Consider the following 56,535-nt stretch of genomic DNA (forward strand, 5'->3'; position numbering starts at 1 on the left):
CAGCCTGGCCATCCGGCAGCCGCTGCGGGTGGTGGTGGACAGCTCGGGGCGTACCCCGGCTGACGCCCGGGTCCGCGACGGCGCCGCGCGGACGTGGATCGCGACCGCCGACGAAGTGGGCGCCGACCCGGACGGCCGGGTCGACCTGACGGCGCTGCTCGCGGCGCTGCACCAGCGCGGGGTCCGCGCGGTGCTGCTGGAGGGCGGCCCCCGGCTGGCCGGCGCGTTCCTGCGGGCCGGCCTGGTCGACAAGATCGTCGGGTACGTCGCGCCCCGGTTGCTCGGCGCCGGCCCGACCGCCCTGGTCGACGCCGGAGTGAGCACCATCGCTGAGGCCATCGATCTGGAGTTCGTCGACGTTACGCAGATCGGTCCGGATCTCCGGATCACCGCTTTGCCCCGCAAAAGGGAGGGCTGAGATGTTCACCGGCATTATCGAGGAGTTGGGCGAGATCGTCCGGGTCACGCCGACGGCGGGCGATTCGGCGCTGATCGGCGTACGCGGTCCGCTGGTCATCTCCGACGCCCGGCACGGCGACTCCATCGCGGTCAACGGCGTGTGCCTGACCGTGGTGGACGTGGCCGACGGGGTCTTCACCGCCGACGTCATGGGGGAGACGCTGCGCCGCTCCGCGCTGGGCGCGCTGAACGTCGGCGACCCGGTCAACCTGGAACGGGCCGCCGCACTCGGCAGCCGACTCGGCGGGCACCTGGTGCAGGGCCACGTGGACGGCGTCGGCGCGGTGCTCTCCCGGGAGCCGGCCGAGCAGTGGGAGACGGTCCGGTTCCGGCTGCCCGCCGCCCTGTCCCGGTACGTGGTGGAGAAGGGCTCGATCACCATCGACGGTGTCTCGCTGACCGTGGCCGAGGTGGGCGCGGACGAGTTCGCCGTCGGGTTGATCCCGACCACGCTCAAGCTGACCACGCTCGGCGCGAAGAGCGTCGGCGACCCGGTCAACCTGGAGGTCGACGTGCTGGCCAAGTACGTCGAGCGGCTGCTCGGCGACCGGCTCACCGGCACCGACGGCACCGGGGTGGCCCCGATCACCGGCGGGGTGGCCTGATGGGCCCGCTGAGCTGGCTGCTGGACGCACAGGTGCAGGTGGGCGGCTCGCCGGTGCTGGCCCGCGAGATCGTCGGCAACGCGTTCGGGCTGGTCTCCGCGCTGCTCGGGCTGCGCCGGCTGGTCTGGGCGTGGCCGGTCGGCATGGTCGGCAACGCGCTGCTGCTCACCGTCTTCCTCGGCGGGGTGTTCGCCACCCCGCAGGAGCACGACCTGTACGGGCAGGCCGGCCGACAGGTGTTCTTCTTCGCGGTCAGCGTCTACGGCTGGTGGCGCTGGCAGTCGAACCGCCGCGCCGACGCCGGTCAGGCAGCGGTCGTCCCGCGCTGGGCCACCGGGCGGGAGCGGCTGATGCTGCTGCTGGCCGCCGTGGTCGGCACCGCCGCCGCGTACCCGGTGCTCAAGGCGCTGGGCTCGTGGGGTCCGCTGCCCGACGCCTGGATCCTCACCGGCAGCCTGCTGGCCACCTACGGCATGGCACGCGGCTGGGTGGAGTTCTGGCTGCTCTGGATCGCGGTGGACGCGGTCGGCGTGCCGCTGCTGCTGCGCGGCGGGTTCTACCCGTCGGCGGTCATGTACCTGATCTACGGCGCCCTCTGCGCCTGGGGCTTCGCCGCCTGGTGGCGCACCTCGCGCGCCGCGGCCCTCGCCCGTACGCCCATCTACCGGGAGGCCGTGGCGTGACCAGCTTCGGGGATATCGAGCAGGCGGTCGCCGAGATCGCGGCCGGTCGACCGGTGGTCGTCGTCGACGACGCCGACCGCGAGAACGAGGGCGACCTGATCTTCGCGGCCGAACTGGCCACACCGGAGCTGATGGCGTTCATGGTGCGCTACACCTCCGGGTACGTCTGCGTGGCGTTGACCGAGAGCGAGGCCGACCGCCTCGACCTGCCGCCGATGCACCACACCAACCAGGACCGGCGCGGCACCGCGTACACGGTGACAGTGGACGCCCGGGAGGGCGTCAGCACCGGCATCTCGGCGGCCGACCGCGCGCACACCAGCCGGCTGCTCGCGGCAGCGGCGACCGACCCGACCGACCTGGCGCGGCCCGGGCACGTCGTGCCGTTGCGCGCCCGCGAGGGCGGGGTGCTGCGCCGCCCCGGGCACACCGAGGCGGGGATCGACCTGACCCGGCTGGCCGGGTTGCGCCCGGCCGGCGTGCTCTGCGAGCTGGTCAACGACGACGGCACCATGATGCGGCTGCCGGACCTGGAGAAGTTCTCCGCCGAGCACGGCCTCACGCTGATCACGATCGCCGACCTGATCGCCTACCGGCGGCGGACCGAGAAGCAGGTCGAGCTTGTCGCCGACGCCCGGATGCCCACCCGGCACGGGGTGTTCCGGGCGCTCGGCTACCGCGCGGAGCACGACCCGGCCGAACACATCGCGATGGTGCTGGGCGACCTCGGCGACGGCCAGGACGTGCTGGTGCGGGTGCACTCCGAGTGCCTCACCGGGGACGTGTTCGGCTCACTGCGCTGCGACTGCGGGCCGCAGCTGGACGCCGCGCTGGCCCGGGTCGGGCGGGAGGGCCGGGGCGTGGTGCTCTACGTCCGCGGGCACGAGGGGCGCGGCATCGGGCTGCTGCACAAGCTGCAGGCGTACCAGTTGCAGGACTCCGGCCGCGACACCGTCGACGCCAACCTCGACCTGGGCCTGCCGGCCGATGCCCGCGACTACGGCACCGGCGCGCAGATCCTCTACGACCTGGGCGTGCGCTCGATGCGACTGCTGACCAACAACCCGGCCAAGCGGGCCGGGTTGGAGGGCTACGGGTTGACCATCACCGGCCGGGAGGGGTTGCCGGCCGGCGCGCACCCGGAGAACCTGCGCTACCTGCGCACCAAGCGGGACCGGATGGGTCACCTGCTGGACGAGTTGGACGAGCTGTCCGAGGCGCCGCTGGGGCGCCCGGTCGCCAACGACGAGATCGGAGCATGACGATGGCGGGTTTCGGTGAGCCGGGAGTCGACGCGGTGGATGCCGCGGGGCTGACCGTCGGGGTCGTTGCCGCCCGCTGGCACGGCGACCTCACCGACCACATGCTGGAGCGGGCGTTGGCGGCCGCCGAGGCGTGCGGGGCCCGGTCCGTGGTCGCCCGGGTCGCCGGCTCGGTCGAGCTTCCGGTGGTCGCCCAGGCCCTCGCGCGCCGCTGCGACGTGGTGGTCGCGCTCGGCGTGGTGGTCCGCGGTTCCACCGCGCACTTCGACTACGTCTGCCGCTCGGTCACCGACGGGCTGACCCGGGTGGCGCTGGACGAGGGCAAGCCGGTGGCGCACGGGGTGCTGACCGTGGAGACCATCGAGCAGGCCCGGGACCGCGCCGGTCTGCCCGGCTCGGCGGAGGACAAGGGCTGGGCCGCGACCGTCGCCGCGCTCGACGCCGCGCTGGCCGTCCGGACCGTCGCCGCCGGCAGCGCCCAGCGGGTCGGCTTCGGCGGCTGAGGCATCCTCGCCGGCGGCTGCCCCGCGCTTGCCGGCGGCTGCCCCGCCCTGGCCGGCTTGAGGGGCGGCCCGCTTCAGAGCCGGCCGGCCTCGATGATCCGGTGCAGGAACTGCCGGGTGCGCGGCTGGGTCGGCTCGCCCAGCACCTGCTCGGGCGGGCCGCTCTCGACGACCCGACCCTCGTCGAGGAAGCACACCTCGTCGGCGACCTCCCGGGCGAAGCTCATCTCGTGGGTGGCCAGCACCATGGTCATCCCGTCGGCCTTCAGGTCCCGGATCATCGCCAGCACCTCACCGACGAGTTCCGGGTCCAGCGCGGAGGTCACCTCGTCGAGCAGCATCAGCCGAGGTGAGTTCGCCAGTGCCCGGACGATCGCCACCCGCTGCTGCTGCCCGCCGGAGAGCCGGTCCGGGTAGGCGTCCGCCCTGGCGCCGAGCCCCACCCGGTCGAGCAGCTCCCGGGCCTGGGCCTCCGCCTCCGCCCGGGCCCGCCGGTGTACGCGGCGCGGGGCGAGGGTGACGTTCTCCAACACGCTCAGGTGCGGAAAGAGGTTGTACGCCTGGAACACCATGCCGATGCGCCGACGGACCCGGTCCGGGTCAACCCGGGGATCGGAGATGTCCTCCCCGTCCAGCTCGATGGTGCCGTCGTCCAGCTCCTCCAGCAGGTTCACGCAGCGCAGCAGCGTCGACTTGCCCGACCCGGAGGCGCCGATCAGCGCCACCACCTGATGCTCGGAGACGGTCAGGTCGAGCTGGTCGAGCACCACCTGGCCGGCGAACTCCTTGCGCAGACCCCGGCAGCGGAGCAAAGCCATCCTCAGCCTCCCGACTGTCGGCGCGCCGCCCGCAGCGTCACCCAGTCGGTGACCGCGATCAGTGGGATCGCGAGCAGGACGAAGAGCACCCCCGCCACGACGTACGGCGTGTAGTTGAACGACTGGGCGGTGGCGATCTGAGCCGCGCGGACCGCGTCGATGGGCCCGGCGAGCGAGACCAGCCCGACGTCCTTCTGCAACGCCACCACGTCGTTGAGCAGGGGCGGCGCCACCCGGCGGACGGCCTGCGGCAGCACCACGTGGCGCATCGTCTGCCGGTAGGTCAGGCCCAGCGAGCGCGCCGCGGCGAGCTGGCTGGGGTGCACCGACTCGATGCCGGCCCGGAACACCTCGGCGAGATAACCGCTGTAGGTGAGGACCAACGCGGCCCCACCGAGGACCAGCACCGGCGGCATCCCCTGCAGTCGCAGGCCGGGCACGCCGAGGGTGAGTAGGTACAGCACGATGATCAGCGGCAGGCCGCGGAAGGTGTAGGTGTAGCCGGCGGCCAGCGCCCGGACCGGGAAGAAGACTGGGCCGCGCAACGTCCGCAGCACAGCGATCACCAGCCCGAGCAGCAGCGCGCCGACCGCACAGCAGACCAGCAACCGGACGTTGAGCCAGAGCCCGCTCAGCACCGCCGGCAACGCGTCCCGGGCGATCTCCGGGTCCAGGAACGACTGCCGCACCCGGTCCCAGCCGGGCGCACCGGTCACCGCGACGACCAGCAGCGTGCCGAGCGCCGCCGTGGAACAGGCCGCGACCACCACGCTGTAGACGGTCTGCCGATGCCGGTACGCCGACCGCCGCCGCTGCGCCTCGGAGGGCACGTGATCCAGGAGCGTCACCGCAGCTCGGCCGCCCCCGCCGCCTGCGCGAGCCACGTCTGCTCCAACTGCTTCAGCGCGCCGGCCGCGGTGAGCTGACCGACCGCGCCGGTCACGCAGGAGGTCAGCGCGGAGTTCTTGTCCAGCAGCAACCCGAACGCCTCGGGCGTACCGACCTGCGGCACCTGCCCCACGATCGTCGCGTCGGTGATCTCCGCCCCGGTGATGTAGAAGGCGGTCGGCAGGTCCACCACGAGACCGTCCAGCTGCCCGTTCTGCAGGGCCTTCTTGGCGTCGTCGTTGCTGTTGTAGACCTGCGGCTTGGCCGACGGCTTGATCACGTCGGTGATCGCCTGGTAGCTGGTGGTGCCCACCTGGGCGCCGAGCCGCGCGTCGCGAAGATCGGCCAGCGACGTCCTGCCAGCGATCTTCGAGGACTTCAACGCGACGACGGTCTGCCGCACCAGGTAGTACGGCGCGGAGAAGTCCACCGCCTGCTTGCGCTCCTCGGTGATGGAGAACTGGTTGATGTCGAAGTCGAAGTCCTTCGGCCCGGGCGCGATCGCGGTGTCGAACTTCACCCGCGTCCAGGTGACGTCTGCGCGGGCGTAGCCGAGCTTCTCCGCCACCGCGTACGCGACGGCCGCCTCGAAGCCCTCGCCGCTCTCCGGCTTGTCCTTAGAGAACCACGGCTCGTACGCGGGCTGGTCGGTGGCGATGGTGAGCTTGCCCGGCGTACGGGTGGGCAGGCTGTCCTTGGCGCAGGACGGACCCGTGGTGACAGTGGGGGTTGGTAGTTCCTTCTGTGGCGCGCATCCGGCGGTGGCTACGACGGCGGCACCGGCGAGGGTGAGCGCGAGGAGACGTGAGCTGCTGGCCATGGCCGACAGCGTAGAGCTCCATGAGCATCGATCGAAGGTTGTCCCACCATGCCGATAGGGAATTGCCGCCTCGAAGTCCCGCTGACCGGGTGTTGGCGGACCCGGACGTACGGTGCGAGTCGACCGGCTGGAAGAATCCTCTCCCGTGAAGACGTTCGAGGAGTTGTTCGCCGAGCTGCAGGCCAAGGCCGCCGCCGGCACCCCGGGCTCGGGCACCGTCGCCGCCCTGGAAAAGGGGGTGCACTTCATCGGCAAGAAGGTCGTCGAGGAGGCGGCCGAGTCGTGGATGGCCGCCGAGCACGAGGGGCCGGAGCGCACCGCCGAGGAGATCTCCCAACTGCTCTACCAGGTCCAGGTGCTCATGCTCGCCAGTGGTCTCGACCTCAAGGACGTCTACCGACATCTGTGAGTGCCCCCACCCGTTGATCGCCATCCGGATCGAAGGAGCACTCCGTCATGTTGCGTGTCGCCATCCCCAACAAGGGCACCCTGGCCGAGCCGGCCGCCCAGATGCTGCGCGAGGCGGGCTACCGCCAGCGCACCGACCCCAAGGACCTCGTCTGCCGGGACGAGGCCAACGAGGTCGAATTCTTCTACCTGCGCCCCAAGGACATCGCCACCTACGTCGGCTCCGGTGACCTCGACCTCGGGATCACCGGCCGGGACCTGCTGATCGACTCGGCCGCGCCGGCCGAAGAGGTCGTCGACCTCGCCTTCGGGCGGGCCACCTTCCGCTTCGCCGCCCGCCCCGACGACATCGCCTCCGTCCAGGACCTGGGGGGCCACCGGATCGCCACCGCGTACCCCGGGCTGGTCGAGCGGCACCTCGGCGAGGTGGGAGTCAAGGCCGACGTGATCCGCCTCGACGGTGCGGTGGAGAACGCCGTACGCCTCGGTGTCGCCGACGTGATCGCGGACGTCGTGGAGACCGGCGCCACCCTGCGCCAGGCGGGCCTCGTCGTGTTCGGGGAGCCGCTGCTGCGCTCCTCGGCGGTGCTGGTCCGGCGTGCCGGCGCGCCCGCGAACGCGCAGGCCGAGCAGTTGCTGCGCCGTCTGCACGGTGTGCTGGTGGCCCGCCGCTACGTGATGCTCGCCTACGACGTGCCGGCCGGCCTGCTGGACCGCGCCAGCGGGCTCACCCCGGGCATCGAGTCACCCACCGTCTCGCCGCTGCACCGCGAGGGCTGGGTGGCGGTGCAGGCGATGGTGCTCCGCGACGACGTCCACCGGATCATGGACGAGCTGTACGAGTTGGGCGCTCGCGCCATCCTCGTCACCAACATCCACGCCTGTCGCCTCTGACCGGTTTCGTCCGGCGGGCGGCCCGGCGCTTGATCAACTCGGGTTCGTTGAAACGGGGGTGTCCGCGCGCCGGGGACACCCCCGTTTCACGAAACCCGAGTGGATCTGTCGCGCCGACGCGGGTGTCCGGCGCGGGTGTGCGGCGCGGGTGTGCGGCGCGGGTGTGCGGCGAGGAACCTCCCGGCGGCCGTGCCCCGACCGGGAAGATCGCGCTTGATCATTGAAGTAGTGGTGTCGATCTCGACGGAGGCCACTGGATCCTGGATCGAGCACGATCTTCGCGGTGCGGTGCGGTGCGGTGCTGTGCCGCTGTGCCGTGCTGTGCCGTGCTGTGCCGTGCGGTGCCGTGCGGTGCGGTGCGGTGCCGTGTTGCCCGGTCGCACGATGTGGTCGTGACCGTGTGGGTGCCCGCATGGCTGGGCTGAGTGTTCGCTCGGCGGGTGGTGCGGCCCGCGGGTGGGTGCGGATGGCAGACTGGTGGGGTGAGTGAAACCGAACTGGTCCGCCTGAAGCCCCGCCGCATCCGCGTGGTCTGCTGGTCGGCGGCGGTTGCGCTGGTGGTGGTGTTCGGTCTGGTCGCCACCTCGCTGAGCGGGCCGACCGGCGACGGTTACGGCAGCTTCCAGCGCGGCGACCAGATCGCTATGGTCGGCTTGGGCATCTTCGGGGCGCTGGGCTTCCTGCTGTTCACCCGTCCGCGGGTGGAGGCGGACGCGCGTGGCGTCCGGGTGCGCAACATCATCAGCTCCTACGAGCTGCCCTGGGAGGTTGTCCGGGGAGTCCGGTTCGACCGGGGCGCGCCGTGGGCCAGCCTGGACCTGCATGACGACGACCTCCTGCCGATGATCGCCCTCCAGGCCGCCGACAAGGAGCTTGCCGTCGACGGGGTCCGTGCGTTGCGGCGACTGCACGAGGCGCACCAGGCCCACCTCGCCGAACGCGCCGCCGGTCGCTGACCCGCATCCCATCGGCAAGATCTGGACAACTTCCCTGAAACTGCTGTCTCAGCGTCGCCGGAGGCAGCACTTTCAGGGAAACTGCGCGGATCTTGGCCCGCGCTCGCGCCCGCGCGACTCGCCCGACCCGTCCGGCACGCCTGGGGCGGGGCGGCCAGCACGGCCGGCGCGGGCAGGGCCTTGACCCTCAGGTGGTGCCCGGTTTGGGGGCGGACGGGGCGCCGGTGTAGTGTTGTCGAGTCGACCAGGCTGTCTCCGCGTGCGAGCAGACAGCCTTGAAAGCGGAGCGCCTGCTCCCACCCGAGTCGCCGCTACGGTGGCCGGGTCCGGTCACCGGTTCCGGGCATGTCCCGGCGCCGGATGCGCGATCCTGTGATCGTGCTGACCGGTCGAGCGGGCCCTGGCATGCGCCGGGGCCTTCTGCTTTTCGGGTTGGTTCCCATCCGGGGGCCGCGGGGGTCGGCACTGAGCAGAAGCGACTCGAGGAGGCCCCATCAGCGTCGAACCACGCGTGAACGAGCAGATCCGGGCACGTGAGGTCCGACTGGTCGGCCCAGAGGGTGAGCAGGTGGGCATCGTCCCGCTGGAGCGCGCTCTTCAGCTGGCCGCGGACGTCGATCTGGACCTGGTCGAGGTTGCGCCGATGGCGCGCCCGCCGGTGTGCAAGCTCATGGACTTCGGCAAGTTCAAGTATGAGAGCGCACTCAAGGCGCGCGAAGCGCGGCGTAACCAGCAGCAGACCGTCATCAAGGAAATGAAGCTTCGACCGAAGATCGACCCGCACGACTACGAGACCAAGAAGGGTCACGTGGTGCGGTTCCTCAAGGCGGGCGACAAGGTCAAGGTGACGATCATGTTCCGCGGTCGCGAGCAGAGTCGTCCGGAGCTGGGTTACCGGCTTCTGCGTCGACTCGAATCCGAGATCACGGAACTGGGATACGTCGAGGCCGCTCCGAAGCAGGACGGCCGAAACATGATCATGGTTCTCGCTCCGCATCGGGCCGTCAAGGCCTCCGCGGTCGCCGCCACGGCGTCCCGCGGTGGACCTCGGGACCGGGCAGGGGACGAGTCCGCCGCTCCGGAAGCCGATGAGACCGCAGCGGTCGGCGAGACCGCAGCAGCCGGTGACACCGGCCTCGCCGCCGATACCAGCGGCGAGTAACAGGGGAGAGACGTTCCACATGCCGAAGATGAAGAGCCACACGGGTATGGGTAAGCGGGTCAAGGTGACCGGCAAGGGCAAGATCGTTGCCCAGCAGGCCGGCCTCCGTCACAACCTGGAGAAGAAGCCCTCCACCCAGACCCGCCGGCTGACCGGCACGGTCGTGCTGGCCAAGGCCGACGTCAAGCGCATCAAGAAGCTGCTCGGCCGCTGACGCGCGCCACCTTTACGTAATAAGGAGTTGAGATGGCACGCGTCAAGCGGGCTGTAAACGCCCAGAAGAAGCGTCGTACCCTGCTGGAGTCCGCGAGTGGTTACCGCGGTCAGCGCTCCCGGCTGTACCGCAAGGCCAAGGAGCAGGTGCTGCACTCGATGCAGTACGCCTACCGGGACCGTCGCGACCGCAAGGGCGACTTCCGGCAGCTGTGGATCCAGCGGATCAACGCGGGCGCCCGGGCCAACGGGATGACCTACAACCGCCTGATCCAGGGCATGCGTCTGGCCGGCATCGAGGTCGACCGCAAGATCCTGGCCGACATGGCTGTCAACGACGCCGCCTCTTTCGCGGCGATCGTCGAGCTGGCCCGGGCCGCGGTCACGGCCGAGGGCACCGGCGGCGCGGCGGCTCAGGCCGCCTGATCCCCACGCACCAGAACGAGGCGTCTCCCGTGTCGGCACCGCCGTCCGGGGCGCGCCTCAATCGTGCCGGAGGAGCGCACACCATGGCTTTCACCCCGCGTACCCCCAGGGTTGTCGCCGCCCGACGGTTGCAACGCCGCCGGGACCGCGACACCACCGGCCAGTTCCTGGCCGAGGGCCCACAGGCGGTCCGCGAGGCACTCGCGCGGCCGGAGGTGGTCACCGAACTGTTCGGTACGACCGCCGCCCTCGACCGGCACCCGGATCTGGCCGCCACGGCGGCCCGCGCCGACGTGCCCGTCTCCGAGGTCACCGACGAGGCCCTCGCCGCGCTGACCGAGACCGTCGCCCCGCAGGGACTGGTCGCCGTCTGCCGGCACCTCGACGTGTCGCTGGAGCAGGCCCTCGCGGGTGCGCCCCGGCTCGTGGCGGTGCTCGCCGAGATCCGCGACCCGGGCAACGCCGGCACGGTGCTGCGCACCGCCGACGCGGCCGGGGCGGGCGCGGTCGTCTTCGCCGGCGAGGCCGTCGACCCGTACAACGGCAAGTGTGTACGCGCCTCCGCCGGCAGCCTCTTCCACCTCGACGTGGTGCGCGCCGCAGACCCCGCCCAGGTGGTCGACGCGCTGCGCGCCGCCGGGCTGTCGATCTTCGCCACCACGGGGTACGGCGACAGCGACCTGGACGACATGACCGACTACGGTCGGCTCGTCGGGCCCACGGCCTGGCTGTTCGGCTCGGAGGCGCACGGCCTGCCCGAGGAGTTGGCTTCCGCCGCCGACGCCCGGGTGCGGGTGCCGTTGTACGGGCGCGCGGAGAGCCTCAACCTGGCTGCCGCAGCGGCGGTGTGCCTGTACGCTTCAGCGAGAGCACAGCGCTGAGGGTGATCGTGCCCGGCGCGACTGACAGCAGGGGAGAGCGTCCGCCCATGAACGCGACACGGCGTTCGTTTAGCCAGCCCGCCGGTGTCGGCGGGCGGCGGGCCTGACCTGCTCCCTGCACAACTCCTACCGGCGGGCTGCGGCACAGCCGCGCGTCCGTAGACTCGCTTAGCCGCCCCCGGTGAGGGCTGGCGCCGCCGTGAGGGAGTGCCCGTACGCCATGAGCTACCGCAACGATCCGTACGACCCGAAGCAGGTCGCCCTGCTCGACCCCGCCGCCCTGGACGAGGCTGTCGCGGACGCCACGAAGGCGTTCACGGCCGCCGCCGACCCGGACGCGTTGACCGCGCTGCGCTCGGTGCATCTCGGTGACCGGTCACCGGTCTCGCTCGCCCGCCGAGAGATCGGCGCGTTGCCGCCGGCCGCGAAGTCCGACGCTGGCAAGCGGGTCAACGAGGCCCGCCGGGCGATCGAGACCGCGTACGCCGACCGCGCCGAGGTGCTGGAGCGTGAGCAGGCCCAGCGGGTGCTGGTCGAGGAGCGGGTGGACGTCACCCTGCCTTTCAACCGGCGTCCCCGGGGCGCCCGACACCCGCTGAGCGTCCTGATGGAGTCGATCAGCGACCTGTTCGTCGGGATGGGCTACGAGGTGGCCGAGGGGCCCGAGGTCGACCTGGAGTGGGTCAACTTCGACGCGTTGAACATCCCCGCCGACCATCCGGCGCGCGGGTTGATGGACACGTTCCACATCGCACCGGAGGGCTCCGGCCTTGTGCTGCGTACGCACACCTCGACGGTGCAGACCCGCACCATGCTCAGCCGCAAGCCGCCGATCTACGTGATCGTGCCCGGCCGCGTCTACCGCACCGACGAGATCGACGCCACGCACAGCCCGGTGTTCCACCAGGCCGAGGGTCTGGTGGTCGACAAGGGCATCACGATGGCGCACCTGCGGGGCACGCTCGACCACTTCGCCCGGGCGATGTTCGGGCCGGAGGCGAAGACCCGGTGGCGGCCGCACTACTTCCCGTTCACGGAGCCGTCGGCGGAGTTCGACGTGTGGTTCCCGGAGCACCGCGACGGCCCGCAGTGGGTCGAGTGGGGCGGCTGCGGCATGGTCAACCCGCGGGTGCTGCGCGCCTGCGGCGTGGACCCGGAGGTCTACTCCGGATTCGCCTTCGGCATGGGCATCGACCGGACCCTGATGGTCCGGCACGGGGTCAGCGACATCCGCCACCTCTTCGAGGGCGACGTGCGGTTCAGCCGCGCGCTCGGGACCGGGGCGTAGGCGATGCGGGTACGAGACACGGGAACGGTGGTCTGAGGTCATGCGAGTTTCTGTCAGTTGGCTGCGGGAGTACGTCGACCTCCCCGCCGACCTGCCCACCGGTGATCTGGAGCAGGCCCTGGTCGACCTCGGCATCGAGGTCGAGTCCGTCGTGGACCTGGCCGCCTCCGTCACCGGTCAGCTCGTCGTCGGTGAGGTCCGCGAGATCGAGGAGCTCACCGGCTTCAAGAAGCCGATCCGGTTCTGCCGGGTCGACGTGGGTGACGCCAACGGCACCGGGGAGCCGCAGGAGATCGTCTGCGGGGCGCGCAACTTCGCCGTCGGTGACCGCGTGGTCGTGATCCTGCCCGGCGGTGTGCTGCCCGGCGGGTTCGCGATCGGCGCCCGCAAGACGTACGGGCACAACTCCGCGGGCATGATCTGCTCGGCGAAGGAGCTGGGCCTCGGCGACGACCACTCCGGCATCATCGTGCTGGGGCCGGACGTGACGGCCAAGCCGGGCGACGACGCGCGCCCGGTGGTCGGCCTCGACGACGTCGTGCTCGATCTGGAGATCACCCCCGACCGGGGGTACGCGCTGAGCCTGCGCGGCCTGGCCCGGGAGCTGTCGCACGCGTTCGACGTGCCGCTGCACGACCCGGCCCTGGCGCCCGCGCCGGGCGGCACCGAGACACCCGCGTACCCGGTGGAGGTCCGCGACACTGTCGGCTGCGACCGGTTCACCGCCCGCCTGGTCCGGGACGTCGACCCGAGCGCGCCCACCCCGTCGTGGATGCAGCAGCGGCTGGTCACCGCCGGCATCCGCAGCATCTCGTTGCCGGTGGACATCACCAACTACGTGATGTTGGAGCTGGGCCAGCCGATGCACGCCTTCGACGCCGACCGGGTCGTCGGGCCGCTGGTGGTCCGCCGCGCCGAGGCAGGGGAGAAGCTGACCACCCTGGACGGTGTCAACCGGGTGCTCACCGCCGACGACATGGTCATCTGCGACGACACGGGGCCGATCTCCCTCGCGGCCGTGATGGGCGGCGAGACCAGCGAGGTCGTCGCCGACACCACCACAGTGCTCTTCGAGGCGGCGCACTGGGACCCGGCGATGGTCGGCCGTACGGCCCGCCGGCACAAGCTGTTCAGCGAGGCCGCAAAGCGCTGGGAGCGGGGCGTCGACCCGGCCGTGGCGCTGGTCGCGTTGGAACGTGCCGTGCGGCTGCTCACCGAGCACGGCGGGGGCACCCCGGGCGCGGAGGTCCTGGACATCGACCACGTCCGTCCGCGTACCCCGATCACCCTGCCGGCGGACCTGCCCACCCGGCGGGTCGGCGTGGAGTACCCGCCGGCGCGGGTGGTCGCCCTGCTGGAGCGGGTCGGCTGCACCGTCGCGCAGGGCGTGGACCGGTTGTCCGAGGACCCGGGCGCGGTCGGCGTGGCCAGCGGCGCCGGGACGGCGCTGAGTGTCACCCCGCCGACCTGGCGGCCCGACCTGACCGACCCGGCCGACCTGGTCGAGGAGGTCGTCCGCCTCGACGGGTACGACCGGGTGCCGTCGGTGCTGCCGACCGCGCCCCCCGGTCGCGGCCTGACCCCGCGGCAACGTCGGCGCCGGGCGGTCGCCGGGTCCCTCGCTGAGCGGGGGTACGTGGAGGTGCTCGCGCACCCCTTCGTGTCGCCGGAGCTGGCCGACCAGCTCGGCCTGGCGGCCGACGACCCGCGTCGCCCCGCGGTGCGGCTGGCCAACCCGTTGTCCGAGGAGGAGCCGCTGCTACGCACCACGCTGCTCGGCCCACTGCTCGGCATCCTCAAGCGCAACCTCGGTCGAGGTCACCGCGACCTCGCCCTCTACGAGATCGGCGCGGTCTTCCACCCGCGCGTCGGCGCCGGCAGCCCGCCGGCGATGGGCGTGGACCGGCGTCCCACCGACGCGGAGTTCGCGGCCGCCGACGCGGTGGTGCCGGCGCAGCCGGTGCACGTCGCGGTGGTGCTCGCCGGCGACCTCGACCCCGCCGGTTGGTGGGGTGCGGGTCGACCGGCCGGCTGGGCGGACGCGATCGAGGCGGCCCGTGACGTGCTCGACGCCGCCGGGATCCCCGGCGAGCGGGTCGAGGTGCGGGCGGCCGAGTACGCGCCGTGGCACCCGGGCCGCTGCGCCGAGCTGCGGGTCGACGGCGCGGTCGTCGGGCACGCCGGTGAGCTGCACCCGGTGGTCGTCGCGGCGCTGGAGCTGCCCCGGCGCACCTGCGCGATGGAGCTGGACCTCGACACGCTGCCGCCGACCCCGGTGACGCCCGCGCCGACAGTGTCCGGCTTCCCGCCGGCGCTGATCGACGTGGCCCTGGTGGTGGACGACTCGGTGCCGGCGGAGCAGGTGCGCCGTGCGCTGGAGGCGGGCGCCGGTGAGCTGCTGGAGGACGTGCGGCTGTTCGACGTGTACTCCGGCGCGCAGCTCGGTGACGGTCGCCGGTCGCTGGCGTACAAGCTCACCTTCCGGGCACCGGACCGGACGCTCACCGTCGAGGAGGCGGTCGCGGCACGGGACGCGGCGGTCGCCGTCGCGGCGGAGCGCCTCGGCGCGACCCTGCGCGGCGCCTGACGGGATCGGGCCGTCCCCGCCCCGCGATCTCTCACTTTGCGGGTGTGAGGTTCGAGTCCCTGGTGGCGCACCAGCAATCATCTGGGCATTCTCCCTTCACGGGTGGGTGCCCAGATGTTGTTTTGACGCCCGCGTCAGCACCCACTCGACTGGCAGTCGACGCCCGCATACTGATCGGGCGCAACGACTGACTGCGCGGGAACGCGTGGCCGCAGACTCCGTCCCGACCGGCAGCCCGGAAAGGGTCCTCGTCCGCATCCGAGGCAACTCCGGTTCCGGTAAGAGCAGCATTGCCAGGGAGCTGCGGCGTCGGCACGGCCGGGGTTGTGCGTTGGTCGAGCAGGACTACCTGCGCCGCATCGTGCTGCGCGAGCGGGACCGGCCCGGCGGAGCGGGACCGGCGTTGATCGGGCAGACCGTGCGTTTCGCGCTCCACCACGGCTACCACGTGGTGCTGGAGGGCATCCTGCACGCCAGCCGCTATGGAAGCGTGCTGACGGGTCTGCGGGACGGTCATCGGGGCGCTCACTGTTCTGCTACCTGACGTGTCTCTGCCCGAGACCCTGCGCCGGCACCTCACGCGCCCTCAGGTCAACGACTTCACCGCGGACCACACGAGCGCTGGTACGCCGTTTGCGGCCTGATCCTGACGAGCCCACGGTGCTGTTTCTGGGTACACGACGAAGATGTTGATCTCGTAGGATGCCGGCCATGATCGTCTCGCCAGCCTTCCTCACGACGGATCCAACCGTTGCCAACCCGGAACTGGCGCCGCTGCTTAAGGCGGTGCGCTCAGGTGACTGGCCCGCCGTACGCGACCAGCTCGGCGCCTGTGTGGGTGACGCCCGAACCCGGGCGATCCGCGCTGTGTCACAAAAGGCCCCGACCGGCTTCCTGGAGTCCGTCGTCAAGGCAGACCCGGCGGACACCGCCGCAGCGGCGATGCTCGCTGACCGGCTCACTGAGAAGGCGTGGGTGGTACGAACCCGCAAGATGGCACGGGACGTCAGTCCTGAGCAGTTCAAGCGGTTCCACGAGATGCTCGCCGAGGCGGAACGGGTGACGGCGGACTCCGTGGCGCACGACGGCAGCGACCCCGCGGTGTGGACAGTGCGCCTCGTGATCGCCCGAGGTCTTCAGATGGGGGAGGCGGAGACCCGAAGGCGGTACGAGCAGGTCGCCGCACTCGACCCGCACCACCTGTCGGCGCAGAGCCAGCTGCTCCAGCAACTCTGCCCGAAATGGGGTGGGTCGATCGAGGCCATGCACGAATTCGCCCGCCAGTGCGCCGAGGCGGCGCCCGAGGGTGGCCACAACGCCGTCCTCATCGCCGAGGCGCACCTCGAGCACGCGTTGTCACTGCCCGGCCGTGGGCAGGCGTACCTCAGACGCCGGGAGGTGGTGGCCGAACTCCAGGAGGCGTTGGGGCGCACCGTCCTCCACCCGGCCTTCCAGCGCACCGCAGGCTGGGTCCACGTCTACCACTCGTTCGCCCTGCTGTTCGGTCTAATCGGTGATCGCAAGACCGCTCGGCCCTTGTTCGAGGCGACCGGGAACCTGGTCAGCGATTTGCCCTGGAGGTATTTCGGCGACCCAATCCCCGTCTTCCAGGAGCACCGCGCCAGGGCAATGCGGAAGTGGCGGTTGTGGTGATCGAGCGGACCGAGGTGGACGGCGTCCCCGCCGTCGTCGCCCACACGAGCGGCCCCGCCCGGGCCGGTCTGCTGTTCCGGGTCGGCCAAGCTGACGAGACGCTCGCCATACGAGGCATCACCCACCTGCTCGAACATCTGGTGCTACACCCGCTCGGCCAGGCGGATTACCACTACAACGGGTCGACGGGGAACGTCGTCACTCACTTTCACCTCCAGGGACCGGTCGATGCTGTCACCGACTTCCTCGCCAGCGTCTGCCGGTTCGTGCAGAACCTCGACGACGCGCGGATCGAGATCGAGAAGTCCATCGTTTCGACCGAGGAGGGCGGTCGTGTCACCGGTCCTCTCGATGACATGCCGCTGTGGCGCTACGGAGCCCGTGATCACGGCCTGGTCAGCTTTCCCCAGTGGGGCCTGCACAACGTCACCGCTGGCGACCTGCGCGAGTGGGCCGCGCGGTACTTCACCAGGGATAACGCCGTCCTGTGGTTCGCCGGCGCGGAGCTTCCCGCGGGGCTGAAACTCGACCTGCCGGACGGTGTCCGCCACCTCGTACCCTCGCCGTCGTCGGCGCTGCCCAGCACGCCGGCGTTCTTCGCGGGCAGCTCACACGCGACCGCGCTCGACGCGGTGGTCCGCGATCGCCCGGCGGGGAGAGTGCTCGCCGGGGTGCTGGAGCGCCGGCTCTTCCGCGCACTGCGTCAGGAAGCCGGCCTGTCGTACACGGCTGCCACCAACTACGACTCACGTGGCGACGGATTCGCCGTGCTCAGCGCCCTGGCGGACGCCCTGCCTGGCAAGCAGGACGCGGTGCTCGGCGGCTTCCTGGACGTCCTGGCCGCGCTGCGGGTGGGTCGGATCGACGAGGACGACGTCACATCGGTGGTGAGTCGGGCGGCCGCCGCTCTCGAGGGTGACGACGCCGACGCTGCCCGACTTCCCAGCGTCGCATTCCAACTGTTGACCGACCAGCCGGTCCTGGACCGCGACCAACTCGTCCGCGAGCTGAAAGCGGTCGACGCCGCGTCGGTCAGGGATGCCGCTGCCGAGGCGCTGGAGTCGGCGTTGCTCATGACGCCCCTCGGCACCACGGCGGAGTGGGCCGGTTTCACGGCTGCGCCTACCGGGTCGACCGCCGCGCCGGCACCGGCCGCTAGCGACAAGCACCACGCCTCTGGCGTCGATCCCGCGGAACGACTCACAGTGGGGCTGGAGCACGTCAGCCGGGTGAATCCGGACCGGCAAGCGACGACGGTACGGTTCGACAACTGCGCCGCGCTCCTCGCCTTCCCCGATGGTGGGCGCCTGCTGGTCGGCAACGACGCTGTCTCGGTACGCATCGAGCCGACGATCTATCGCGGTGTGGATACCGCAGCCATCGATGCACGGGTCCCCGCTCAGCGGCGTATCGCCATGCCCGCTCGGGAACCGGGTCAGATTCCTCAGCCGCGACGGCCGGGGACGAAGGGGGCCCAGGCGCCGCTCATTCGGACACGACAGCTGGATGTCAAGCAGAAGGTGACCCTCGGCGTCTTCGCGGTCCTCACCGTGGTAATGGGTGGCGTGGCCCTGGCCGTGTCGATCGCCATGGCCGTCGGGGCTACGCCGCTGCGCCCGCTCCCCGCTATCGGTGCCTGGATTGCTGCCGGCTACTTCGCTCGCAAGCTTCGTACCCAATGGACCGAAGCATGATTCATCGACTTTCTAGTAGTGCTTTGTTAGGTCGGTGTGTCGTGGGGTCATCGGGGCGGTCTGGGTAGTTCGATGGTGCGGTGACCCCTGACGAGCTTTCGGTTGTGCGGCAGCGGCTTGAGGCGTTCGCCGCGGCGCAGGCCGCGCAGGCTGATGAGCCACCACATGGCAAAGAGTCGGCCCTCGGCGACAGATGAACGTCGGTGCGAGATCGCGGGCGTGGCCGAAGTGACGCCGCACCGAGGGGCGTTCTCGATTGCATGGCATCGACAGTTGGTGCCATGACCGAGGAGCTTCAGCTACACGAGCCGGTGTCCTGCCGTCGTTAGGCGCGCAGTATGGGGATGCTGTCGAGCTGATCTTGACGGAGGTTTGGTCCGATGATGCCGGACGGCCGTCCCCGGTCGGGTCTGCAAACCACCACCTCGTTCGGCGTGACCGCGAAGTCGACGCTGAAATCGTGGTCGGCGTCGGGCAGTTCATCGTCGAGGAGTTGGGTCTGGTGGATCGTGGTGGCGATGGCGGTCTCGGTGGTGACGAGTCCGGCCTCGGTGAGGAGGGCGATCTCCAGGTCGGAGTAGCCGGCGCCCTTGCCGACCCGCACGCCGCTGCGGCGGCTGACAGCGACGCTGCCACAGACAATGAGGTCCACCGGATGCATCTCGTCGGGTCCGACGGTGGGAGCGACCTGCGGCGCACCGCTGCTCGTCACTGCGGTCTCGATCCGTGCGGTGAGGCTGGCGGGGTCGAGCAGATAGAAGGGCTTGGGTGTAGCGAGTCTCGGGACCGCCATGTAGAGCAGCTTGCCTTCCTGCAGGGCTCGTACCCGGACGGGAAGTTGGGCCCGGTCCGGGTTGCACTTGATCACTCGGGCCTTCTTCCATACGTCCAGTTCCGCGAGGCGCGCTGCGGCCTCTTCCTTGCCGACGAAGTCAGGGATGTGACCGTGCACGCCGAGTGGGGCAGCGCCGTCACGTTCGAGGAGATCCCATACCTCTTGCCGAACGGCGTGTTTGGCGCGGTCGATGTCGGTCACGATGGTGCTCCTACGGGCTCATGAGGGTGAGGAGTCGGTCGTTCACGTCCTGGACCGAGGGCTCGTCGCGCCAGGGGCGTAACTGTCGGGCGGCGGCAAAGGCGAGGTTCAGTCCACCCCCGGCACGGGTTCGCTCGATGACGTCGATGGCCTGCAGCAGGTAGGACGTTGCGGCGTCGACGTCGCGTTCAAGGATGCTGGCAAGGGTGAGATTGCCGAGTATGACGGCGGTGGATTTGCGGCGTGCGGCGATCAGTTGCCGGGCGTTCTCGAGCGCTGAGACGGCTTTGTTCGGCTTGTTCAGGGAGAGCCAGCAGGAGCCCGCCAGTCTCGCGTAATGACTGGGGCAGAAGATGTCGGTGGCTGGGTCTCGGGCGTTGACGGCGGCGAAGTGAGCTTCAGCGGTACCGAGAGCGTCGGAGCAGTCCCCGGCCTGACCGAGCATCGCGTGTGCCTCAGCCCGGTGCAGTTGGGCGAGGCCGGCAATGACGTGACTGTCGGTGTGGCTGACGGCGGCGGCGCGGGTGGTCAGGACAAGGCCAACGTTGGGTTGCTTCATGCCGTAGAGGGCGAGGTAGCTCTTGCGGAGCAACGCGTTGGCCTCGGTGACCGGGTCTCGCGTTTCCTGGGCTGCGCTGATCGCTTGGTCGAAATAGGTGGCGCTGGTGACATGGTCGCGCCGCTGCGAGGCGTCCCAGACGAGCTGACCCATCAACGTCGCGGACTCGGCGACTGCTGCCACCAGTTCGCGCTGAACCGGCCCGTTGCCGGCGTGCTGGCGAAGGAAGACTGCCTGACCGTGTAGTTGCCCGGCTTCGGCGAGCAGGAGCGTCGAGGGCGTGTGGTCGTAGCGCTTGTCGAGGCGCTGCACGCGCTCCCGCAGGTGCGCCACCGCGATCAGGTCGACGCGGCCGGGGTTGCGCAGCACGTAGCCGAGACGCTCGTCGGGCTGTGACGGTGCCTGGCCGACGTCGGCTAAGAGGTCGGCCAGTTCTTCGATCGGCAGCTTGAGGGCCGCGGCAAGACGCGGTCGGTGCCAGGGCTGCGGGTCAGTGTCCGCCCGTTCCCACCGCACGATGGTGGAGCGATCGACGCCGAGGGCCTCGGCGAGGCGTTCCTGGCTCAGGCCGATCGTCTTGCGGCGTTGGGCAAGCCGGTGCCGACGCCTGTCCGCCACCTACCGACTCCCTTCGCCGCCATCCGTCATGGTCCATTCATCCAGCTCACACTGCGTGGCGCAATGGGGATGCATCAGTTCTGCGCCGTTGCCGCGCTGGGCACCAGCGACCGCCGGGGCTTGTGTAGACGCAGGGCCGGAACGGGTGAGAGCAGAAGCCGCTGTGCAAGGTGTGGCGGCTACGTGGGCTCCCGCCCGTTCCGCTGCCACTCCAAGGCCGACCTACTGAGTGGGGGAAAGAAGTGAGCGCCCAGGAGCGAGACCGGCTCGATTCCACCGGAGCGTCTTCTGCCGCCCGGACCCACAAAGAGCCCACGCGCCTTACCCAAGCCCAACGCCTCGACTCCGGACCCAGAGAACACACCCCGCTGCGCCCGATCTGGCTCTGCCGTGCCTGCGGCCAACCCTGGCCCTGTGGGCGGGCGAAGCTCGCCCTCGTCACCGAGTACGACGGCAACCCGGTCAGCCTGTTCCTCTACCTGGCCAGTCTGCTCCATGACGCCATCGACGACCTGCACAAGCTCAACCCCACCACCACCGGGCGCGCCAGTGACATGTTCGATCGATTTCTTGGCTGGCCCGCCCGACACACCCGCTCCTACCGGATGACCGATATCGGCTCTCCGCAGCCGGGTGAGCCAGAAGCATGAAAGGCATCCCCGCTGGCCGGGTTTGGGGAGACATCTCCGTGCAATCCATCTGCTCATTAGCATGCACTTCACTGCATGAACTTGCACTCGCGAGTCGCCCTTGTTAATCTTCTCTGCATAGTCATGCGGAGGTGAGTATGGGGATCCGAGTCGCGGTCGCCGGTGCGAGCGGCTACGCCGGGGGTGAGTTGCTGCGCCTGGTCGCCGGGCACCCGGAGTTCGACCTGGTCGCCGCCACCGCGCACAGCCAGGCCGGGCACCGCGTCGACGTGGTGCACCCGCAGCTCACCGGGCTAGACCTGGTGCTCGGCCAGACCGACCCGGCGACGCTCGCCGACGCGGACCTGGTCTTCCTGGCCCTGCCGCACGGCGAGTCGGCTGCCCTCGCGTCCCAGTTGCCGGCCGAGGTGCGCATCGTCGACCTGGGCGCGGACCACCGGCTTGCCGACCCGTACGCCTGGGCGCAGTACTACGGCGGCACGCACGCCGGGCAGTGGACCTACGGCCTGCCCGAGCTGCCCGGTCAGCGGGAGCTGATCGCCGGCTCCACCCGGGTGGCGAACACCGGCTGCTACGCCGCGGCGATCACCCTGGCGCTCGCGCCGCTGATCGCCGACGGCGCGGCCAGCCCCGCCGACGTGGTGGTCGTGGCCGCCTCCGGCACCTCCGGCGCGGGTCGGGCGGCGAAGCCGCACCTGCTGGCCAGCGAGGTGCTGGGCGACCTGTCGCCGTACCGGGTCGGCACCCACCAGCACGTGCCGGAGATCAAGCAGGCATCCGGCGCGACCGGCCTGTCGTTCACGCCCGTCCTGGCGCCGATGCCGCGCGGCATCCTGGCCACGGTCACCGCGGTGCCGGCGCGCGGTGTCGACCCGCAGCAGGTGCTGGCGCAGGCGTACGCCGACGCGCCGTTCGTGCACGTGCTGCCGGAGGGCCGCTGGCCGCACACGGCCGCCACGCTGGGCTCCAACTCGTGTCACCTGCAGGCCACCGTCGACGTCGACTCGGGCCGGTTGATCGTGCTGAGCGCGCTGGACAACCTGGGCAAGGGCGCGGCCGGTCAGGCAGTGCAGAACGCCAACCTCATGCTCGGCCTGCCGGAGACGACGGGCCTGTCGATCTGGGGAGTCAGCCCATGAGTGTCACCACCCCTCGGGGGTTCCGCGCGGCCGGAGTGGCCGCGGGCCTCAAGACCAGTGGTGGTGCGGACGTCGCGCTCGTGGTCAACGACGGCCCGGACGCCGGTGTCGCCGGTGTCTTCACCACCAACCGGGTCAAGGCCGCGCCGGTGCTCTGGAGCCAGCAGGTCGTGCAGGGCGGTGTGGTCCGCGCGGTGGTGCTCAACTCCGGTGGCGCCAACGCCTGCACCGGCCCGGCTGGCTTCCAGGACACCCACGCCACGGCCGAGCACACCGCCGCCGCGCTGACCTCGGTCAGCCCACGGTTGATCCTCGGCGCCGGTGAGGTGGCGGTCTGCTCCACCGGGTTGATCGGTGAGCGGCTGCCGATGCCGAAGCTGCTGCCCGGTGTCCGCTCGGCGATCCGGCGGTTGTCCCGCGACGGCGGCGTGGCCGCCGCCGAGGCGATCATGACCACGGACACCCGGTCGAAGACCACAGTGGCCCGGGGCAGCGGGTGGACGGTCGGCGGCATGGCCAAGGGCGCCGGGATGCTCGCGCCGGGAATGGCCACCATGCTGTGCGTGCTGACCACCGATGCGGTGGCCGGGCCGGCGGCGCTGGACGAGGCACTGCGCGCGGCGACCCGGGTCACCTTCGACCGGGTCGACTCCGACGGCTGCATGTCCACCAACGACACCGTGTTGCTGCTGGCCAGCGGTGCGAGCGGCATCGAGCCGACTCCGGCCGAGCTGGCCGCCGCCGTCACCGCGGCCTGTCACGACCTCGCCCAGCAGTTGGTGGCCGACGCCGAGGGGGCGACCAAGCAGATCGCCATCGACGTGGTGGGCGCCGCCGACGAGGACGACGCGGTCGAGGTGGGCCGTTCGGTGGCCCGCAACAACCTGGTCAAGACCGCGCTGTTCGGCAACGACCCCAACTGGGGCCGGATCCTCGCCGCCGTCGGCACCACCGCCGCCGCGTTCGAGCCGGACGAGGTGGACGTGGCGGTCAACGGGGTGTGGGTGTGCCGGGGCGGCGCCGCCGCCGAGGACCGCTCGAAGGTCGACCTCACCGGGCGGGACGTGACGATCCGGATCGACCTGCACGCCGGCACGTCGGCCGCGACGATCTGGACCAACGACCTCTCCCACGCGTACGTGCACGAGAACTCGGCCTACTCGACGTGAGCGCGAGGAACGCAGCGCAGCGGAGTCCCGCAGTCGCGAACGAAAGGCCGGCACGGTGAGTCTCAGCAGCGACCTGACTCGCGCCCAGACCAAGGCGGAGACGCTGATCGAGGCGCTGCCCTGGTTGGCACGTTTCTCCGGCTCCACCGTCGTGGTCAAGTACGGCGGCAACGCGATGACCGATCCCGAGTTGCAGCGGGCGTTCGCGGCCGACATGGTCTTCCTGCGCTACGCGGGCCTGAAGCCGGTGGTGGTGCACGGCGGCGGTCCGCAGATCTCCGCCATGCTGGGCCGGCTCGGCATCGCCAGCGAGTTTCGGGGTGGCCTGCGGGTGACCACGGCCGAGGCGATGGACGTCGTCCGGATGGTGCTGGTCGGGCAGGTCGGCCGCGAACTGGTCGGGCTGATCAACTCGCACGGCCCGTACGCCGTGGGCCTGTCCGGCGAGGACGCCCGGTTGTTCACCGCGGTGCGCCGCCCGGCGTACGTGGACGGGTTGCCGGTCGACGTCGGCCAGGTCGGTGACGTCGAGTCGGTCGACGTGTCCGCGGTGACCGACCTGATCGAGGCCGGTCGGATCCCGGTGATCTCCACTGTGGCGCCGGACGTGGACGGGGTGCTGCACAACCTCAACGCGGACACCGCCGCCGCCGCGCTCGCGATCGCGTTGCGGGCTCGCAAGCTGGTCGTGCTCACCGACGTGGCCGGCCTGTACGCGGACTGGCCGGACACGACCAGCCTGGTCTCCGAGATCGCCGCGGACGACCTGGCGAAGCTGCTGCCCAGTCTGGAGTCAGGGATGGTGCCGAAGATGGAGGCCTGCCTGCGCGCGGTGCGTGGGGGAGTGCCGGCCGCGCACGTCGTCGACGGTCGGGTGGCGCACTCGACGTTGCTTGAGGTTTTCACCTCGGAAGGGTTCGGAACGATGGTGGTGCCGGAAGACGGGACGGTCGCGTCGTGAGCACGTTGTCGCAGCGCTGGAAGCAGTCCATGATGGACAACTACGGCACGCCGCCGCTGGCGCTGGTCTCCGGTGCCGGTGCCGTGGTGGTCGACGACGCCGGTCGCGAATATCTCGACCTGGTCGGTGGCATCGCGGTGAACGCCCTCGGTCACGCCCACCCGGCCGTGGTGGCGGCGGTGTCGAAGCAGGTCGCGACCCTCGGGCACGTCTCCAACCTCTTCGTCGCGGAGCCGCCGGTGGCCCTGGCCGAGTTGCTGTTGGCGCTCGCCGGCCGGCCCGGCCGGGTCTTCTTCTCCAACTCGGGCGCGGAGGCCAACGAGGCGGCGTTCAAGCTCTCCCGGCGTACCGGCCGGACGCACGTGGTGGCCACCGGGGGCGGCTTCCACGGCCGCACCATGGGCGCGCTCGCGCTGACCGGTCAGCCGGCCAAGGCCGATCCGTTCCGGCCGCTGCCCGGCGAGGTGACCCACGTCGACTACGGCGACGTCGCCGCCCTGGAGGCGGCCGTCTCCGACGCCACCGCGATGCTGATCCTGGAGCCGATCCAGGGTGAGAACGGTGTGGTCGTCCCGCCGGCCGGTTACCTGGCCGCGGCCCGGCGGATCACCGCGCGGCACGGCGCGTTGCTGGTCCTCGACGAGGTGCAGACCGGCATGGGCCGCACCGGGCACTGGTTCAGGCATCAGGCCGAGGGCGTGGAGCCGGACGTGGTCACCCTGGCCAAGGGTCTGGGTGGCGGTCTGCCCATCGGTGCCACGCTGGCCTTCGGCCCGGCCGCCGACCTGCTCACCCCCGGTTCGCACGGCACCACCTTCGGCGGCAACCCGGTCAGCTGCGCGGCGGCGCTCGCCGTGGTGGCGACCATCGCCAACGAGGGCCTGCTCGACAACGTCAAGCGGGTCGGCGAGCGGCTGCGCCGCGGCATCGAGTCGCTGGGCCATCCGCTGATCGCCGGCGTACGCGGCGAGGGGCTGCTGCTCGGTGTGGCGCTCACCGCGCCGGTGGCGGCGGTGCTGGCCGAGGCCCTGCGGGAGGCCGGCTTCCTGGTCAACCCGGTGCAGCCGACAGTGCTCCGGTTGGCCCCGCCGCTGATCCTCACCGCCGCGCAGGTGGACACCTTCCTCGCCGCGCTGCCCGCCGCACTGGACGCGACGACCCCGGCGGCCGCCGGCACGGCGGGCGAACCCTCCACGCTGACCACCACGACGGGGACGACTCGATGACCCGGCACTTCCTGCGCGACGACGACCTCTCGCCCGCCGAGCAGTCCACTGTCCTCGACCTGGCTGCGCGGATGAAGGCGGACCGGTTCGGCCACCGGCCGCTGGTCGGCCCCCGCTCGGTGGCGGTGCTCTTCGACAAGCAGAGCCTGCGGACCAGGATCTCGTTCGACGCCGGCATCGCCGAACTGGGTGGGCACCCGCTGGTCGTGGACACGCAGGTCACCCACTTCGGCCGGGGCGAGGCCCTCGCCGACGCGGGGCGGGTGCTGTCCCGCTACGTCGCGGCGATCGTGCTGCGCACCCACGGCGACGACCGGATCGCCGAGGTCGCGGCGGGCGCCAGCGTGCCGGTGGTCAACGCGCTCACCGACGGCTTCCACCCGTGCCAGCTGCTGGCCGACCTGCTCACCATCCGGGAGCGGTGTGGCGGCACGGCCGGTCGCACCCTGACCTACGTGGGGGACAGCGCGAACAACATGGCGCAGTCGTACCTGCTGGCCGGGGCGATGGCCGGGATGCACGTCCGGGTCGCCGGGCCGGCCGGGTTCGCGCCCGACCCGGGCGTGGTGGACGCGGCGGCCCGGATCGCCGCCGAGACCGGTGGGTCGGTGCGGGTGCTGACCGACCCGGCCCAGGCGGTACGCGACGCCGACGTGCTCGCCACCGACACCTGGACCTCGATGGGGCAGGAGTCCGACGGGCTGGACCGGATCACGCCGTTCCTGCCGTACCAGGTCAACAAGGAGCTGCTCGGCCAGGCCGCACCGGACGCGATCGTGCTGCACTGCCTGCCGGCGCACCGCGGTGAGGAGATCACCGACGAGGTGCTCGACGGCCCGCAGAGCGCGGTCTTCGACCAGGCGGAGAACCGCCTGCACGTGCAGAAGGCGCTGCTCACCTTCCTGCTGGACACCGCGACTGGGGAGTCCCGATGACCGCACCCTTGACCCGCGCGGCCCGGCACGCCCGGATCGTGGAGCTGATCCGCGACAAGGCGATCCGGTCGCAGACCGAGCTGGCCGACCTGCTCGCCTCCGACGGCGTCGGCGTCACCCAGGCCACCCTCTCGCGCGACCTGGAGGAGTTGGGCGCGGTCAAGGTGCGCGGCGGCGACGGCCCGGCCGTCTACCTGATCCCCGAGGACGGCAAACGGCCGTTGCGCGACGCCGAGGCCGCGCCGGCGCGGCTGATGCGGCTGCTGCACGAGCTGCTCAACGGCGTCGACTCCAGCGGCAACATCGCCGTGCTGCGTACCCCGCCGGGCGCAGCCCAGTACCTGGCCAGCGCGTTGGACCGAGCGGGCCTGCCCGAGATCGTCGGCACCATCGCCGGCGACGACACCATCCTCGTCGTGGCCCGCGAGGCCGTCGGTGGGGCCGCGCTCGGCGAGAAGCTCGCCGGCTGGGCCCGACGGGAAGACAACGCCGAAGGGAACACCGCATCATGACCGAGCGGGTCGTGCTCGCGTACTCCGGAGGGTTGGACACCTCCGTCGCCATTCCGTACCTGGCCGAGCAGACCGGTGCCGAGGTGATCGCGGTCGCGGTCGACGTCGGTCAGGGCGGCGAGGACCTCGACGCGATCCGGCAGCGTGCCCTGGACTGCGGCGCCGCCGAGTCGGAGGTGGTCGACGCGCGCGACGAGTTCGCCGCCGACTACTGCCTGCCGGCCATCCGGGCCAACGCCCTCTACATGGACCGCTACCCGCTGGTGTCGGCGCTGTCCCGGCCACTGATCGTGAAGCACCTGGTGGCGGCGGCGCGCAAGCACGGCGGCACGATCGTGTCGCACGGCTGCACCGGCAAGGGCAACGACCAGGTCCGGTTCGAGGTGGGCCTGAACGCGCTCGCCCCCGACCTGAAGATCATCGCGCCGGCCCGGGACTTCGCCTGGACCCGGGACAAGGCGATCGCCTTCGCCGAGGAGAAGGGGCTGCCGATCGACGTGTCGGCCAAGTCCCCCTACTCCATCGACCAGAACCTGTGGGGTCGGGCGGTGGAGACCGGGTTCCTGGAGGACATCTGGAACGCGCCCGTCGAGGACCTCTACTCGTACACTGCCGACCCGGCGTCGGACCGCGACGCCGACGAGGTCGTGATCACCTTCGACGGCGGTGTGCCGGTGGCGATCGACGGTGAGACGGTCACCCCGTACCAGGCGATCCTGGAGCTGAACCGGCGTGCCGGCGCCCAGGGCGTCGGCCGGCTCGACATGGTCGAGGACCGCCTGGTCGGAATCAAGAGCCGCGAGGTGTACGAGGCACCCGGCGCGATCGCGCTGATCACCGCCCACCAGGAGCTGGAGGCGGTGACCGTGGAACGCGACCTTGCCCGTTTCAAGCGGAGCGTCGACCAGCGCTGGGGCGAGCTGGTCTACGACGGCCTGTGGTTCTCGCCGCTGAAGGACTCGCTGGACGCGTTCATCGACGACGCGCAGCGGCACGTGAGCGGTGAGGTGCGGATGACCCTGCACGGCGGCCGGGCCACAGTGACGGGTCGGCGCTCCGAGGCGAGCCTCTACGACTTCGGGATGGCCACCTACGACACCGGCGACACCTTCGACCAGTCCCTGGCCAAGGGCTTCGTGCAGTTGTGGGGCCTGCCGAGTCGGATGGCCGCCGCTCGGGACGCCCGGCTGGGCGGTGGCGGACAGTGACACGTGCGAGCGCGCGGAGTGAGAGAGCGCAGCGAGTGAGCCCCGCAGTCGCGAGCGAAAGGCAGGCAGAGCAATGATGGGCGACGTGGACGACAAGAGCCTGACCGAGAACAGTGCCGCCACCAACCGGACGAGCCTGTGGGGTGGCCGGTTCGCTGGCGGCCCCGCCGAGGCGCTCGCCCGACTGTCGGTGAGCGTGCAGTTCGACTGGCGCCTGGCCCCGTACGACATCGCTGGTTCCCGGGCGCACGCCCGGGTCCTGGCCGGCGCCGGCCTGCTCGACCCGGAGGAGCTGGGCCGCATGCTGGCCGCGTTGGACGACCTGGAGGCCGCCTGCGCCTCCGGGGCGTTCCGCCCCACCATCGAGGACGAGGACGTGCACACCGCGCTGGAGCGCGGTCTGCTGGAGCGCCTCGGCAGCCTCGGCGGCAAGCTGCGCGCCGGCCGGTCCCGCAACGACCAGGTCGCCACGGACCTGCGGCTCTATCTGCGGGACCACGCTCGGGGTGTGGCCAGCCGTCTCGTCGAGCTGGCCGAGGCGCTGGTCGAGCAGGCCGAGCGGCACATCGACACCGCCGCGCCCGGCATGACCCACCTCCAGCACGCCCAGCCGGTCACGTTCGGGCACTGGTTGCTCGCCCACGTGCAGCCGCTGCTGCGTGACCTGGAGCGTCTGCGTGACTGGGACCACCGGGCGGCGGTCAGCCCGCTCGGTGCTGGCGCGCTGGCGGGCTCCGGCCTGCCGCTGGACCCGGTGGCCGTCGCCAAGGAGCTGGGCTTCCGCACGTCGTTCGCCAACTCGATGGACGCTGTCGCCGACCGGGACTTCGTCGCCGAGTTCCTCTTCACCACCGCCATGATCGGGGTGCACCTGTCCCGGCTCGGCGAGGAGGTGGTGCTCTGGACGTCGCACGAGTTCGGCTGGGTCGAGCTGGACGACTCGTTCGCCACCGGCTCGTCGATCATGCCGCAGAAGAAGAACGCGGACATCGCGGAGCTGGCGCGCGGCAAGTCCGGGCGCCTCGTCGGTGGCCTGGTGACAGTGCTCACCATGCTCAAGGGCCTGCCGATGACCTACGACCGGGACATGCAGGAGGACAAGGAGCCGGCCTTCGACGCCGTCGACACCCTGGAGCTGCTGCTGCCGGCCCTGGCGGGAATGATCTCCACGATGACGGTCCGGGTGGACCGCCTCGTCGCCGCCGCCCCGGTCGGCTTCTCCCTCGCGACCGAGGTCGCCGACTGGCTGGTCCGGCGCAACGTGCCGTTCCGGGACGCGCACGAGATCACCGGCCGGCTGGTGGCGCTCTGCGCGGCCCGCGAGTGCGAGCTGAACGACGTCTCGGACGAGGACCTGGCCGCGATCAGCGAGCACCTCGACCCGTCGGTGCGCGACGTGCTCTCGGTCCGTTCGGCCCTCGCGGCCCGCACCACCCCCGGTTCCACCGGTCCCGGCCCGGTCGCCGACCAGCTCGCCGACGCGGCGGACCGGCTGGCCGGCTGGCGGGAGTGGGCCACCGAACGGGTCGTTCCGCGCTGACCTCGTCGCGGCGTCGGCGGGTTCCGCCGGCGCCGCGGCCGGTTCAGGCCGTCGGGCGCTCCCGCTTGGGGAGCTTGGCAACCACCATGTCGTACGACGCGTCGACCGCCTCGGTCAGCTCGTCGGCGTCGATCCCGCCGTTGAGCCGCAGCGTGTTCCACCCGGACCGACCGATGTAGGCCATCACCCGGGCGTCGTCGGGGTGCCGGTGCAGCCATTCGTCGGCGACCTCCCGGGTCGGCCCGCACTTGATGCCGACAGTCGGCTCGCCGTCACCGTTGCCGAGGAACGCGAAGATCCGGCCGCCCACCTTCACCACCTCGTCGCCCTCCCACGGCTGGTCCAGCCACGCCCCCGGCTTGGCCAGGCAGTACGCCAGCATGTCCGCGCGCTCCATGGGTGCCTCCTCGTCGTGCGCACAGTGTGCCCGTCGAATCGCCCGCAGGCACGCGGTGTGCCGGTTCGCCGTCAGCGGGTCTGCTCGGCCGAGCGGGCGGCGACCCGCTCGTAGCGCTGCCGGGCCGCCTGTGCGCTGCCCAGCCCCAGCCCGTACGCGATGGCCTGCCAGGTCAGCCCCCGGTCGCGGGCCAGCGTCATCAGCCCGGCCTCCAGCGCGTCCAGCTCGGCGCGGACGTGCGGCAGCAGGGTCAGCGCGGCGGTCAGGTCGGCGGCGTCGACCGGCTCCTCCGTCGGCTCCCGCTCGGCCCCGCCGGCGGCCAGCGCGGTGACCAGGGCGACCGCCTCCCACGGGTCCAGCACGTACGGGTGTGCCCAGCGCGAGCGCTGTGCGTCGGTGCCGGCGTGCCGGTCGCTGATCCGCTGGAGTGCCTCGTGGGTGCGGTGTGCGCGGGCGTGGGCGGGGTGCGGCGCGGTGAACGGGTCGTTCGTCGTCATGTCCCGAGCACACACCCTCAACACAATATTGTCAACAGAACGTTGAAACCGCGGGCGGTTGTGCGTGGCGATCGCCGCCCGGCTGGGTACCGTCGACCCATGGACCTGTTGCCCGGTGACCACGCCACCGACGCCGACCTGGCGGCACTGGCCGACCTGCTCGCCGGCCCGCTGCTGCCGGCCGCACGCGGGCTGCTGGGCTGCGAGCTGCACGCGGGAGGCGTCACCGTCCGGATCACCGAGGTCGAGGCGTACGCGGGCATGGCCGGGGACCAGGCCTCGCACGCCCACCGGGGGCGCACCCCACGCAACGCGGTGATGTTCGGCCCGGCCGGGCACGCGTACGTCTACTTCACCTACGGGATGCACTGGTGCATGAACGTGGTGACCGGTGTCGAGGGGGAGGCTTCCGCCGTGCTGCTGCGCGCCGGGGAGGTGGTCGACGGCCTGGCCACGGCTCGCGACCGTCGGCCGGCCGTACGCCGGGACGTGGACCTCGCCCGTGGGCCGGCCCGGCTCTGCGCCACGCTCGGCATCGACCGCTCCGCGTACGGCGGGTATCTGCTGGGCGACGGTCCGGTCCGGTTGCGCCCGCCGACGCGGCCGGTGGCGCCGGAGACGGTGGTCGCCGGTCCGCGGGTCGGCGTGACCGGCGCGCATGACCTGCCGTGGCGGTTCTGGCTCGACGGCGACCCGACGGTCAGCGCGTACCGGCGACACGTGCCCCGCAGCCGGCGCTGATCCCCGGGCGTGTGTCCCACGAACGTGTCGGGGGGTGTGGCCATAATCACCGCACCTGCTCACCGACGGTTCGGAGGACGTCATGGCAACACTGCTCGCGATCGGCACGGCCAAGGGACTGTTTCTCGCCACCAGCACCCACGACCGGCGCAGTTGGGAGATCACCGGCCCGCACTTCCCGATGACCGGTGTCTATTCGGTCGCGGTCGACACCCGTCGCTCCACCCCGCGCCTGCTCGCCGGAGTGACCAGCTCGCACTTCGGGCCCAGCGTCGCCATCAGCGACGACCTCGGCGCCTCCTGGGACGAGCCCGACGAGGCGCCGGTCGCGTTCCCGGCCGACACCGGCGTCTCCCTCGGGCGGGTCTGGCAGCTGATGCCGGCCGGTCCCGACCAGCCGGACGTGGTCTGGGCCGGCACCGAGCCGTCCGCGCTGTTCCGGTCCACCGATGGTGGCCGCAGCTTCGAGCTGGTCCGCTCCCTCTGGGACCACCCGCACCGCCCCCAGTGGGAGGCCGGCTTCGGCGGTCAGGCCGTGCACACCGTGCTGCCCCATCCGCGTGACCCGGCCCGGCTGCTGGTCGCGATGTCCACCGGCGGGGTCTACCGCTCGGAGGACGCCGGGGCGAGCTGGGCCCCGGGCAACACCGGCATCCGTGCCTACTTCATGCCCGACGAGTGGCCGGAGTTCGGCCAGTGCGTGCACAAGGTCGCCCGGGACGCCGGCAACCCCGAGCGGCTCTACGCGCAGAACCACCACGGTGTCTACCGCTCCGACGACGACGGCCGCACCTGGTCCTCGATCGCCGACGGGCTGCCCAGCGACTTCGGCTTCCCGATGGTGGCCCACCCGGGGCGAAGCGGCATGGTGTGGACTTTCCCGTTGGTGGCCGACAGCGAGCGGTTCCCCACCGACCACCGCTGCCGGGTGTTCCGTTCCGCAGACGCGGGCGGCAAGTGGGAGCCGCTGTCGGTGGGGTTGCCCGAGGGGCCGTTCTATCCGGCGGTGCTGCGCGACGCGATGTGCGCCGACGAGGCCACCCCGGGTGGGGTCTACTTCGGCACCCGCTCCGGCGAGGTCTACGCCAGCCGCGACGAGGGTGACTCCTGGTCCCTGGTGGCCGCGCACCTGCCCGACGTGCTCTGCGTTCGCGCCGCGGCGGTCTGAGATGGTCACCGTGCTGCTGCCCGGCCCGCTGCGCGGCGAGGCCGGTGGTGCCAGTCGGCTGAGCGTCACCGCCGCCGGGACGCTGCGGGCGGTCCTCGACGAGGTGGCCGCCCATCATCCGCGGCTGTCCCGGCGCATCCGTGACGAGCGCGGCGAGCTGCGCCGTTACGTCAACGTCTTCGTCGACGGTGAGGATTGCCGGCACTCCGGCGGTCTGGCCACCCCGGTTGGCGACGAGGCCGAGGTGCAGGTGTTGCCGTCGGTGGCGGGCGGCTGAGGTCACGGTCGCTCGATGCCCGCGAGACCTGATCACCCAGCAGGCCGCCGCTGGCGACGTCACGGCCGGCTTGAGCCCGGCGGCGAAGCCCAGTTCGGTCCCGTCTGTCCGCTGTTGGAGGTGACCCGCGCCACCCCGAGACGTGCCGCCTTCGGAATAGTTGCGTCGTCAAATAAGTTGAGAGCTGCGTCCGGGCACCACGAATGACCCGGTTCTACACGCAGGGAGCTGGTCATGCAGTTCGGAGTCTTCACCGTCGGTGACGTCACTGTCGACCCGACCACCGGTCGGGAGCCGACCGAGCATGAGCGGATCAAGGCGATGGTCGCCATCGCGCTCAAGGCCGAAGAGGTCGGCCTGGACGTCTTCGCCACGGGCGAGCACCACAACCCGCCGTTCGTGCCCTCCTCGCCGACCACCATGCTCGGCTACATCGCGGCACGCACCGAGCGGCTGCTGCTGTCCACCGCGACCACGCTGATCACCACCAACGACCCGGTGAAGATCGCCGAGGACTACGCGATGCTCCAGCATCTCTCCGGCGGCCGGGTGGACCTGATGATGGGCCGCGGCAACACCGGCCCGGTCTATCCGTGGTTCGGCAAGGACATCCGCGCCGGCATCCCGCTCGCCATCGAGAACTACGACCTGCTGCACCGTCTCTGGCGCGAGGACGTGGTCGACTGGAAGGGCAAGTACCGCACCCCCCTGCAGTCGTTCACCTCGACGCCGCGCCCGCTCGACGGCGTGCCCCCGTTCGTCTGGCACGGCTCGATCCGCAGCCCGGAGATCGCCGAGCAGGCCGCGTACTACGGCGACGGTTTCTTCGCCAACCACATCTTCTGGCCCAAGGAGCACACCCAGCGGATGATCGCGCTGTACCGCCAGCGGTACGCGCACTACGGCCACGGCTCCGCCGACCAGGCCATCGTCGGTCTCGGTGGGCAGGTGTTCATGCGGCGCAACTCGCAGGACGCGGTCCGGGAGTTCCGTCCGTACTTTGACAACGCCCCGGTCTACGGGCACGGGCCGTCGCTGGAGGAGTTCACCCGGGAGACCCCGCTGACCGTGGGCAGCCCGCAGCAGGTCATCGACCGCACGCTCGGCTTCCGGGAGTACGTCGGCGACTACCAGCGGCAGCTCTTCCTGATGGACCACGCCGGGCTGCCCCTGAAGACCGTGCTGGAGCAGCTCGACCTGCTCGGCGAGGAGGTGGTGCCGGTGCTGCGTAAGGAGTTCGCGGCGCTGCGTCCGGCGCACGTGCCGGAGGCTCCCACCCACGCCGCGATGGTTGCCGCCGCCGGTGGCGCCAAGGACAGCACCGTGCACGCCGTCGACGACGTGACGGGCAAGGCGCCGGAGGGGGCGACCCGATGACCCGCCGCACCCTGGCCGTGGTCTCGGCGGGGCTGAGTCAGCCCTCGTCGACCCGGCTGCTCGCCGACCAGCTCGCCGCGGCCACCCGCGACGAGTTGGTCCGGCGCGGCTCCGAGGTGGAGCTGCACGTCGTCGACCTGCGGGAGTACGCCCACGACGTGGTGAACAACATGCTCACCGGGTTCCCGCCGGCGGCGCTGCGCGAGGTCATCGACGCGGTCACCGGGGCCGACGGGCTCATCGCCGTCACTCCGATCTTCAGCGCCTCCTACAACGGGCTGTTCAAGTCATTCTTCGACGTGTTGGATTCGGGTTCGCTGGTCGACCGGCCGGTGCTGATCGGGGCGACCGGCGGCACCGCCCGGCACTCGCTGGCACTGGAGCACGCCGTCCGCCCGATGTTCGCCTACCTCCGGTCGGTGGTGGTCCCGACCGCCGTCTTCGCCGCACCGGAAGACTGGTCGGACGGCACCGCCGACGGCGCGTTGCGCGGCCGGATCCGGCGTGCCGCCGGGGAGTTGGCCGACCAGATCGAGCGTCGACCGCCGGCCAGCGGCCCCGCCGACCCGTTCGCCCTCACCACCGACTTCCTGCAGATGCTCGGTCGATCCGACGACACACCGGTCAGCTGACCGGGTAGGGGTGGGCGACCAGCACCGGGCAGTGCGCGTGCTGGATCGCCGCCTGACTGACCGAGCCGAGCAGCAGCCCGGCGAATCCAGCCCGGCCCCGGGTGCCCACGACCAGCAGCGACGCCGTGCCGCTGGCCTCGATGAGCCCCTGGGCCGCGCCGGCCGCGCGGACCGGATGCTCCCGCACCACCAGGTCGGGGTGCTCGGCGCGAACGGCGGCGGAGGCGTCGGCGAGCAGCCGTACCGTGTCGGCCTGGTGCGCGGCCTGTGATTCCTCGATCTCCTCCGGCACCGTCCGCTCCTCGTCCGCAGGGCCGACGTGCACCAGCACCAGCGGCACGTCCCGCAGGGCGGCCTCGTCGGCGGCGTAGCCCGCGGCGAGCCGGGACGACTCGGACCCGTCGACGCCGACGAGCACCGGAGCGTCCACCGGGATCGGCTGTTCGTCCGGGCGGACCACCAGCACCGGGCAGTGCGCGTGCGCGGCCACCTGCGTGCCGACCGAGCCGAGCAGCAGCCCGGCGAACCCGCCCAGCCCCCGACTGCCCACCACTACCAACTCGGCCTGGCGGGACTCCTCGATCAGGGTGATGCCGGGGCCACCGGCGACCTGGCGCACCTCGACGGCCAGGCCGGGCCACCGGTCGGTCAGCTCGGCCGCCGTGCGCTCCAACATCTTCTGCGCCTCGTCGGAGGGCACCGGCACCCCGAGGTCGTACGGGTTGAGCGGCACGCCGTAGCCGAACGGATGCAGATAGCCGTGCACCAGGCGCAGCGTCCGGGACCGGAGCAGGGCGGCGCGGGCGGCGTGCTCCGCGGCGACGAGGCTGGACGGCGATCCGTCCACGCCCACCACGACAGGTCGGTTCATCGGCACTCCCTGGGTCGGTCAGCCCATTGTCGGCGGTGCGCAGCCGTCACGACGCCGAACGCGCCGGCACCGGCCGACCGAACGCGCCGGCCAGGCGGGTGACGTGACACCGGACGTGGGTCCGCGCCGGCCGTGGGGGGAGTGGCCGGCGCGGACGGAACGAGGGGTCAGTTCTTGCGATCCTCGCGGCGGTGCCGAACGACGACCACCGGGCTGTGCGAGTGGTGCAGCACCGTGTGGCTCACCGAGCCGAGCAGCATGCCGGCCAGCGCGCCACGGCCGCGTGCACCGACCACGGTGAGCTGCGCCGTGGCCGACTCCTCCACGAGCATCCGCGCCGGCGCGCCGTACGCCACTCGCCGCCGCACCGGCACGTCGGGGTAGCGCTCGGACCAACCGGCGATCGCCTCGGCGAGCACCCGCTCCTCCTCGGCGATGAGCGCTTCCACGTCGTTCGCTATCGGCAGGAGGTCGCTCGGCGCCGCCGGGATGATCCAGGCGTGCACCGCCACCAGATCGGTGCCGCGCAACGAGGCTTCCTCGAAGGCGAACCCCAACGCCTGGGCGGAGAGGTCCGAGCCGTCGACCCCGACCAGGACCGGCCCGTCGGCGCGGGCCTCACCCTTGACGACCAGCACCGGGCAGTCGGCGCGGGCGGAGACCTGCACCGCCACCGAGCCGATCAGCAGCCCGCCGAAGCCGCCCAGGCCCCGGCTGCCGAGCACCAGCAGCGCCGCGTCCCGGGCCTCGACCAGCAGCATCGGCGTGGGCGCGCCCTCGACGATCGCGCCGGTGACGGCGAGCTCCGGTGCGACCTTGCTGGCCTCGGTCACCGCCTCGGCGACCAACTGCTCCGCCTGGTGCCGGAACCCGGCGTTGACGGGAGCGCCCGGCGCCGGCTCCAACGACACGCCGTAGAGCGACCAGATGAACGCGTGCACCACCCGCAGCGGGCGGCCCCGCGTCGCGGCCTCCCGGGCGGCGACACGCACCGCCTCCAGCGCCGATGTCGAGCCGTCCACAGCCACCACCACGGGGGCACCGGATCTGTTGGTCATCACGTCCTCCTTAGTTCCGTCTTCATCCTCCTTCGGTGCGGGCCGAACGGTCAGGGGCGGAAGGTAAGGGACCGGGGGCCATTGGTCCCGTCGACCCGGTCGCTCGGCGGTGTCGGACGGCGACGGGTCAGCCGCAGCACCAACCCGGGCAGGGCGCTGACCACCGCGCAGGCCAGCAGCACGGTCGGTGCCAGGGGGTCGGTGCCGAGCAGGTCCCGCAGCGGGGCGAACAGCACCCCGCCGACCTGCAACAGTGCCGACACCGCGACCGCGACGAGGAGGCCGGGGTTGCCGCGCCGCGCGCCCGCTGGCCGGGGTGCCCGGACGGCCAGTGCCACGCCGAGCTGGGCCAGCCCGAGCACCACGAAGACCACCGACTGCCAGGGCAGGTCCCGGTCGGCGGCGACCACACCGGCACCGAGCACCACGGCGGCGATCAGCGCGCCGGTGACCAGGACGTCCCGGCCGAGCCCGGCGCCGAGCACCGACTCCTGTGGCGAGCGCGGCGCGCGCCGCAGGGTGCCGGGTTCCGCAGGCTCGGCGCCGAGCGCCACCCCGGGCACCCCGTGGGTCAGCAGGTTGATCCAGAGGATCTGGGCGGGCAACAGCGGTACGGCCAGCCCGAACAGCGGGCCGATGAGCATCACCAGGATCTCGGCCACCCCACCGGAGAGGGCGTAGCGCAGGAACCGGCGAATGTTGTCGTAGATGCGGCGGCCCTCACCGATGGCGGAGGCGACTGTGGACAGGTCGTCGTCGACGAGGACCAGGTCGGCGGCCTGCCGGGCGACCTCGGTGCCGCCACCCATCGCCACCCCGATGTCTGCGCGGCGCAGCGCCGGCGCGTCGTTGACTCCGTCGCCGGTCATCGCGACCACGTGACCGCGGGCCTGCAGGCCCGCGATGATGTCGAGCTTCTGTTCCGGTTGGGTCCGGGCGAAGACCCGGGTGTCCGGGTGCGCCGTCGAGTCGTCGTCGCCGCGGGCGAGAGGATCACCGTCGTGCCACAGGCCGAGCTGGGAGCCGATCGCGGCGGCGGTGGCCGGGTGATCGCCGGTGATCAGCAGCAGCCGCACCCCGGCGGCGTCGAGGCTCTCGGCGATCTCGGGGGCGCCGGCGCGCAGCGGGTCACCGACGGCGACCAGCCCGAGCGGGCGCAGGCCGGTCGGCGCGGCAGGGTCCGGCGACGTGTCCGTCAGGGCGGCGGCGACGGCGAGCACCCGCAGGCCCTCTCCGGCGAGCCGGTGGGCGGTGCGGGTCAGCGCGGCGATCTCGTCGTCGGTGGCGTCGAGCAGGGACGTGGTGAGGACGCTCTCCGGGGCGCCCTTGCAGACCACGAGATAGCGCTGGTCGCAGGAGCGGTGCACGGTGACCATCCGCCGTTGGGCCTGGTCGAACGGGTGCTCGGCGACCCGTGGCCAGGCCGCGCGGGTGTCCTGCGGGTCGAGGCCGCACCGAGCCGCGAAGGCCACGAGCGCCGCTTCGAGCGGATCCCCCACGGCGCCCCAGTCGCGTCGTTCGTCGTCCGGGGGTGACAGGGCGGCGTCGTTGCAGAGCAGCCCGGCCCGCGCCAGCCGGCGGAGTTCCTCCGGTACGGCCACCGGCGCGCCGTCCTGGTGCACGGCGCCGTGCGGGGCGTACCCGCTGCCGGTCACCTCGTACCGCGCCCCGTCGGTGGTGGCGACCTGCTGCACCGCCATGCGCCCCTCCGTGAGGGTGCCCGTCTTGTCGGAGGCGATCACGGTCACCGAGCCGAGTGTCTCCACCGCGTGCAGCCGACGCGGGATGGCGTGCGCGGCGGCCATCCGGCGCGCGCCCAGCGCCAGCGCCAGGGTCACCACCGCCGGCAGCGACTCGGGTACCGCCGCGACGACCAGGCTCACCGCCGTGATGGCCATGTCGACCAGCGGCCGACCGCTCATCACCCCGATCGCGAAGACCAGCCCCGACAGCACGACCGCGACCAACCCGAGCGTGCGGCCCAGGGCGGAGAGCCGGCGCTGCAGGGGAGTGGCGGCGGGCCGCGTGCCCGCCACCAGGGCGCTGATCCGGCCCAGCGCGCTCGCCGGCCCCGTCCGCAGCACGGTGCCGTCCGCGCGTCCGGTGGTGACCACCGTCCCGGCCAGCGCCTCCTGACCGACGGTCCGCCCCACCGGTACCGACTCACCACTCAACGCGGATTCATCCAGTTGCAGCCGGTTCGCCTCGACCAGCAGCAGGTCGGCCGGCACGATGTCGCCGGCCTCGATCCGGACGAGATCGCCGTGGACCAGGTCCGCGGCGGGGACGGCCAGGTCCCGGCCGTCACGGACCACCCGGGCGGTGGGAGCGGCGAGCTGGCCCAGCGCCGCGATGGCGCGGTCGGCGCGGATCTCCTGCACCACCCCGATGATCGTGTTCACCAGCACGACCAGGACGATCACCGCCGTGTCCGGGTAGTCGCCGAGCACCGTGGTCACCACCGCGGCGGCGAGCAGCAGGGCCACCAGTGGGTCGGTGAGCTGGTGCAGCACCCGTACGGCCGCGTGCCGGCGCGGCGGCGGCGCCACCGCGTTGGGTCCGTTCGCCCGCAATCGGGCGGCGGCCTCTGCCGCGTCGAGCCCGACCGCGATGGGCACATCGATCGTGCCCTCCAGCGTCCGGCCCGGACCGCCCGTATTCGCCACCAGTGACCTCCCCGTCCCGCGCGGCGCGCCACCGGCACGCCGTCCCTCTCACCATCCCGCTGAGTGATCACCCAGGGCAGAGGCGTTGCGCCCGAGGGGCTCGGGACCAAAGACCCGCCGGCCTCCCGGGCTCCCGGGGTTGTACGGGAATACGTTTGTACGTACTATCAACCCATGACCACCATGGAGTCGCGGCTCGCCGCGCTGGAGACCCAGGTCGCCGCACTGAACGAGCGCCTGGCGGCGGCGCCACCACCAGCGCCGCCCGCATCCGAGGGCACCTTCTGGGCACTCGACGGCCTCAAGCAGCGCCTGCCACCCGAGGGCACCGGCGCGGTCCTCTACACCGGCACCGTCCGCGTGGCCGGGCAGCACTACGACTGGCAGTACGGCCGCACCGTCGACGACGTGCTCGCCGCCGACTGGACGGAGCTGGCCAGCACGCTCTCCGCGTTGGCCCACCCGGTGCGGCTGCGGCTGCTGCGCGAGATCCTCGACGGCCGGCAGAGCACCAGCGAGCTCGCCGAGATCGAGGAACTGGGCACCACCGGCCAACTCCACCACCACCTGCGCCAGATCACCGCCGCCGGCTGGCTGAGCAGCACCGGCCGGGGTCGGTGGGCCGTCCCCGCCGAACGCGTGGTGCCGCTGCTGACCATCCTCACCGCCGCCGGCCGATGACCCACGCCCGCAGCACCGACCGCCCGCACGACGAACAGCAGGGAGAAGCACCATGCGCCGGACGACAGTGATCACCATCGTCGTCGCGCTGATCGCCGGCCTCGCCGGAATCGCGCTCATGCCCCGGGTGGCCCGCCTCGGCGCGCAGACCACCGGCGACGCTGACCTGGCCGGCGCCGCACGTGCGGCCGTACGCGACCCGTCGGGACACCGCGGGCTCGCCGTCGCACTGGTCGAGAACGGCCGGATCCGCACCGCCGGCCTGGGTGACCGGGACCGGACCGGCCAGCCCGTCGAGCCCGGCACCTCGTTCGAGATCGGCTCGGTCACCAAGGCGCTCACCGGCATGCTCCTCGCCGACCAGGCCGCCGCCGGGGTCGTCCGCCCCGACGAACCCCTCGGCGCCACCTGGCCCACGGTCACCGGCCCCGCCCGCGACGTGACGCTCGCCGAGTTGGCCAGCCACCGCGCCGGGCTGCCCCGGCTCGCCCCCGACGGCATCCTGGGCTGGGCACGCATCCTCTGGTCCAACGTGTCCGGCGGCAACCCGTACGCCGGGCAGGACACCGACGCCGTCCGCAGCGCAGCCGGCCGGGTCACCCCCGACGACGAGCGCGGCGAGGTCCACTACTCCAACCTCGGGCCGTCCGTGCTCGGCCACGCGCTGGCAGCGAGGGCCGGCGTCGCGTACGCCGATCTGCTGCGGGCGCGGCTACTCCAACCGCTCGGTATGCACGCCACAGTGATCGCCACCCACGCCGACGACCTGCCGGCCGGCCGCGCGCACGGCGGCCGTGCCTCCGGCCGGCCCCTCGACACCTGGTCGGGAGTGGGGTACGCCCCGGCCGGCGTCGGCCCCTGGTCCACCGCGGAGGACCTGGGCCGGCTGGCCGCCGCGACCCTCGCCGGCACCGCACCCGGCGCCGACGCCACCACCGCCCGCTTCCGCGAGGACGAGAACACCCACATCGGGTACGGCTGGTTCACCACCCGGCACGGCGACCACGAGGTGGTCTGGCACAACGGCGCGACCGGCGGGTTCCGGTCCTACATCGGCCTCGAACGGGCCACCGGCAGGGCGGTGGTGGTGCTCGGCAACACCGACAAGGGCGTCGAGCCGATCGGGCTGCGACTGCTCGGCGTACCGGAAAAAGAAGCGGCGGAGGCGGCACCGGTGGCCCCCGTCTGGATCGGCGCCGGTCTCGCTGTGGCGTTCACCTTCCTCGGCGGCCTGTCCCTGCTCGGCACCGCCCGCCGCCGCGAACTGGACCGGGTGACAGTGGTGGCCGCGGTGGTGTGGGCGTTCGCCTACCTCGGGTTGGCGCACCGGATGGGCGACTGGTCGGTGGTGCCGGTCTGGCTCTGGCCGCTCGGGGCCGGTCTGTCCGCGGTGGGAGCGACACTGGCCGTGACCCGGTGGTCCACCCTGCCGGTGGTCGACGCGCGGGTGCCGTGGCGTCGCCTGCTGTCGGTGGCCAGCTCCCTGCTCGCCGCCGTGCTGGCGGTCGCCGCCGTGAGCGACTGAGCGAGCCGCGCGGGCCCGCCGTTGCGTACCCTCGGCCGATGACTTCTGATCTGCGGCTGCGCCCGGTCCTGGAGGACGACCTCGTCGAGTTCTTCCTGTTCCAGCAGGACCCGGAGGCCAACCGGATGGCCGCCTTCGTCGCCAAGGACCCGTCCGACCGTCGGGAGTTCGCCCGGCACTGGGCCCGGGTGCTCACCAACCCGGCGAACCGGGTCCGGACCGTCGAGGTCGACGGCGAGGTGGTCGGCTACGTGAGCGCCTTCCCGGTCGACGACCAGACCGAGGTCAGCTACTGGATCGACAGGGAACGCTGGGGCCGGGGCCACGCCACGGCGGCCCTGGCCGCCCTGCTGCGCGAGCTGCCCCGCCCGGTGCACGCCCGCGCCGCCAAGGACAACGCCGCGTCCCTCGCGGTGCTGCGCAAGTGCGGGTTCGTGGTGGTCGGCGAGGACTCGGGGTACGCCAACGGCCGCGGCGAAGACGTCGAGGAGTGGCTGCTGCAGCTGCCCGCCGATACTTCTGACCTGGGCGGGCACTAGTCTCGCGGCGTGAACTGGTTGGATCTCGTCGGCTAGGCCGGCTCCGCGGTGCTGGTCTGGTCGCTGCTGCAGTCGCGCATCCTGCGGCTGCGCGCGCTCAACCTCGTCGGCTGCCTCGTGCTGATCGGCTACAACGCCGCGATCGAGGTCTGGCCCATGGTCGGGCTCAACATCGTGCTTACGGTGATCAACCTCTGGTACCTGCGGGGAATGCTCGCCACCCGGCACGACGAGAAGACCTACCAGGTGGTCGAGGTCGGCGTCGGCGACCAGTTCCTCGCCCACACGCTGCGGGTGCACGCCGCCGACATCGCCCGCTTCAACCCCGACTTCCGGTGGGACCCGGACACCTCGGGACGATCCGCCTTCCTGGTGGTCACCGCCGACGAGGTGGTCGGCGTCGTGCTGTCCCACGCCGAGGCGCGGGGCGTCGCCCAGATCGACCTGGACTACGTGACCCCCAAGTTCCGCGACTTCACCCCGGGCGAGTTCGTCTACCGGCGCAGCCACCTGTTCACCGAACGAGGCTTCCGCCAGGTGGTCAGCCCGCCCCGGATGGTCGCGCCGTACTACCACCGGCTCGGCTTCCGTCCGGAGGGCGACTCGTACGTCCTCGATCTGCCGACCACCCCGGCGGCCGATCCGGCGTAGCGTCACCGGCGACCTATCCGGCGTAGCCTCGCCGGCGCAGGATTCAGCGGGCACCGGATGGGGCAATCACACGCCTACGCCGGGCGGGCTCGCCGACCGGCGGGCGCCGCGCGTACCGGCCGGTGCCACCACCACGAGGGAGCGAACCGGGCGTGCAGAGCTACGGGAGCCAACTGGCCCTGGTCGGAATCCTGGTCGTGATCAACGCGCTCTTCGCGGGCAGCGAGATGGCGTTGGTGTCACTGCGGGACAGCCAGATCCAGCGGTTGGAACGGACCAGTCGCGGGGGCCGGGTGCTGGCCCGCCTCGCCAAGGACCCGAACCGCTTCCTGGCCACCATCCAGATCGGCATCACCCTCGCCGGCTTCCTCGCCTCCGCCGCCGCGGCGGTCTCGCTGGCCAAGCCTCTCGTGCCGCTGCTCGGAATCTTCGGTGGCGCCGCCGAGACGATGGCGATCGTGGTGGTCACCCTCGCGCTGACGTTCGTCACCCTCGTCTTCGGCGAGCTGGCACCCAAGCGGATCGCCATGCAGGCCGCCGAGCGGTGGGCGCTGCTGGTGGCCCGTCCACTCGACCTGCTCGCCACGTTCACCCGCCCGGCCGTCTGGGCGCTCGGCGCCACCAGCGACGTGGTGGTCCGCCTGGTCGGGCTCAACCCCAAGCACCAGCCGGAGGAGATCGGCCCGGACGAGCTGCGGGACATCGTCGCCGGCAACCACGGCTTCACCAAGGAACAACGCACCATCATCGCCGGCGCGGTGGAGATCGCCGACCGACGGTTGCGGGCTGTCCTCGTACCCCGGTTGCAGGTCTTCACGCTCGACAGCGGGACCACCGCGGAGGCCGCGCGGCTCGTGCTGGCCGCCACCGGGCACTCCCGCGCGCCGGTCGTGCGACACGGCGGCCTGGACGACACGGCCGGCGTGATCCACCTGCGCGACCTGGTGGGGGTGCCCGACGACCGCCCGGTCGACGAGATCGCCCGCCCTCCGATGCTGCTGCCCGACTCGTTGCCCGTCGTGGAGGCGCTGCGCCAGTTCAAGGCAGAGCGCCAGCACATCGCACTCGTCGTGGACGAGCGCGGCGCTGTCGACGGCATCGTCACGCTGGAGGACATCCTGGAGGAGATCGTCGGTGAGATCTACGACGAGACCGACCGGGATGTGCGCTCGGTCCGCCGCGACCCCGACGGCGCGCTGCTGCTGCCCGGCACCTTCCCGGTGCACGACCTTCCGGACATCGGCGTCGAGCTGCCGTCGCGCCCAGACGGCGACTACACCACCGTCGCCGGGCTGGTGCTGGCCCGACTCGGGCACATCCCCACCGTCGCCGGCGAGGACGTCACCCTGGACGGCTGGGTGCTGATGGTGGCCGGCATCGACCACCGGGCGATCACCGAGGTACGGGTCAGCCGGGTGCCCGACGACTCCGACTCCGACTCCGACCTGACCTCGGAGCCGGTGCTGGACGAGGCCCGCAGCTGAACCGTCCGGGTGCCGCCGCTCAGTCGCGCGAGAGGTTCTGGAGGCGGACCTGACCGCGGGCGACCAGCCGCTCGTCGGCATCGGTGATCTCCACCTGCCACAGCTGCTGGCTGCGGCCCCGGTGCACCGGCGTGCCGACCGCGGTCAGCTCCCCGTCCCGGACGGCCCGCAGGAAGTCGGTCTGGTTCGACACGCCGACCACAGTGCCCCGGTCGCCCAGCCAGAGGGAACCACCCACGCTGGCCGCGGTCTCCACGACCGAGCAGTACACCCCACCATGCTGAATGCCGAACGGCTGGTGCAGCTCCGGTCGGACCTGCCAGCTGATGACCACCCGGTCGGCGGACGCCTCTTCGAACTTCAGGCCGAGCAGGGCGACAAAACCACCCGTCAGATCCGGCATCTCCACGGCAGAACCCCTCCTCGATCAACGGGGCGCAAGCCTAACCGGGGCGGGTTACGGGAAACCCGGTACGGGTCGGTGCCGGCGATGGGGGAGAATCGGTGACCGTGACCGACAGCAGCCCCCCGCCGTCCGGGCGGGACTCCCTGACCGACGACCTGCTCTGGCGTGGCCTCATCCAGGACTCGACCGGCCTCGACGAGCTGCGCGAGCTGCTCGACGGTGGGACGGCCACCACCTATTACGTGGGTTTCGACCCCACCGCGCAGAGCCTGCACGTCGGCTCGCTCATGCAGGTCACCACGGCCCGCCGGCTGCAACTCGCGGGGCACCGCCCGTTGCTGCTGGTGGGCGGGGCGACCGGGCAGATCGGTGACCCCAAGGAGAGCGCCGAACGGACGCTCAACCCGCCCGAGGTGATCGCCGGCTGGGTCGAGCGGATCCGTGAGCAGCTCGCGCCCTTCGTGTCGTACACGGGGGACAACGCCGCGCAACTGGTCAACAACCTGGACTGGACCGGCGAGATGTCGGTGGTCGAGTTCCTGCGCGACGTGGGCAAGCACTTCCCGGTCAACAAGATGCTCGCCCGGGAGGTGGTGCGGGCGCGGCTGGAGACCGGCATCAGCTTCACCGAGTTCAGCTACCAGCTGCTGCAGGCCAACGACTTCTACGAGCTGCACCGGCGGCACGGCTGCCAGCTTCAGTTCGGCGGGTCCGACCAGTGGGGCAACATCACCGCCGGCGTCGACTACGTACGTCGACGTGGCGCGGGGCCGGTGCAGGCGTTCACCACGCCGCTGGTCACCAAGGCCGACGGCACGAAGTTCGGCAAGACCGAGGGCGGCGCCGTCTGGCTCGACCCGACGTTGACCAGCCCGTACGCGTTCTACCAGTTCTGGCTCAACGTCGACGACCGCGAGGTCGACCGCTACCTGCGCTACTTCAGCTTCCGTACGCGCGAGGAGCTGGAGGAGCTGGCGAAGGCGACGGCCGAGCGGCCGGCGGCCCGCCTGGCACAGCGGGCGCTCGCCGAGGAGCTGACCACCCTGGTGCACGGCGCCGACGAGACCCGACAGGCGATCGCCGCCAGTCAGGCCCTCTTCGGCCGCGGGTCGCTGGACGACCTGGCCCCGGAGACGCTGCGCGCGGCGTTGACCGAGGCCGGCCTGGTGCGTCTCTCCGGCGAACTGCCGGATGTGGCGGGGTTGTTGCGGGACTCCGGGCTCGTCAGTGGCCTCAAGGAGGCCCGTCGGGTGATCGCCGAGGGCGGCGCCTACGTCAACAACAACCGGGTGACCGAGGTGGACGCCGGAGTGTCGGCGACCGACCTGCTGCACGGGCGATACCTGGTGCTGCGCCGTGGCAAGCGCTCGTTCGCGGGCGTTGAGCTGGGAGAATAGTCGACTGTCGACGATGTGACGGGGGACGCGTCCGGCGGATTTGACGATCATCCCGCCGGACGCGTAACTTTCTCTCTGCCAGCGCGGAACGGACGAAACAGGCGAAAGCCTGAGTCGGCCGGAGCGCAGGCCAACGGCCTCGGGGTCGGGCGGGCATGCCCACCGGATCCTGTGACCGGGAGGTGCCGCCAGAAACGCCGCGAGGCGGATTTGGTGCGGCGAAACCGACCGGGTATGGTTAAGAACCGGCAGGGCACCGGGCAAGCTTGCGGGAAACCGCAGCGGCCGGCCTGCCAAATCCGTGACGAGAGCGGCGCAAGCCGGTCGAGACATGGTGCCCGCATTACCGGGTGAAGCACGACGAACCGCGAAACACCGGTTTGACACGGCGGAAACCAGCGGGTAACGTAGTAAAAGTGCCTGGCGCTGGAAAGCGCTAAGGGACACAGAACGAAAAGCCCCGGTTGGGGTTCCACTGAGGTGGGGCTTCTGGTCGGTGTGTGGTTGTTCTTTGAGAACTCAACAGGGTGCTTGTAAAGCCAGTGCCAATTATGATTTATACCCCGGACTGGTCAGTTTTTGCTGGCTGGTTGGGATTCCTTTGGCAACATTTGTTTGTTGTCAGGATGCTGTTCAACTAATTTTTTGTTGGAGAGTTTGATCCTGGCTCAGGACGAACGCTGGCGGCGTGCTTAACACATGCAAGTCGAGCGGAAAGGCCCTTCGGGGTACTCGAGCGGCGAACGGGTGAGTAACACGTGAGCAACCTGCCCCAAGCTTTGGGATAACCCTCGGAAACGGGGGCTAATACCGAATAGGACTTCCGGCCGCATGGCTGGGGGTGGAAAGTTTTTCGGCTTGGGATGGGCTCGCGGCCTATCAGCTTGTTGGTGGGGTGATGGCCTACCAAGGCGACGACGGGTAGCCGGCCTGAGAGGGCGACCGGCCACACTGGGACTGAGACACGGCCCAGACTCCTACGGGAGGCAGCAGTGGGGAATATTGCACAATGGGCGGAAGCCTGATGCAGCGACGCCGCGTGAGGGATGACGGCCTTCGGGTTGTAAACCTCTTTCAGCAGGGACGAAGCGAGAGTGACGGTACCTGCAGAAGAAGCACCGGCCAACTACGTGCCAGCAGCCGCGGTAAGACGTAGGGTGCGAGCGTTGTCCGGATTTATTGGGCGTAAAGAGCTCGTAGGCGGCTTGTCGCGTCGACCGTGAAAACTTGGGGCTCAACCCCAAGCCTGCGGTCGATACGGGCAGGCTAGAGTTCGGTAGGGGAGACTGGAATTCCTGGTGTAGCGGTGAAATGCGCAGATATCAGGAGGAACACCGGTGGCGAAGGCGGGTCTCTGGGCCGATACTGACGCTGAGGAGCGAAAGCGTGGGGAGCGAACAGGATTAGATACCCTGGTAGTCCACGCTGTAAACGTTGGGCGCTAGGTGTGGGGGACCTCTCCGGTTTCCTGTGCCGCAGCTAACGCATTAAGCGCCCCGCCTGGGGAGTACGGCCGCAAGGCTAAAACTCAAAGGAATTGACGGGGGCCCGCACAAGCGGCGGAGCATGCGGATTAATTCGATGCAACGCGAAGAACCTTACCTGGGTTTGACATGGCCGCAAAACTCACAGAGATGTGAGGTCCTTCGGGGGCGGTCACAGGTGGTGCATGGCTGTCGTCAGCTCGTGTCGTGAGATGTTGGGTTAAGTCCCGCAACGAGCGCAACCCTCGTTCGATGTTGCCAGCGCGTTATGGCGGGGACTCATCGAAGACTGCCGGGGTCAACTCGGAGGAAGGTGGGGATGACGTCAAGTCATCATGCCCCTTATGTCCAGGGCTTCACGCATGCTACAATGGCCGGTACAATGGGCTGCGATACCGCGAGGTGGAGCGAATCCCAAAAAGCCGGTCTCAGTTCGGATCGGGGTCTGCAACTCGACCCCGTGAAGTCGGAGTCGCTAGTAATCGCAGATCAGCAACGCTGCGGTGAATACGTTCCCGGGCCTTGTACACACCGCCCGTCACGTCACGAAAGTCGGCAACACCCGAAGCCGGTGGCCCAACCCCTTGTGGGAGGGAGCCGTCGAAGGTGGGGCTGGCGATTGGGACGAAGTCGTAACAAGGTAGCCGTACCGGAAGGTGCGGCTGGATCACCTCCTTTCTAAGGAGCACCTTCCGACGAAAGTCGGTAAGGAGCCCGCACTGCCCGACTGTGGTGGTGGGGTGCTCAGATGGCGGAGACACTGGCAAGTTTTGCCCTGGCAACGGCCGGCGGCGCCTAGTACAGCCACTTCGGTGGTGGGAACGGATGCTTCTGGTGCGGCTGGGGGAGAATGTGAGCACCCTGTTGGGTCCTGAAGGAACAACCATTGTGTTGTTGTTTCAGAGACTTGGCCAGCCCTCCGGTGTGGGGGCTGGGAGTCTGCCAGGCATGGCCTGGCCCCATATACCGCCAACTGTTGTTGGGTTTGGTGTGGGGCGGATCGGGTTGTGGGTTGGTCGTTTGTTGAGAATTGCACAGTGGACGCGAGCATCTTTGTGGTCAAGTTGTCAAGGGCGAACGGTGAATGCCTTGGCACCAGGAGCCGATGAAGGACGTGGGAGGCCGCGATAGGCCTGGGGGAGCTGTCAACCAAGCTGTGATCCCAGGGTGTCCGAATGGGGAAACCTGGCACCAGTCATGTGGTGTCACCCACACCTGAACACATAGGGTGTGTGGAGGGAACGCGGGGAAGTGAAACATCTCAGTACCCGTAGGAAGAGAAAACAATTTAGTGATTCCGTGAGTAGTGGCGAGCGAAAGCGGATCGAGGCTAAACCGGCTGCGTGTGATACCTGTCAGGGGTTGCGTGGTCGGGGTTGTGGGACCCTGCTGAACAAGCTGACACTTGTTCGAGAAGTTACAAAGTTAGTGGCTAGTCGAACAGTCTGGAATGGCTGACCGTAGACGGTGAAAGTCCGGTAGGTGAAAGTTGCTGACCTTCTGTGGGTGTTCCCGAGTAGCGGCGGACCCCTGAAATCTGCCGTGAATCTGCCAGGACCACCTGGTAAGCCTAAATACTTCCTGGTGACCGATAGCGGACAAGTACCGTGAGGGAATGGTGAAAAGTACCCGGGAGGGGAGTGAAATAGTACCTGAAACCGTTCGCCTACAATCCGTCGGAGCCTTGCGGGGTGACGGCGTGCCTTTTGAAGAATGAGCCTGCGAGTTAGTGGCATGTGGCGAGGTTAACCCGTGTGGGGGAGCCGTAGCGAAAGCGAGTCTGAATAGGGCGATTCAGTCGCGTGTCCTAGACCCGAAGCGGAGTGATCTAGCCATGGGCAGGCTGAAGCGCGGGTAAGACCGCGTGGAGGGCCGAACCCACCAATGTTGAAAAATTGGGGGATGACCTGTGGTTAGGGGTGAAAGGCCAATCAAACTCCGTGATAGCTGGTTCTCCCCGAAATGCATTTAGGTGCAGCGTCGCGTGTTTCTTGCCGGAGGTAGAGCACTGGATGGTCTAGGGGGCCCACAAGCTTACCGAAATCAGCCAAACTCCGAATGCCGGTAAGTGAGAGCGCGGCAGTGAGACTGCGGGGGATAAGCTTCGTAGTCGAGAGGGAAACAGCCCAGATCACCAGCTAAGGCCCCTAAGCGTGTGCTAAGTGGAAAAGGATGTGGGGTCGCATAGACAACCAGGAGGTTGGCTTAGAAGCAGCCACCCTTTAAAGAGTGCGTAATAGCTCACTGGTCAAGTGGTTCCGCGCCGACAATGTAGCGGGGCTCAAGCACACCGCCGAAGCTGTGGCATTCACATTTTAACCTCGCTTGGACTTGATTCCTTGTGCAGGTGTGTGGATGGGTAGGGGAGCGTCGTGCCGCGAGTGAAGCAGCGGGGTGACCCAGTTGTGGACGCGGCACGAGTGAGAATGCAGGCATGAGTAGCGAAAGAAGGGTGAGAAACCCTTCCGCCGGATGACCAAGGGTTCCAGGGCCAGGCTAATCCGCCCTGGGTGAGTCGGGACCTAAGGCGAGGCCGAGAGGCGTAGTCGATGGACAACGGGTTGATATTCCCGTACCCGCGAAAGAGCGTCCCTGATGAACCTCGTTGTGCTAACCACCTGAACTGACTGATGTCTTCGGACGGATGTCGGGGAGGCTGGGAACCTGATGGGTAGTAGTCAAGCGATGGGGTGACGCAGGAAGGTAGCTGAGCCCGGCCGGTGGTTGTGCCGGGGTAAGCGTGTAGGCCGTGTTGTAGGCAAATCCGCAACACATTTAAGGCTGAGACGTGATGCCGAGCCGATTCAGGTGAAGTCAGTGATCCTATGCTGCCGAGAAAAGCCTCTAGCGAGTTCTTAGCGGCCCGTACCCCAAACCGACACAGGTGGTCAGGTAGAGAATACCGAGGCGATCGGGCGAACTGTGGTTAAGGAACTCGGCAAATTGCCCCCGTAACTTAGGGAGAAGGGGGGCCGGAGACGTGAAGCCCCGCGCGGGTGGAGCGTTGTATGGCCGCAGAGAGCAGGGGGAAGCGACTGTTTACTAAAAACACAGGTCCATGCGAAGAAGTAATTCGATGTATATGGACTGACGCCTGCCCGGTGCTGGAACGTTAAGGGGACCTGTTAGCTCTTCGGGGCGAAGCGGAGAACTTAAGCGCCAGTAAACGGCGGTGGTAACTATAACCATCCTAAGGTAGCGAAATTCCTTGTCGGGTAAGTTCCGACCTGCACGAATGGCGTAACGACTTCCCCACTGTCTCAACCACAGGCCCGGCGAAATTGCAGTACGAGTAAAGATGCTCGTTACGCGCGGCAGGACGGAAAGACCCCGGGACCTTTACTATAGCTTGACATTGGTACTCGAATTAGTTTGTGTAGGATAGGTGGGAGCCGGTGAAGTCCATACGCCAGTATGGGTGGAGGCAATCTTGAAATACCACTCTGGTTGATTTGGGTATCTAACTTCGGACCGTTATCCGGTTCAGGGACAGTGTCTGGTGGGTAGTTTAACTGGGGCGGTTGCCTCCTAAAAGGTAACGGAGGCGCCCAAAGGTTCCCTCAGCCTGGTTGGCAATCAGGTGTTGAGTGCAAGTACACAAGGGAGCTTGACTGTGAGACTGACAGGTCGAGCAGGGACGAAAGTCGGGACTAGTGATCCGGCACTTGCGAGTGGAAGCGGTGTCGCTCAACGGATAAAAGGTACCCCGGGGATAACAGGCTGATCTTCCCCAAGAGTCCATATCGACGGGATGGTTTGGCACCTCGATGTCGGCTCGTCGCATCCTGGGGCTGTAGCAGGTCCCAAGGGTTGGGCTGTTCGCCCATTAAAGCGGTACGCGAGCTGGGTTTAGAACGTCGTGAGACAGTTCGGTCCCTATCCGCCGTGCGCGTAGGATACTTGAGAAGGGCTGTCCCTAGTACGAGAGGACCGGGACGGACGAACCTCTGGTGTGCCAGTTGTCCTGCCAAGGGCACGGCTGGTTAGCTACGTTCGGAAGGGATAACCGCTGAAAGCATCTAAGCGGGAAGCCTGCTTCAAGATGAGGTATCCCACCCACCTTGGTGGGGTAAGGCCCCCCAGCTAGACGACTGGGTTGATAGGCCGGAAATGTAAGCCCGGTAACGGGTTCAGTTGACCGGTACTAATAGGCCGAGGACTTGACTACTAAGCTGCTACGCGTCCACTGTGCAACTCTGAACAAGCGAACACCCGTGATTTTTGTGCCGGGGTTGTTTGACATGTTCATAGAGTTACGGCGGTCATGGCGGAGGGGAAACGCCCGGTTACATTCCGAACCCGGAAGCTAAGCCCTCCAGCGCCGATGGTACTGCACTCGTGAGGGTGTGGGAGAGTAGGACGCCGCCGGACAATCTTCCAGTCGAGGGCCGCCCCATCCGGGTCGGCCCTCGACTGCGTAGCGCCATTGGTGGCGCAATCAGGAAGGATGTACCTGTGAGTTCAGGACCGCAGGGCGGAGACCGTCCCCGTCGCTACGAAGACCGTACTGACGGCGCGGGCGGACGCGACCGCGGCCCGCGCCGCGATGACCGAGACCGTCCCCCGTACCGGGGAGACCGTGACAACGCTGGTGGCGCCCGCGGCGGCTACGCCGGCGGCCGCGACTCTGGTCCCCGTGGCGGCGACCGGGACAGCTCGCGTTCCAGCGCCCCGCGTGAGGGTGGTTACCGTGGCGGCGACCGGGACAGCTCGCGTTCCAGCGCCCCGCGTGAGGGTGGTTACCGTGGCGGCGACCGCGACGGCTCGCGTTCCAGCGCCCCGCGTGAGGGTGGTTACCGTGGCGGCGACCGCGACGGCTCGCGTTCCAGCGCCCCGCGTGAGGGTGGTTACCGTGGCGGCGACCGCGACGGCTCGCGTTCCAGCGCCCCGCGTGAGGGTGGTTACCGTGGCGGCGACCGCGACGGCTCGCGTTCCAGCGCCCCGCGTGAGGGTGGTTACCGTGGCGGCGACCGCGACGGCTCGCGTTCCAGCGCCCCGCGTGAGGGTGGTTACCGTGGCGGCGACCGTCGCGAGGGTGGTTTCCGCGGTGGTGACCGTGATGCTTCGCGTTCCGGCGGCCCGCGTGAGGGCGGTTTCCGCGGCGGCGATCGGGATGCTTCGCGTTCCAGCGCCCCCCGTGAGGGCGGCTTCCGTGGCGGCGACCGCGACGGTTCGCGCTCGGGCGCTCCCCGTGAGGGTGGCTTCCGTGGCGGCGACCGTCGCGAGGGTGGTTTCCGCGGTGGTGACCGTGATGCTTCGCGTTCCAGCGGCCCGCGCGACGGCGGTTTCCGCGGTGGTGACCGTGAGGGTGGCTTCCGTGGCGGCGACCGCCGCGAGGGCGGCTATCAGGGTGGCGACCGCACCCGCTCCGGCCCGTCCCGCGAGGGCGGTTTCCGCGGCGGTGACCGCGAGGGTGGTTTCCGTGGTGGCGACCGTCGTGAGGGTGGTTTCCGTGGCGGTGACCGGCCGAGTGGACCGCGTGACGGCGGCGCGCCCCGTGAGGGTGGTTTCCGTGGCGGTGACCGGCCGAGTGGACCGCGTGACGGCGGCGCGCCCCGTGAGGGTGGCTTCCGTGGCGGCGACCGCGACGGTGGTTTCCGTGGCGGCGACCGCCGTGAAGGTGGCTTCCGTGGTGGCGACCGGGACGGCTCGCGTTCCAGCGCTCCGCGTGAGGGTGGCTTCCGCGGTGGCGACCGTCGTGAGGGTGGTTTCCGTGGCGGTGACCGGCCGAGTGGACCGCGTGACGGCGGCGCGCCCCGCGAGGGCGGTTTCCGTGGCGGCGACCGCGAGGGTGGTTTCCGTGGTGGCGACCGTGACGGTGGTTTCCGTGGCGGCGACCGCCGTGAAGGTGGTTTCCGTGGTGGCGACCGGGACGGCTCGCGTTCCAGCGCTCCGCGCGAGGGTGGCTTCCGTGGCGGCGACCGCGACGGTGGTTTCCGCGGTGGCGACCGCCGTGAGGGTGGTTTCCGTGGCGGTGACCGGCCGAGTGGACCGCGTGACGGCGGCGCGCCCCGCGAGGGCGGTTTCCGTGGCGGCGACCGCGAGGGTGGCTTCCGTGGTGGCGACCGTCGTGAGGGCGGTGCGCCTCGCGAGGGTGGTTTCCGTGGCGCTCCCCGTGAGGGTGGCTTCCGTGGTGGCGACCGTGACAGCTCTCGGCCGAGTGGTCCGCGTGAGGGCGGTGGCTACCGTGGCGGCGACCGCGAGGGTGGCTACCGTGGTGGCGACCGGACGGGTGCTCCCCGGGCCGACGACCGGCCGCGTCGTGAGGGCGAGTTCCGCCGCGACGACCGCGCTGGCGGCTCCGAGTCGTACGAGGGTGGGCGTAGCTCTGGCCCGGCGCTGCCGGACGACATCGTCGCGACCGACCTCGACAAGGACGTTCGCGCTGAGCTGCTCTCGTTGAACAAGCCGGTCGCCGAGACGGTGGCCCGGCACCTGGTCGCGACCGGTCAGCTGATCGACGAGGACCCGGCCGAGGCGTTGGCGCACGCGCTGGCTGCCCGGCGGCTCGCGTCGCGCATCTCCGCGGTCCGTGAGGCGGTCGGCCTTGCCGCGTACCACGCGGGGGAGTGGCAGTCGGCAATCGCCGAGCTGCGTACGTACCACCGGATGAGTGGTCTGCAGAGCCACCTGGCCGTGCTCGCGGACTGTGAGCGGGCTCTTGGCCGCCCGGAGCGGGCCATCGACCTGTTCCGTGGCGCTGACCGGGAAAAGTTGGACCAGGCCGTCGCGATCGAGCTGCTCATCGTCGCCGCTGGCGCCCGGGGTGACCTCGGGCAGAAGGACGCCGCGGTCGCGATGCTCCAGGTCCCGGACCTCACCAGTGAGGCCACGGTGCCGTGGACGGCTCGGCTGCGGTACGCGTACGCCGATGCGCTGCTCGCCGTGGGCCGACGCGAGGAAGCCCGCGAGTGGTTCTCCCGTGCCGCCGACGTGGACACCGAGGGCGAGACCGACGCCGCCGAGCGGCTGCTGGAACTCGACGGCGTGCTCATCGAGGGCGACGACGAGGACGAGGCCGCCGAGGAGATCGCCGCAGGCCCGGGCACTCCGGGCGCGGTTCCGGCCCAGCCGGACGCCGACCTGACCGGCGACGACGACGACCGCGACGACGACGAAGACGACGAAGACGACGACGAAGACGACGACGACGAGGACGACGACGAGGACGACGACGAGGACGACGACGACGAGGACTTCGACGACGACGAGCAGGATGGTGCTGTCGGCCGCCCTGACGACGACGAGGACTCCGTCGACGAGGACGAGGACCGTCACCCGGACGAGGCTGGCAAGGCCGACACCGCTGCCGACGGCAGCGTGACGTCCGGCGACGCGGTGAACACCGACGACACCGCCCCCACCCGGGGTGACGAGTCGGAGCCGACGCAGCGGTGAGCGCGGGCGTGGGGGAGCGGCTGGTCGACGGGTACACCCTGGTCGTCTTCGACCTGGACGGCGTGATCTACCTGATCGACCGGCCGATCCCCGGCGCCGTCGAGGCGGTGGCCCGGCTGCACGACGAGGGGCGGGCGGTGGCGTACGCCACCAACAACGCCTCCCGGCGCTCCAGCGAGGTCGCCGACCTGCTCACCGGGATGGGCGTGCCGGCTCGACCGGAGGAGGTGCTCACCTCCGCCGCGGCCTCGGCCGAACTGTTGCGGGACCGGCTGCCCGCCGGCGCGCCGGTGCTGGTGGTCGGCGCGGAGGCCCTGCGCGCCGAGCTGCGTGCGGTCGGCCTGACCCCGGTCACCAAGGCCGACGAGAACCCTGCTGCGGTGGTGCAGGGGTACGGGCCGCAGGTCGGCTGGGCCGAACTGGCCGAGGCTTCGGTCGCGGTGCGGGCCGGGGCGCTCTGGATCGCCACGAACACCGACCGGACCCTGCCTAGTGGGCGGGGACCGCTGCCCGGTAACGGGTCGCTGGTGGCCGTGCTGCGTACGGCGTTGGAGCGGGACCCTGACGTGGTGGTCGGCAAGCCGGAATCGGCGCTGTTCGAGACCGCCGCCCGGCGCGCGGGCGGTGGGCGGAGCCTGGTGGTGGGTGACCGACTGGACACCGACATCGAGGGTGCCCGCCGTGCCGGCCTGGACAGCCTGCTGGTGCTCACCGGCGTCAGTGGCGTACCGGATCTGCTGGCTGCCGAACCGCGGCGGCGTCCCACGTACGTCGCGAGGGACCTGGCGGGGCTCTTCGACCCGGCTGCCGCCGTGCGGGTCCCGGGCCCGGCGGACGCTGGCGGCTGGTCCGTGACCGACCGCGACGGGGTGCTGGACCTGGCCGGGTCGGGTCGTCCGCTGGATGCGCTGGCCGCGCTCTGCGCGGTGGCCTGGTCGGCGCCGGAGCCGGCGCTGCCGAAGATCCGCCCGATCGGCCCGGACGCGGCCCACGCGCTGGAGAGCTTCGGTCTGACCGCCGCTGCCTGACCGAGGTCGGGCGAACGGGTTCGTCAGAGCAGTTTGCGCAGCTTCAGCAGGTCGAACGGGTTGGCCTTGATCGACACCCGGCGGGAGGTCACCGCGCTGGTGACGTCGAGGTCGCCGCGGACCAGGGCGAGCAGGTCGTCGCTGGACGTGCTCAGCGCGATCTTGGCTTTGGGGTCGTCGCCGTCGGTCAGCTCGACCAGCCGACCGCCGGTGATCCGGCCGTGGAACGCGGTGTCCAGGTCGGTGATCCGGCAGGCCAACGTCCGGTCCAGATCGATCCGTTCGCGCACCGTCTCCGCGTTGCGGTCCAGCCGGGCGGCCAGCTCCTGCAATGCCTGCCGGCACTCGTCCACGCTGGCCACATCTCCCCCTCGCTGATCGCCACGCCGTCCTCGGCACCGTACCGCACGGCACGGTCCGGGGTGCCCGGTAGCGTGACACCTGCACACCCCGCCCCGTGGAAGGACTCAGGCATGCAGGACGCGTGGCGCGCCTACTTCGAACT

General features: G+C 70.6%; 52 protein-coding genes, 3 rRNA genes and 1 pseudogene (2 of these 56 running past the window's edge). 43 read left to right on the forward strand and 13 right to left on the reverse strand.

The window, feature by feature from the left end:
- The 5 genes in view from ribD to ribH are tightly spaced (at most 2 nt apart) and all read left to right on the forward strand, a layout consistent with a single transcriptional unit that may run on beyond the window.
- On the forward strand, window positions 1-418 hold the 3' portion of the coding sequence (gene ribD / locus AC3CF1_RS31315) for a bifunctional diaminohydroxyphosphoribosylaminopyrimidine deaminase/5-amino-6-(5-phosphoribosylamino)uracil reductase RibD (RefSeq protein ID WP_387382198.1). 644 nt of this gene lie to the left of the window's left edge; 418 of the gene's 1,062 nt are visible here — the last part of the coding sequence; the start codon falls outside the window, past its left edge; it ends in the stop codon at window positions 416-418.
- Between the two features lies 1 nt (window position 419).
- Complete coding sequence (locus tag AC3CF1_RS31320) at window positions 420-1,064, forward strand: riboflavin synthase (protein WP_488451879.1); 645 nt, start codon at window positions 420-422, stop codon at window positions 1,062-1,064.
- Window positions 1,064-1,747 (forward strand): nicotinamide riboside transporter PnuC, encoded by a 684-nt coding sequence (gene pnuC, locus AC3CF1_RS31325; RefSeq protein WP_099852278.1) that lies wholly within the window; start codon window positions 1,064-1,066, stop codon window positions 1,745-1,747. The genes AC3CF1_RS31320 and pnuC overlap by 1 nt, the downstream gene beginning before the upstream one ends.
- Complete coding sequence (locus tag AC3CF1_RS31330; RefSeq protein WP_088947477.1) at window positions 1,744-3,009, forward strand: bifunctional 3,4-dihydroxy-2-butanone-4-phosphate synthase/GTP cyclohydrolase II; 1,266 nt, start codon at window positions 1,744-1,746, stop codon at window positions 3,007-3,009. Before pnuC ends, AC3CF1_RS31330 begins: the two co-directional genes overlap by 4 nt.
- A 2-nt stretch (window positions 3,010-3,011) precedes the next feature.
- Entirely contained in the window at window positions 3,012-3,512 is a 501-nt protein-coding gene (gene ribH / locus AC3CF1_RS31335; RefSeq protein ID WP_088947478.1) for a 6,7-dimethyl-8-ribityllumazine synthase, read from the forward strand.
- 74 nt (window positions 3,513-3,586) lie between these two features.
- Here the strand turns inward: ribH and AC3CF1_RS31340 are convergent, their stop codons facing one another.
- The 3 genes from AC3CF1_RS31340 to AC3CF1_RS31350 are packed head-to-tail and all read right to left on the reverse strand — an operon-like array spanning window position 3,587 to window position 6,038.
- On the reverse strand, window positions 3,587-4,330 hold the full coding sequence (locus tag AC3CF1_RS31340; RefSeq protein ID WP_088947479.1) for an amino acid ABC transporter ATP-binding protein: 744 nt from the start codon (window positions 4,328-4,330) through the stop codon (window positions 3,587-3,589).
- A gap of 2 nt (window positions 4,331-4,332) precedes the next feature.
- The gene (locus AC3CF1_RS31345) at window positions 4,333-5,178 is read right to left on the reverse strand and encodes an amino acid ABC transporter permease (RefSeq protein ID WP_099857298.1); all 846 of its coding nucleotides are present in this window, start codon (window positions 5,176-5,178) and stop codon (window positions 4,333-4,335) included.
- The gene (locus tag AC3CF1_RS31350) at window positions 5,175-6,038 is read right to left on the reverse strand and encodes an ABC transporter substrate-binding protein (protein ID WP_488451880.1); all 864 of its coding nucleotides are present in this window, start codon (window positions 6,036-6,038) and stop codon (window positions 5,175-5,177) included. The genes AC3CF1_RS31345 and AC3CF1_RS31350 overlap by 4 nt, the downstream gene beginning before the upstream one ends.
- A 145-nt stretch (window positions 6,039-6,183) precedes the next feature.
- On the opposite strand from AC3CF1_RS31350, the gene AC3CF1_RS31355 reads away from it, so the two are divergent.
- The 12 genes and pseudogenes from AC3CF1_RS31355 to AC3CF1_RS31410 all read left to right on the forward strand — a co-directional run bounded on the left by AC3CF1_RS31355 (window position 6,184) and on the right by AC3CF1_RS31410 (window position 18,200).
- Entirely contained in the window at window positions 6,184-6,447 is a 264-nt protein-coding gene (locus tag AC3CF1_RS31355) for a phosphoribosyl-ATP diphosphatase (protein ID WP_088947482.1), read from the forward strand.
- A gap of 47 nt (window positions 6,448-6,494) precedes the next feature.
- The gene (hisG, locus tag AC3CF1_RS31360) at window positions 6,495-7,340 is read left to right on the forward strand and encodes an ATP phosphoribosyltransferase (protein ID WP_488451881.1); all 846 of its coding nucleotides are present in this window, start codon (window positions 6,495-6,497) and stop codon (window positions 7,338-7,340) included.
- A 482-nt stretch (window positions 7,341-7,822) separates the two neighbouring features.
- Window positions 7,823-8,296: a PH domain-containing protein gene (locus tag AC3CF1_RS31365; RefSeq protein ID WP_172862001.1), complete on the forward strand. Its 474-nt coding sequence runs from the start codon at window positions 7,823-7,825 to the stop codon at window positions 8,294-8,296.
- 511 nt (window positions 8,297-8,807) lie between these two features.
- Entirely contained in the window at window positions 8,808-9,458 is a 651-nt protein-coding gene (gene infC, locus AC3CF1_RS31370) for a translation initiation factor IF-3 (protein ID WP_088947485.1), read from the forward strand.
- A gap of 19 nt (window positions 9,459-9,477) precedes the next feature.
- Window positions 9,478-9,672: a 50S ribosomal protein L35 gene (rpmI, locus tag AC3CF1_RS31375; protein ID WP_007458415.1), complete on the forward strand. Its 195-nt coding sequence runs from the start codon at window positions 9,478-9,480 to the stop codon at window positions 9,670-9,672.
- A 32-nt stretch (window positions 9,673-9,704) separates the two neighbouring features.
- Window positions 9,705-10,097 carry a 50S ribosomal protein L20 gene (gene rplT / locus AC3CF1_RS31380; RefSeq protein ID WP_088947486.1) on the forward strand — a complete coding sequence of 131 codons (393 nt, stop codon included), beginning with the start codon at window positions 9,705-9,707 and terminating at the stop codon, window positions 10,095-10,097.
- An 83-nt stretch (window positions 10,098-10,180) separates the two neighbouring features.
- The gene (locus AC3CF1_RS31385) at window positions 10,181-10,978 is read left to right on the forward strand and encodes a TrmH family RNA methyltransferase (protein WP_488451882.1); all 798 of its coding nucleotides are present in this window, start codon (window positions 10,181-10,183) and stop codon (window positions 10,976-10,978) included.
- A 220-nt stretch (window positions 10,979-11,198) separates the two neighbouring features.
- Window positions 11,199-12,266 carry a phenylalanine--tRNA ligase subunit alpha gene (pheS, locus tag AC3CF1_RS31390; RefSeq protein ID WP_088947488.1) on the forward strand — a complete coding sequence of 356 codons (1,068 nt, stop codon included), beginning with the start codon at window positions 11,199-11,201 and terminating at the stop codon, window positions 12,264-12,266.
- Window positions 12,267-12,306: 40 nt separating this feature from the next.
- Window positions 12,307-14,853 (forward strand): phenylalanine--tRNA ligase subunit beta, encoded by a 2,547-nt coding sequence (pheT, locus tag AC3CF1_RS31395; RefSeq protein ID WP_488451883.1) that lies wholly within the window; start codon window positions 12,307-12,309, stop codon window positions 14,851-14,853.
- A 256-nt stretch (window positions 14,854-15,109) separates the two neighbouring features.
- Window positions 15,110-15,473 (forward strand): annotated as a pseudogene (locus tag AC3CF1_RS31400) (P-loop NTPase family protein); the annotation flags it as partial.
- Between the two features lie 91 nt (window positions 15,474-15,564).
- Window positions 15,565-16,506: a hypothetical protein gene (locus tag AC3CF1_RS31405; RefSeq protein ID WP_358004134.1), complete on the forward strand. Its 942-nt coding sequence runs from the start codon at window positions 15,565-15,567 to the stop codon at window positions 16,504-16,506.
- A complete protein-coding gene (locus AC3CF1_RS31410) occupies window positions 16,491-18,200 on the forward strand; it encodes a M16 family metallopeptidase (RefSeq protein WP_488451884.1) in 1,710 nt (569 codons plus the stop codon). Before AC3CF1_RS31405 ends, AC3CF1_RS31410 begins: the two co-directional genes overlap by 16 nt.
- 325 nt (window positions 18,201-18,525) lie before the next feature.
- Here AC3CF1_RS31410 and AC3CF1_RS31415 read toward each other — a convergent pair whose 3' ends face one another.
- Window positions 18,526-19,236, reverse strand: a complete 711-nt coding sequence (locus AC3CF1_RS31415; RefSeq protein ID WP_488451885.1) for a 5-formyltetrahydrofolate cyclo-ligase — start codon at window positions 19,234-19,236, stop codon at window positions 18,526-18,528.
- Window positions 19,237-19,246: 10 nt separating this feature from the next.
- A complete protein-coding gene (locus AC3CF1_RS31420) occupies window positions 19,247-20,413 on the reverse strand; it encodes a helix-turn-helix transcriptional regulator (protein ID WP_358004126.1) in 1,167 nt (388 codons plus the stop codon).
- Between the two features lie 368 nt (window positions 20,414-20,781).
- On the opposite strand from AC3CF1_RS31420, the gene AC3CF1_RS31425 reads away from it, so the two are divergent.
- The 9 genes from AC3CF1_RS31425 (at window position 20,782) to argH (ending at window position 29,753) form a co-directional block, all read left to right on the forward strand.
- Window positions 20,782-21,063: a hypothetical protein gene (locus AC3CF1_RS31425; protein WP_488452151.1), complete on the forward strand. Its 282-nt coding sequence runs from the start codon at window positions 20,782-20,784 to the stop codon at window positions 21,061-21,063.
- Window positions 21,064-21,200: 137 nt separating this feature from the next.
- On the forward strand, window positions 21,201-22,202 hold the full coding sequence (gene argC, locus AC3CF1_RS31430; protein WP_088947495.1) for an N-acetyl-gamma-glutamyl-phosphate reductase: 1,002 nt from the start codon (window positions 21,201-21,203) through the stop codon (window positions 22,200-22,202).
- Window positions 22,199-23,371: a bifunctional glutamate N-acetyltransferase/amino-acid acetyltransferase ArgJ gene (argJ, locus tag AC3CF1_RS31435; protein ID WP_328375913.1), complete on the forward strand. Its 1,173-nt coding sequence runs from the start codon at window positions 22,199-22,201 to the stop codon at window positions 23,369-23,371. The genes argC and argJ overlap by 4 nt, the downstream gene beginning before the upstream one ends.
- Window positions 23,372-23,426: 55 nt before the next feature.
- Window positions 23,427-24,332, forward strand: a complete 906-nt coding sequence (argB, locus tag AC3CF1_RS31440) for an acetylglutamate kinase (RefSeq protein ID WP_488451886.1) — start codon at window positions 23,427-23,429, stop codon at window positions 24,330-24,332.
- Window positions 24,329-25,558: an acetylornithine transaminase gene (locus AC3CF1_RS31445; RefSeq protein WP_354983693.1), complete on the forward strand. Its 1,230-nt coding sequence runs from the start codon at window positions 24,329-24,331 to the stop codon at window positions 25,556-25,558. Before argB ends, AC3CF1_RS31445 begins: the two co-directional genes overlap by 4 nt.
- Window positions 25,555-26,493 (forward strand): ornithine carbamoyltransferase, encoded by a 939-nt coding sequence (argF, locus tag AC3CF1_RS31450; protein WP_088947499.1) that lies wholly within the window; start codon window positions 25,555-25,557, stop codon window positions 26,491-26,493. The genes AC3CF1_RS31445 and argF overlap by 4 nt, the downstream gene beginning before the upstream one ends.
- Window positions 26,490-27,005 carry an arginine repressor gene (locus AC3CF1_RS31455; protein ID WP_088947500.1) on the forward strand — a complete coding sequence of 172 codons (516 nt, stop codon included), beginning with the start codon at window positions 26,490-26,492 and terminating at the stop codon, window positions 27,003-27,005. Before argF ends, AC3CF1_RS31455 begins: the two co-directional genes overlap by 4 nt.
- Window positions 27,002-28,213 carry an argininosuccinate synthase gene (locus AC3CF1_RS31460; protein ID WP_088947501.1) on the forward strand — a complete coding sequence of 404 codons (1,212 nt, stop codon included), beginning with the start codon at window positions 27,002-27,004 and terminating at the stop codon, window positions 28,211-28,213. Before AC3CF1_RS31455 ends, AC3CF1_RS31460 begins: the two co-directional genes overlap by 4 nt.
- A gap of 76 nt (window positions 28,214-28,289) precedes the next feature.
- Window positions 28,290-29,753: an argininosuccinate lyase gene (argH, locus tag AC3CF1_RS31465; RefSeq protein WP_088951635.1), complete on the forward strand. Its 1,464-nt coding sequence runs from the start codon at window positions 28,290-28,292 to the stop codon at window positions 29,751-29,753.
- A gap of 43 nt (window positions 29,754-29,796) precedes the next feature.
- Here argH and AC3CF1_RS31470 read toward each other — a convergent pair whose 3' ends face one another.
- Together AC3CF1_RS31470 and AC3CF1_RS31475 are read right to left on the reverse strand one after the other, a co-directional pair.
- The gene (locus AC3CF1_RS31470; RefSeq protein ID WP_088947502.1) at window positions 29,797-30,150 is read right to left on the reverse strand and encodes an MmcQ/YjbR family DNA-binding protein; all 354 of its coding nucleotides are present in this window, start codon (window positions 30,148-30,150) and stop codon (window positions 29,797-29,799) included.
- Window positions 30,151-30,221: 71 nt separating this feature from the next.
- Entirely contained in the window at window positions 30,222-30,647 is a 426-nt protein-coding gene (locus AC3CF1_RS31475) for a DNA-binding protein (RefSeq protein ID WP_141908870.1), read from the reverse strand.
- Window positions 30,648-30,746: 99 nt separating this feature from the next.
- Here AC3CF1_RS31475 and AC3CF1_RS31480 point away from each other — a divergent pair, with 99 nt between their 5' ends.
- From AC3CF1_RS31480 to AC3CF1_RS31500, 5 genes are all read left to right on the forward strand, one after another.
- On the forward strand, window positions 30,747-31,388 hold the full coding sequence (locus AC3CF1_RS31480) for a DNA-3-methyladenine glycosylase (protein ID WP_355160697.1): 642 nt from the start codon (window positions 30,747-30,749) through the stop codon (window positions 31,386-31,388).
- Between the two features lie 82 nt (window positions 31,389-31,470).
- A complete protein-coding gene (locus tag AC3CF1_RS31485) occupies window positions 31,471-32,556 on the forward strand; it encodes a WD40/YVTN/BNR-like repeat-containing protein (RefSeq protein WP_488451887.1) in 1,086 nt (361 codons plus the stop codon).
- Between the two features lies 1 nt (window position 32,557).
- Complete coding sequence (locus tag AC3CF1_RS31490) at window positions 32,558-32,833, forward strand: ubiquitin-like small modifier protein 1 (RefSeq protein WP_088947505.1); 276 nt, start codon at window positions 32,558-32,560, stop codon at window positions 32,831-32,833.
- 234 nt (window positions 32,834-33,067) lie between these two features.
- On the forward strand, window positions 33,068-34,210 hold the full coding sequence (locus AC3CF1_RS31495) for an LLM class flavin-dependent oxidoreductase (RefSeq protein ID WP_088947506.1): 1,143 nt from the start codon (window positions 33,068-33,070) through the stop codon (window positions 34,208-34,210).
- Complete coding sequence (locus AC3CF1_RS31500) at window positions 34,207-34,842, forward strand: FMN reductase (protein WP_088947507.1); 636 nt, start codon at window positions 34,207-34,209, stop codon at window positions 34,840-34,842. The genes AC3CF1_RS31495 and AC3CF1_RS31500 overlap by 4 nt, the downstream gene beginning before the upstream one ends.
- On the opposite strand, the gene AC3CF1_RS31505 is transcribed toward AC3CF1_RS31500, so the two are convergent.
- The 3 genes from AC3CF1_RS31505 to AC3CF1_RS31515 form a co-directional block, all read right to left on the reverse strand.
- Window positions 34,835-35,719, reverse strand: a complete 885-nt coding sequence (locus AC3CF1_RS31505) for a universal stress protein (protein ID WP_488451888.1) — start codon at window positions 35,717-35,719, stop codon at window positions 34,835-34,837. The genes AC3CF1_RS31500 and AC3CF1_RS31505 overlap by 8 nt on opposite strands.
- Window positions 35,720-35,880: 161 nt before the next feature.
- A complete protein-coding gene (locus tag AC3CF1_RS31510) occupies window positions 35,881-36,771 on the reverse strand; it encodes a universal stress protein (RefSeq protein WP_488451889.1) in 891 nt (296 codons plus the stop codon).
- 50 nt (window positions 36,772-36,821) lie between these two features.
- Window positions 36,822-39,437: a cation-translocating P-type ATPase gene (locus AC3CF1_RS31515; RefSeq protein WP_488451890.1), complete on the reverse strand. Its 2,616-nt coding sequence runs from the start codon at window positions 39,435-39,437 to the stop codon at window positions 36,822-36,824.
- Window positions 39,438-39,611: 174 nt separating this feature from the next.
- Here AC3CF1_RS31515 and AC3CF1_RS31520 point away from each other — a divergent pair, with 174 nt between their 5' ends.
- The 5 genes from AC3CF1_RS31520 (at window position 39,612) to AC3CF1_RS31540 (ending at window position 44,317) form a co-directional block, all read left to right on the forward strand.
- A complete protein-coding gene (locus AC3CF1_RS31520; RefSeq protein WP_488451891.1) occupies window positions 39,612-40,118 on the forward strand; it encodes an ArsR/SmtB family transcription factor in 507 nt (168 codons plus the stop codon).
- A gap of 52 nt (window positions 40,119-40,170) precedes the next feature.
- Window positions 40,171-41,643, forward strand: coding sequence for a serine hydrolase domain-containing protein (locus AC3CF1_RS31525; RefSeq protein WP_488451892.1), 1,473 nt, complete (start codon window positions 40,171-40,173; stop codon window positions 41,641-41,643).
- Between the two features lie 38 nt (window positions 41,644-41,681).
- The gene (locus AC3CF1_RS31530; protein WP_488451893.1) at window positions 41,682-42,182 is read left to right on the forward strand and encodes a GNAT family N-acetyltransferase; all 501 of its coding nucleotides are present in this window, start codon (window positions 41,682-41,684) and stop codon (window positions 42,180-42,182) included.
- A 48-nt stretch (window positions 42,183-42,230) separates the two neighbouring features.
- Window positions 42,231-42,833 carry a hypothetical protein gene (locus tag AC3CF1_RS31535; protein WP_488451894.1) on the forward strand — a complete coding sequence of 201 codons (603 nt, stop codon included), beginning with the start codon at window positions 42,231-42,233 and terminating at the stop codon, window positions 42,831-42,833.
- A gap of 152 nt (window positions 42,834-42,985) precedes the next feature.
- Window positions 42,986-44,317 (forward strand): hemolysin family protein, encoded by a 1,332-nt coding sequence (locus tag AC3CF1_RS31540; protein WP_488451895.1) that lies wholly within the window; start codon window positions 42,986-42,988, stop codon window positions 44,315-44,317.
- 19 nt (window positions 44,318-44,336) lie between these two features.
- Here the strand turns inward: AC3CF1_RS31540 and AC3CF1_RS31545 are convergent, their stop codons facing one another.
- Window positions 44,337-44,720, reverse strand: coding sequence for a PaaI family thioesterase (locus AC3CF1_RS31545; protein ID WP_172862181.1), 384 nt, complete (start codon window positions 44,718-44,720; stop codon window positions 44,337-44,339).
- Window positions 44,721-44,827: 107 nt separating this feature from the next.
- Between AC3CF1_RS31545 and tyrS the strand changes: the two genes are divergently transcribed.
- The 4 genes from tyrS (at window position 44,828) to rrf (ending at window position 51,975) form a co-directional block, all read left to right on the forward strand.
- Window positions 44,828-46,120, forward strand: a complete 1,293-nt coding sequence (gene tyrS / locus AC3CF1_RS31550) for a tyrosine--tRNA ligase (protein WP_210793143.1) — start codon at window positions 44,828-44,830, stop codon at window positions 46,118-46,120.
- Between the two features lie 645 nt (window positions 46,121-46,765).
- Window positions 46,766-48,282 (forward strand): 16S ribosomal RNA (locus tag AC3CF1_RS31555).
- A gap of 379 nt (window positions 48,283-48,661) precedes the next feature.
- Window positions 48,662-51,772 (forward strand): 23S ribosomal RNA (locus AC3CF1_RS31560).
- Between the two features lie 86 nt (window positions 51,773-51,858).
- Window positions 51,859-51,975, forward strand: a 5S ribosomal RNA gene (gene rrf, locus AC3CF1_RS31565).
- The 16S, 23S and 5S rRNA genes sit together here, the layout of an rRNA operon.
- A gap of 90 nt (window positions 51,976-52,065) precedes the next feature.
- On the opposite strand, the gene AC3CF1_RS31570 is transcribed toward rrf, so the two are convergent.
- On the reverse strand, window positions 52,066-54,039 hold the full coding sequence (locus AC3CF1_RS31570) for a hypothetical protein (protein WP_488451896.1): 1,974 nt from the start codon (window positions 54,037-54,039) through the stop codon (window positions 52,066-52,068).
- Here AC3CF1_RS31570 and AC3CF1_RS31575 point away from each other — a divergent pair.
- Together AC3CF1_RS31575 and AC3CF1_RS31580 are read left to right on the forward strand one after the other, a co-directional pair.
- Window positions 54,028-55,002 (forward strand): tetratricopeptide repeat protein, encoded by a 975-nt coding sequence (locus AC3CF1_RS31575; RefSeq protein WP_488452152.1) that lies wholly within the window; start codon window positions 54,028-54,030, stop codon window positions 55,000-55,002. The genes AC3CF1_RS31570 and AC3CF1_RS31575 overlap by 12 nt on opposite strands.
- A complete protein-coding gene (locus tag AC3CF1_RS31580) occupies window positions 54,999-56,030 on the forward strand; it encodes an HAD-IIA family hydrolase (RefSeq protein WP_354982677.1) in 1,032 nt (343 codons plus the stop codon). The genes AC3CF1_RS31575 and AC3CF1_RS31580 overlap by 4 nt, the downstream gene beginning before the upstream one ends.
- A gap of 23 nt (window positions 56,031-56,053) precedes the next feature.
- On the opposite strand, the gene AC3CF1_RS31585 is transcribed toward AC3CF1_RS31580, so the two are convergent.
- Window positions 56,054-56,392: an SCP2 sterol-binding domain-containing protein gene (locus AC3CF1_RS31585; RefSeq protein ID WP_088947517.1), complete on the reverse strand. Its 339-nt coding sequence runs from the start codon at window positions 56,390-56,392 to the stop codon at window positions 56,054-56,056.
- A gap of 111 nt (window positions 56,393-56,503) precedes the next feature.
- Between AC3CF1_RS31585 and AC3CF1_RS31590 the strand changes: the two genes are divergently transcribed.
- Window positions 56,504-56,535 carry the beginning of a phasin family protein gene (locus AC3CF1_RS31590; protein ID WP_488451897.1) on the forward strand. 583 nt of this gene lie beyond the right edge of the window, so the window shows 32 of its 615 coding nt (coding positions 1-32); it begins with the start codon at window positions 56,504-56,506; its stop codon lies off the right edge, out of view.

This window comes from Micromonospora sp. MGP-C2, from assembly GCF_057766525.1.

What these genes read in the sequence shown, in the direction of transcription:
- AC3CF1_RS31320 (WP_488451879.1), top strand. Translation starts at nt 420, where the DNA reads ATGTTCACCGGCATTATCGAGGAGTTGGGCGAGATCGTCCGGGTCACG.
- pnuC (WP_099852278.1), top strand. Translation starts at nt 1,064, where the DNA reads ATGGGCCCGCTGAGCTGGCTGCTGGACGCACAGGTGCAGGTGGGCGGC.
- ribH (WP_088947478.1), top strand. Translation starts at nt 3,012, where the DNA reads ATGGCGGGTTTCGGTGAGCCGGGAGTCGACGCGGTGGATGCCGCGGGG.
- AC3CF1_RS31340 (WP_088947479.1), bottom strand. Translation starts at nt 4,330, where the DNA reads ATGGCTTTGCTCCGCTGCCGGGGTCTGCGCAAGGAGTTCGCCGGCCAG.
- AC3CF1_RS31350 (WP_488451880.1), bottom strand. Translation starts at nt 6,038, where the DNA reads ATGGCCAGCAGCTCACGTCTCCTCGCGCTCACCCTCGCCGGTGCCGCC.
- hisG (WP_488451881.1), top strand. Translation starts at nt 6,495, where the DNA reads ATGTTGCGTGTCGCCATCCCCAACAAGGGCACCCTGGCCGAGCCGGCC.
- rpmI (WP_007458415.1), top strand. Translation starts at nt 9,478, where the DNA reads ATGCCGAAGATGAAGAGCCACACGGGTATGGGTAAGCGGGTCAAGGTG.
- rplT (WP_088947486.1), top strand. Translation starts at nt 9,705, where the DNA reads ATGGCACGCGTCAAGCGGGCTGTAAACGCCCAGAAGAAGCGTCGTACC.
- AC3CF1_RS31385 (WP_488451882.1), top strand. Translation starts at nt 10,181, where the DNA reads ATGGCTTTCACCCCGCGTACCCCCAGGGTTGTCGCCGCCCGACGGTTG.
- pheS (WP_088947488.1), top strand. Translation starts at nt 11,199, where the DNA reads ATGAGCTACCGCAACGATCCGTACGACCCGAAGCAGGTCGCCCTGCTC.
- pheT (WP_488451883.1), top strand. Translation starts at nt 12,307, where the DNA reads ATGCGAGTTTCTGTCAGTTGGCTGCGGGAGTACGTCGACCTCCCCGCC.
- AC3CF1_RS31405 (WP_358004134.1), top strand. Translation starts at nt 15,565, where the DNA reads ATGATCGTCTCGCCAGCCTTCCTCACGACGGATCCAACCGTTGCCAAC.
- argC (WP_088947495.1), top strand. Translation starts at nt 21,201, where the DNA reads ATGGGGATCCGAGTCGCGGTCGCCGGTGCGAGCGGCTACGCCGGGGGT.
- argJ (WP_328375913.1), top strand. Translation starts at nt 22,199, where the DNA reads ATGAGTGTCACCACCCCTCGGGGGTTCCGCGCGGCCGGAGTGGCCGCG.
- argF (WP_088947499.1), top strand. Translation starts at nt 25,555, where the DNA reads ATGACCCGGCACTTCCTGCGCGACGACGACCTCTCGCCCGCCGAGCAG.
- AC3CF1_RS31455 (WP_088947500.1), top strand. Translation starts at nt 26,490, where the DNA reads ATGACCGCACCCTTGACCCGCGCGGCCCGGCACGCCCGGATCGTGGAG.
- AC3CF1_RS31460 (WP_088947501.1), top strand. Translation starts at nt 27,002, where the DNA reads ATGACCGAGCGGGTCGTGCTCGCGTACTCCGGAGGGTTGGACACCTCC.
- argH (WP_088951635.1), top strand. Translation starts at nt 28,290, where the DNA reads ATGGGCGACGTGGACGACAAGAGCCTGACCGAGAACAGTGCCGCCACC.
- AC3CF1_RS31470 (WP_088947502.1), bottom strand. Translation starts at nt 30,150, where the DNA reads ATGGAGCGCGCGGACATGCTGGCGTACTGCCTGGCCAAGCCGGGGGCG.
- AC3CF1_RS31475 (WP_141908870.1), bottom strand. Translation starts at nt 30,647, where the DNA reads ATGACGACGAACGACCCGTTCACCGCGCCGCACCCCGCCCACGCCCGC.
- AC3CF1_RS31480 (WP_355160697.1), top strand. Translation starts at nt 30,747, where the DNA reads ATGGACCTGTTGCCCGGTGACCACGCCACCGACGCCGACCTGGCGGCA.
- AC3CF1_RS31485 (WP_488451887.1), top strand. Translation starts at nt 31,471, where the DNA reads ATGGCAACACTGCTCGCGATCGGCACGGCCAAGGGACTGTTTCTCGCC.
- AC3CF1_RS31490 (WP_088947505.1), top strand. Translation starts at nt 32,558, where the DNA reads ATGGTCACCGTGCTGCTGCCCGGCCCGCTGCGCGGCGAGGCCGGTGGT.
- AC3CF1_RS31495 (WP_088947506.1), top strand. Translation starts at nt 33,068, where the DNA reads ATGCAGTTCGGAGTCTTCACCGTCGGTGACGTCACTGTCGACCCGACC.
- AC3CF1_RS31500 (WP_088947507.1), top strand. Translation starts at nt 34,207, where the DNA reads ATGACCCGCCGCACCCTGGCCGTGGTCTCGGCGGGGCTGAGTCAGCCC.
- AC3CF1_RS31510 (WP_488451889.1), bottom strand. Translation starts at nt 36,771, where the DNA reads ATGACCAACAGATCCGGTGCCCCCGTGGTGGTGGCTGTGGACGGCTCG.
- AC3CF1_RS31520 (WP_488451891.1), top strand. Translation starts at nt 39,612, where the DNA reads ATGACCACCATGGAGTCGCGGCTCGCCGCGCTGGAGACCCAGGTCGCC.
- AC3CF1_RS31525 (WP_488451892.1), top strand. Translation starts at nt 40,171, where the DNA reads ATGCGCCGGACGACAGTGATCACCATCGTCGTCGCGCTGATCGCCGGC.
- AC3CF1_RS31530 (WP_488451893.1), top strand. Translation starts at nt 41,682, where the DNA reads ATGACTTCTGATCTGCGGCTGCGCCCGGTCCTGGAGGACGACCTCGTC.
- AC3CF1_RS31545 (WP_172862181.1), bottom strand. Translation starts at nt 44,720, where the DNA reads ATGCCGGATCTGACGGGTGGTTTTGTCGCCCTGCTCGGCCTGAAGTTC.